The following is a 57,671-nucleotide window of genomic DNA, read 5'->3' on the forward strand; positions in this document are numbered from 1 at the left end:
GAAGGGCTGGGAAATCCCGGCCGCCCTGGCCCACATCGAGTCCTCCGGCACCACCCGCCAGGAAGCCTCCACCATCCTCGCCGCCCACAGCTAGGCACCGCTCCACCACCCCGTCCTCAGCCGCGCCGTGAACACTCAGATGGCGCGGCTGAGTTGACTCACCCGATATAGAAGCGGTTTTTGCCGTCCATCTGATCCAGCTGGAAGCACCAAGCTGCCCTTCCTATGCCGGAAGTGGCTGCATCCAGTTCGCGCTCAAGACTCTGGATGTCCGCGGGCTCTTCGTCGGCAGAGAAGATAAACTCGTCTCCCGCATGGTCATGGCTCAGCTCGGTTTGGGCGGCGGTGTACCCATGCACAGAAGGTCTCGTCCAGAAAATCCCGTTGCCAACAATCCGGGCAGGCACCCCGGCCGCTGTCGAGTTGGACGGGATCTTCTTGGTAATCAGGGCCCTGGCCGCAAGAATGCTGCCCGAACCAACTTTGGCACCTTTGAGGAGCAGGGTGTCCTCCCCCAACCACACGTGATCCCCTACCCAGATGGATTCGCTGGGGTTGACTCGTTGGTGGTGTTCCACGGAATAGATCAGGTGAGGATCAGCCGTCCTGAACGCAACACGCGACGAGAACATTGCGTCCCTGCCAACGATGACGTGCTTGCGCTCGGTGGGAAGTACGCGGGCTTCTGCCGTGAAGGTTGCCCCGGGTCCCAGATAGAACACGGACTCTTCAAATACGGTGGCAATCACTTTGAGGAAGCCATGGGACTTTCGCAGATGAATGACTGAGTCGTTTCCCAGGAAGCGGAGTCTCGTATTTCGTAGGCGGGCACCGTCCTCGACGAACAGGACATTTCCAGTCCCGGCAAATTCAACTGTTGATGCGGTGAATTCGGAGCCGGGGGTGTCCTTGAGATGGACTACGTTATCCCTGACCTTGGAAACGTCCGCGTAGGAGTGGATCACCTGGTTTTTTCGAGCCATGCCATTGCCGCCCGAATCACTGCTGCCCGGCACCGGCCAGCACCGCCTCGGACTCACGGTTCAGAAGGCAAACGTCATCCCAATCAACCGCGGACAGGACCTCCGACGCCTGGACGTACTCGTCTCCGTGGACCACGATGAGCAAGCGCTGAACTCCGGCGGCAATGACGAATCTCAAAGCTACGAGGTCTGCCATGGACCACCCATCCAGCGGTTGGATGACTGCTTTGTAGGCGATCCGCCTGCTGATATCTCCGGAGAGGGCTTCAGCAACCTCTGCTTCGGCATCGGGAACGAAATGAATTTCCATCGTGTCGCCGTCAGACGCGAGGCGATGGCACCGATAGCGGTAGCGGGCAAATGCATCGCCGTCGAGGATGACGTACTCACTGGCTGATTCGGCGTGAAGAGTCAGCGGTTGGGAACTCATCTTGAGCTTTGGGATTCTCGTTCCAGGCTTCACTGGGCCAGGCAACGATCCTGTCCATGTGGTTCCAGTGGCTTCCATGGCGACCACCGAGCTGAGTTGATCGATCGAGTCGTAAGCCGGGAAGAGGCTTTGCTCCATGGATGTGTACTTTACGAAGTTGTAGGAATGTTCCGTCATCAGCTGCAGGAAACGCGTCCTGCCGTTCCATCCCTCAATGAACCAGTTTGCCCCAGTTACCTCAGAGGCTGCGGGGTCAACACGTACTTGAACCTGGACGGTGTGTCCATGGCGGAAGGTACGCAACTCTTCGCAGCCGAACTGTTGGTCAACGGGGCCCTTCAGGAACCTCCGGATGATGCCCAACATGGCAGGCAACGCGGCGCGGGCAACGTCGGAGTGTTGGCCGTCGATGCGGTACTTGGCAAGGTTCGGAACATCGGATATCAGCTCGATCAGCGAGTGATTGCTCAACTCATCCGAATTCGTGTAGAAGTAGTCTATTTTGCGGCCCTCTGCGAAGTATCGCCGGAGGCGGTCTTCCGGTTGATCGGTGTCACGCAAGGCAGGGTTTCGGAAGAGGTTGTCCTTGAAGAAGGGCTTGCTGAAGTAGTACGGAAGGTTCATCTGCGGGACTGCAAGCAGCAGGCTGGCATTGGGAAAGTACTTGGCATACTGGATGGCGATAGTGCCGCCTTTGGAAGCGCCGAAGAACAGCATTGCCGCTTGATCAATGTGAAACCGGCTACGCAGCCCGTCAATCGCATGTCGAACACGGTGGTCAAGCGGCCTGCCGGCGTTATCGACCATCATGTAGGAGCCTGCCACCAGGTAGCGGTCTTGAAAGCACACCATGAGGGTGTCTTTCAGATCGGCATCCGTGAGGTCCTTGAGGTAACTCACGGCGTAGGAAATCCGGGTAGTTGAGGGACCGAAACCCGGAAACGTGATCAGCATCTTCTTCGGATTAGTTGTGTTGCCCCGAAGGGAGTAGAAAACATCACCATGCTGTTCCACACCGTACTGGTCATCGTATTTGAGTTGCTGCGGCGTAGTGAAGGCTCCACGCCCAATCTTCAACTCATAGGGAGCATCGATATCAAGGGTGAAGTGCGAGATATCGTCCGAGGTGACCATGATGTTCCGGTACTCGAGCGGAAAGCCGCGGGCTGGTGGCTCAACCTTGTTTCCATAAACCACTTTCCCGTCCTGAAAGAGTCGGAATGGTTTGCCCTTCCAGGACTCCCAGCCGCCGATCGTCAGCTTGGCGAAGTAGATGCCTTGGGGAAGGCTTTCAGAGGCAATGCGGCGGATTCTGCCCTCCAGGCCTTTGGCCTTGATGATCCGCCGCACCGGTGAATCAGCGCGGGATGCCAGGAGTGCCCGGGCTAACTCCAAGCCTGCCGGCGAGTATGCAGCCGCCCTGCCGACCTTGGTGATGCTCCGTTTGAAGCCATGAATCAACGTCATCAGAGACTCAACATCCTTTCCACTATTTTCTCGTTGATGCGTGCCGGATCCACGCCTTCGAAGAAACGTTCGCGACGCTGGATGAACTTGGGATCCGTGTCCGCGAAGCCTTCCTGGATGATGTGCTCCACAACCTCGGCGTGCTCACTGAACACCGGTCCCAGCCCGTCGTCGACGTAGTCCAAGCGACTTTCATACGGCTGATCCCGGAAGAAATCCGCAGCGTCCCAGTGGTAATACACAATGGGAGTGCCAATGAAGGCGGCGTCAAGGGCGGCGGAGCTGTAGTCAGTCAGCACCATTTCGGCCGAACGGATAGCCTCGCGGTAGCTCAAATCCGACTGCACGACGCGTTCAGAGAACCTGAACTGCCCGGCGCGTTTTTCCACATTGGGGTGCAGTTTTACGTGCATCACGCGGTCCGTGTCCTCAAGGAACTCCAGCAGCGCGGGGTCAGACAGCAGCTTGTCGATGGCGCGGAAGTACGTCGACTGGGCGAAGTGCTCCGATGACGACTGATGCAGGTTGAAACGCCACGTAGGCATAAAGAGGAGATGCTGCTGCCCGTGGGCGTTGCGCGCCAAGGACTGGTATCGGGGCAGTCCGGAGTTGAGGGTCTCGACCGGGGCGAGCCTGCTCATGTAGTCCGCTTCAACCCGGCCTGTGGCAACGAAAACGTCAAAGTACTTCGAGAGCACCCAATCGGACATGTCATTGAGCTGGATACCGTGCTGGAGATAAACAAAACGGGAGTTCGCGAACGACTTGCCTCTGTACCTGATGCTGTAAATCTGCGATGAGACCACGAGATCGGACACCAGGAATTTCTCGTAGAACTCCTTCGTAAAGATGGGGATCAGCTTGAAGCCCTTACTCTCCAGACGCTCCCAGTCAGGAGACTTAGGGTTGAGCGCGAAGTATGCCTGGTTGAACTCCGGATGATTCTTTGTGAAGTACTCGTAGAGGTGCTCTGCGTTGTCGTCTGCCTGCAGCGGCCGGTCGAAAAACAAAATTGTGGAGGACGGACCGATAGGCCGGTTGTAGAAGTTGTAGCTCCCGGGCCTGGCGTGGCCGGACCTGAGGTTTCGCGCCAGATAACACCTCTCGATGGTCAGAATCTCTTCGTTGAAGAGCAACTCATACAGCGGCAACGCGTTTTCTTCACTGTCCGCCTTATCGCGGAAGACCAAATACGCGTCCTTATCGCTCAGTTGCTTATAGAACTGCTTGTTGGCGGCCGGATCGTCCAGCCATCGGATCCAGGCCGCCTCGAAAGGCTGCAGCGGTTCAACCAACGCCAGCAGGTCGATCAGATCGAAGCCGCGAATCAGCTCACGTAGATGGCTCAAGCTGATCGATGTTGCCTTTTGTCCCCGCATTCCCCGCAGGAACAGCGCAACATAGCGCAAGAGGTGCAGTCTGACTTCCTTGGCTGAAGTCGGGATTACCGGAGCCAAGCGGCTTGCTTCTCCCGTTATGTGAAGCCCTATGGCTGCCTTCGTGTCCGAGGCCATCGAGAAGCCCGTGTTCAGCGGCTTAACCTTCGCAATGGACCAGTACATCCGGTAGCTGATGTAGATGGCGGATCGATCCACATCGCCCAGCGCCTCCAGCGCGTCGGCCAGCCGCCTGGTATTGAACGCAACGCCAAAGACGTCAGTGTCGCGGGAGTAGTGGTATGCCTCGTCAATCTTGGTGCCGGCCACGTTCTTGGCAATGGCTCCGGTGTAGACAACCGGCTCGGCGAGATAGACAGTGCGTGTCCGCAAATACTCGAAAATGGTACTCACATAGTTCGCGGACAGGAGATGGGAGGTACGCATGAAGATGACGTACTTGCTCTCGATCTCCTCGCAGAGCTGTGAGATGCCGGCCGTCGTCAATGGCTTCTCCACGTGGAGGATGGCGAATTGCGACTCCAGGCGCAGGCGCGCGGCCAGCAGTCGTCGGTACATGGCTGACTCGCGGTCAAGCTGTCCCGTTTCCTCAAGGACGATGGTTAGCAGTGGCGGCAGATCGGGCATTTGGTTCCTATGGGGTCGAACGTGTAGAGGGCGCACTGATGTCGAGGACCCCAGGGGTTCCTCGTTGATCAGTACGCATCGCAAGAGCACTCCGTGGCATTAACGTCGAGGCACTCCGCAGCTGGGACTCACTATGGACAAGTGCCGCTTCGCGTTGAATCATGACGGAGAAATCAAAAAGGAATCCCCATGTGTGGGAGGCCGGCCACCAGGTGGTGCCGTCGCGCCGTACCCCGCACCCGGTGTCGCCTTCGGCAACGCGTCCAGCGTCTGGGCGTACATCACGTAGAATTAACGCACTATGGCGAACTCCCCTGATTCCAACAAATCGACCCCCTCGGCCGACGCACCCAAGCGTGGGCTGTTCCAGCGCAAGCCCAAGGAAGCCAAGGCAAAGAAGCCTAGCCAGCTGAAGCAGATCGCTGAAGTCTTCAAGATGACGCGGCGGAACGATCCCCAGGTCGTGTGGATCATGGTGCTCGCCTTCCTTGCCGTCGTGGCTGTGGCCTTCCTCATCGGCTTCCTCCTGGAAAACTGGGTCACCGGCCTGATCATCGGCATTCCCCTTGGCCTGTTGGCTGCGGTGTTCATTCTTTCCCGCCGTGCGGAAAAGGCAGCTTTCGCGCAAATCGAGAACCAGCCGGGCGCATCAGGTGCAGCGTTGGGAACGCTTCGTCGCGGATGGGTCACACAGGACCAGCCCGTGGCAGTCAATCCACGTACCCAGGATGCGGTGTTCATGGCCATTGGCCGGGCCGGTGTAGTCCTGGTGAGCGAAGGACCCTCGCACCGCGTCAAGCCCCTCGTGGATGCCGAGCGCAAGCGGTTGGCCCGGATTCTCCCGAACGTCACCATCCACGTCCTCGAATCCGGACGCGGAGAGGGACAGGTGCCGCTGAATAAACTGGCCAAGACCATGGGCAAGCTCAAGAAGGAGCTCACCAAGATCGAAGTCAACGCTGTCAGCAAGCGCATTAACTCCCTGGGTAACCGTCTCCCGATCCCCAAGGGCATTGACCCCTACAAGGCACGCCCGGACCGCAAGGCCGCGCGCGGACGCTGACGACCATAACGAAAAACCGCCCCTCCTCTCATACAGAGGAGGGGCGGTTTCTGTTTGCCGCGCTTCGTTATGGGGAACGGATGCTACATCCGGATGAGAATCGTGTTCATGGCTTTGTCGTGCAGGCCTCGTTGATCGGGATCGAACACGACAGCCGGAATGACCAAGCACAAGAGCAGTGTCCGCACTACGGCAGCCACCGGACCTGCGGGACCGCCGCCCAAGCGGACCACATGGATACCGGCGATCCTGTGGCCGATGCTGTAACCCAGCGTGCCAATCAAGAGAATCTGTTCCGCAGCGAAGATGGCGAGCGTAGCCCACTGGTTTCCGCCGAAGGCAAAGTTGCTGATCACCAGTGCGATCGTCCAATCCACCACGATGCCCAGGATGCGGCGACCAGCACGCGCAATGGAGCCCGGGCCGGACTCGGGCAGACCAAGTCGTTCGCCGGGATACTTGGAGATTCCGGACGTGTCCGGGCCGCTCAACCAGGAGCCAATGTCTTTTCGATCTACCACACCTCAAGCCTAACGGCTGGCCTGCCTGCTGTCCGACTCACCGCTAACAGACGCCGGGATCCAAGGTCCTTGGGACGCGTGCGGTGTTCGCCCATCGGACCGGCTTGGACCAGACACAGGAAAGCCGACTACCGTTTACACGACAGATGATTCTGTAACCTGCCGGAAACAATACCGACACCCCCGGGAAATCCCATCTCCCTAAGGTGGTAGGAGTTGCCAGCCACCATGGCAAGGGGATCTTTTGTGTCTCCGGAGCTTTGGTATGGGCTGCACCACGCGGCCTTCCGGGCCTGTTACTTGATATGCATAAGGAGCATAGATGTTCAAGACTGCGGACGAAGTCCTCAAGTTCATCAAAGACGAAGACGTCAAATTCGTCGATATCCGCTTCACCGACCTTCCTGGTGTCCAGCAGCACTTCAACGTGCCGGCCAAGAGCGTGGACCTCGATTTCTTCGTCCACGGCCAGCTCTTTGACGGATCTTCCATCCGCGGCTTCCAGGGCATCGCTGAGTCCGACATGCAGCTCATCCCGGATGTGACCTCGGCCTTCATCGACACCTTCCGCATCGAGAAGACGCTCGCGCTGAACTTCTCCATCGTGAACCCCCGCACGGGCGACCCCTACCACCGCGACCCGCGTGGTGTAGCCGAAAAGGCTGAAGCGTACCTGGCATCCACAGGCATCGCCGACACCGCCTTCTTCGCTCCCGAAGCCGAGTTCTTCGTCTTCGACAACATCCAGTACGAGTCCTCCCCGCAGGGCAGCTTCTACAAGATCGACTCTGAAGAAGCACACTGGAACACGGGCCGCAAGGAAGAGGGCGGAAACCTCGGTTACAAGACCCCCGTCAAGGGCGGTTACTTCCCGGTCTCCCCCACCGACAAGCAGGCCGACCTTCGCGACGCCATGTGCATCGAACTGGACAAGGCCGGCCTTGAGGTCGAGCGCTCCCACCACGAAGTTGGATCCGCTGGCCAGGCCGAGATCAACTACAAGTTCACCACGCTGACCGCGGCTGCTGATGACCTGCAGAAGTTCAAGTACATCATCAAGAACACTGCGGATGCTTGGGGCAAGTCCGTCACGTTCATGCCGAAGCCTGTCTTCGGTGACAACGGCTCGGGCATGCACTGCCACCAGTCGCTCTGGAGCAACGGCGACCCGCTGTTCTATGACGAGAAGGGCTACGCGGGCCTCTCCGACATGGCTCGCTGGTACATCGGCGGCCTGCTGAAGCACTCCTCCGCCGTCCTTGCTTTCACCAACCCGACGGTCAACTCCTACCGCCGCCTGGTCAAGGGCTTCGAAGCTCCCGTGAACATGGTCTACTCGCAGGGCAACCGCTCCGCCGGTATCCGCATCCCGATCACGGGCACCAACCCGAAGGCCAAGCGCATTGAATTCCGCGCTCCGGACCCCTCCTCCAACCCGTACCTGGCGTTCGCTGCCCAGCTGATGGCCGGCATCGACGGCATCCGCAACCGCATCGAACCCCCGGCCCCCATCGACAAGGACCTCTACGAGCTCCCTGCCGAAGAAGCCAAGGACATCCCCAAGGCTCCGGGCTCCCTGGAAGAAGCACTCGAGGCTCTCCGCGAGGACAACGAATTCCTGCAGGCCGGCGGCGTCTTCACCCAGGACCTCATCGACACTTGGATCGACTACAAGTACGAGAATGAGATCCGCCCGCTGTCACTGCGCCCGAACCCGTACGAATTCGAGCTCTACTACGGCGTCTAGCTAGATCATGCGGCAGAATCGGCATTAGTCCGCAGGCAGTCCGCAAGAATCAAGACACAGAAAAGGCCGGCCCCAGGTTTTACCACCTGAGGGCCGGCCTTTCGTCGTTAATAGCTCGGCGCTTATGCGTGCTTCTCCGCCAGTGAACTGAGCCGCTCCGTGAGCACGCTTGCGACGGCCGCCCGTGCTGACTCTTCCTTGTCGGGCCACATGTGCCCGTAGGTGTCTAGCGTTGTCTTCGCTGACGAATGCCTCAAACTCTTCTGCACAACCTTCACATCCAGACCTTGGGCAATTAGCAGCGAGGCAAAGTAGTGCCTGAGGTCATGGAAGCGAAAGCCTTCCGGAAGCCCCTTGACCGTTGCCCGGGCTTCGCGGAAGTAATGCTCAAGTCGGTGCGGAGAGATAGCCCGGCCCCATTCGTTTGTGACCAGCGTTTCGCTCCCCCACCGAGTGTGATTTACGGAAAGCTCAAGACAAAGGTTCTGAGGGATTGGAATTGGGGTCTTGGATTCTTCCGTCTTGAGCTCGACGCCGGGATACTGGCCGGCCGGCGAAATGATGCCACGCATGAAGTCAACATCGGATACCCGTAGCGCCACTGCCTCGGCTATGCGTAGGCCCGCGAAGGCCGCCAAGAGCACAGCTGGCTGCAAGCCGGACGGCATTGCATCGTGAAGCGCCCACACCTGCTCAGTTGACGCCACATAGGCTCGTTGTTTGCCCGCTCTAGGCGCCGTACGCCGGCTGACTGGCGACGCCGTACGCCGGCTGACTGGCGACTTGGGCAAGAGCCCATCATGCACAGCATCGCTGAACAGCTGCCCGAGACGCGAATGCAGAGCGTAAACGGTGGAATCCGCCAGCCCAGCATCACTCAGCCTAGCCGTCCAGGTCTTCACTTCTGAGGGGCGGACGCTCTTGAGTGCCCGGCTTCCGAATGCAGCATTGATCCGCTTGAGGTGGGTTCTTGCCTGCCGGACGGTCGACGGCCGATTGTTCTCGTAACCGCGCAGCCATATGACAGACCACTCCTGAACAGTGGTGAGCGCCGTCTTCGGATCCACATACGTGCCAGATACGACAGACGCCGTCACCTCATCCAGCCAGCGTTGGGCGTCTATCTTGCGAGGAAAGTGCCGTGCATGCTCCTTGCCGACTTCGTCCCGATACCGAGCCCGCCACCTGCCATCGGGTCGTTTCTTGACGCTCGGCACGACTAGGCCCTGAAATCTTGGTCCGCGCTGTAAAGGGCCTGCTGCTCTTCACTCGTCAAAGCGTTTATCTTGTCCACCCAATATTTCACCCGGTCGGTCTGCAGAATTGCCTTCGCCTGCGTACAAGCCTCCTGGGCCTGCTCGATGTGTTCCTCCAAAACCTTGCCAGCTGTCAACGCTAACTCAAGAGTAGCCAGCTCGCCTTCGAGTTCTTCGCGCTGGAAGCGGACATTGTCCAGGTATCGCGCCGCACGCTTGCTCGATGACTCCACCGCCTTTATCGACCAACGGACGGCGCTATCGGCCTCGAGCGGTTCTACGACCAAGTCATCAAGTTTGGAGCCAAGGACTTCAGCAATTACCACAGCTTCGCTCAACCTGACAGGACGCTCACCCCGCTCCATTCGTCCAACAGTGGTCGGATGAAAGTTGTTTAGTCCAGCCGCTTTCAGCATGGAAGCAAACTCGGTCATAGACCAGCCCTTGTACTCGCGCTGACTTTGGACCTCAAGCCCGAAGAGCTCGTCTGGTGTTCTCATGCGCCCATCCTGTCAGCACAAGATGTTTGACGTCAACACAGAACGTGCTCTACCGTTACGTTTTGTAAGAGACGAACACAAAATGAAAGGGCAAGTCGATGACAACAACTGCGACTCACATGCTTCTGACGATTCATGAGGTCTCGGAGATCACCCGGATTCCCGTACGGACCCTTCGCGATTGGCGCCATAAGGGCGTAGGGCCCCGAGGCGCACGCTTCGGGGGGAAGTTGCTGTACTCAAGGGAAAATGTCGACTCCTGGGTCCGGGAAGCGCTCAAACGCGGTGAATCAGCGTGAGAGCGCTAAAGGGTTGCATGTGCGAATGGCTGGGCGAGTGCTCATGTGAGGGTCCCCCGGTCACAGCAAGCACGCCAGCCAAGGCGTGCAAAGTCCGACTGAAGACAGAAAAAGGCCGTGACGCTCTCGCCAAAGTCCGTCACGGCCTCAGAACCAACCAACAGCTAGCTAGGAGATTCTCTTGCCACACCATACCAACTGGCCCGCCACAGTGCGAGAGGCCGCCAAAATTGCCGCCGCCGAAGGAAAGACTCTCTCTGTACTCTTCCAAGAGCTCGTGACCGAATTGGGGCCCTGCCCCGCCCCGCCGGACGGATACACCCTGGACCCCCACTCCGACGTCCGCTGGCTTGGACCCGAGACGTATCACGAGAAGTGGATCATCACGCGGGTATGGAACTCCACCACAGACGCTCACTCACTTGACGTCTGGCAGATCACCAGCCACCTAACTACGCGGCACTGTCGCCGGAAGATGCCCTTCAGCTCGCCGCCGCCCTTGCAGCCGCATCCAAGGCCTAGGGCCACGGGTGGGAGCATCAAGGCCGGCGACACCGAGATCCATCCAGGAGGAAACATCCAGTTCGGCCCTGACCTGCAAATCACACCAGACAACGGCACGGGTAGCGCGGCAATACAAAATGGCGCATCCGAGATAATCCTTACTCCCGAAAACCCCGATTACTGGGCCCAGTTCACGGGCGGCGCCTACTTCCAAGGAAAGGTCAGGGCGGCCGCGCTACGGCTCGCATCGCTTCCCACAACAAGCGCCCCCGCAAACCTGTTCATAGACACGGACGGCACGGTTAAGCGCTCCCTGGCGTAACCGGCTGGAATGAACGTACCCGCAGTTACATTCAACGAAAGGACACATGCGGAATGGTCAAGATCATGTACAACGGAGCAACGATCGATTGCCCCGACTTCACCGACTACGCCGAAACGAAAGAAACCATCGCCAGGCTGGCCCAAGAGGGCAAGTATGACTGGTTCGAGTACACAGCCAGCAACGCCAACGTCAGTCTCCTGATCGGCCCAGGGATTCCATTCGCCATCGTGGACGACTCACCGGGCCGCATCTCCCCGACGCTCACTGACAAAAACCTCAGTCCCTTTATCCGCGGCGAGGACGTCTAACAAGCCGCGGCCAGTGGCCCCATCCTCTAACGCGGCCAGTGGCCCCATCCTCTAACGAGGGTGGGGCTACTGCCCCTCGCCTATTCGGAATCGGGCAGTTTTTCCAGCATCTCGTCGTTGAATCGGCGTATCTCGCCAGTTTCAGCAAAGTACACTTCGACGGCGTCCATAGGGCCTTCGGATGTGCGGTAAGGCCGAGACGCCGAGTTGAAAAAAGCCCGCGTGCCGATCAAGTCAGTGCCCTTGACCCGAACTCTTTCAAAAGTTGGTTCGCTCATGACGAATCCCTCCATACGCCGGCGGCTGTTTGCCGTCTGGCTCCTTTAATCGTCAGCCCGAACCCGGGTACGCCGGAAATCTGACACGCCGAGGACCTCCCCAGTAGACCTCTTCCCGGACGAGGGACGAATCTCTGCTTGGCCGTGGCTCAGGGCCGGGTAACCTAGCACCATGCTCATGTCCTTGGTGGTCTCCGAAGTTGCCGTAGCGAGTCCGCCGACCGATTACACGCCCGCCATCATAGGGCTTGGCGGAGTCGTGTTAGGCGGCATGATCCAAACCTTTGCGCAGATCGCCAAGGAGCGGGCGGCCCGCGTGGCCCAAACCAGGACCGATGTCTTGAAGTTCGCCCACGCGGCCTACTCCTTTGTGGATGTCACCAACCAATACGCTGGCCTGTACCACTCGATGCCACGCGACAACCAGAAAATAGCGCTGGCACGCATTAACGAGCTCATGCATGCCGCCCACGAGTCAGGAATGCTTTTGGCCGGCGCCTCCGATGTGCGAGTCGGAACCTTCGCCGTAGACGTAATCAACCAAATGATGGAGTACAAAGACGGGTTCGCCCATGTCTTCCAGTGGCACGGTGAAGCACCCGAACCAGATCCGGCTACAACGTTTCCAACACGGGCAGACGTCCGTGAAAACATCACAGTAATCATTAACATGGTTCATCCTCGAGCCTACGAGAGACACTTGCGGTTCCGTTCGGCAGAAACCGCCAGAAAATCACTTGCCGAAGAGGCCAAGCAAAAAGAGCGCCGTCATGCGAGCGATGGCACCCCCGTCCCCTAGTGGCACGCGCTCAGTGAGTACCCCTGGCTACACGTATGATCCCCGAATGAACATTATTTGTGGCGATGCGCTTGGCGTATCTTGTGGAACCTGGGTTGCTTTCTGGAACGGCGCGATTGGTGCCCTTGTCGGCGCCCTGGTGGCCCTGGGCGTAGTGTTCTTCACCAACGCCCTTCAGCGACGACAAGTACGTGAGAACCGCGAACTTGAAGCTGTTGCACGCTTCGTTGCTGCGATGGGAGAGGCATACGAAGAACTGCGGGCCCTGGACGCCTCTAAGCCCCGTCAACTGATGATCAACCTCCTTACGGCGACAGTGCGCCTAAGGCTGGCAAGCCGCGAAACGGCGCTGATTGCAGACGCTTTAGAACGCTGGCCTGTCGCATTGGAGAACCTGGCAGCAAATGAGGTCACGGCCGCCCAACGAGATATTCCACTCAGTGTAAACGTGCGACTTCTGGCCTCGGATGCCTACGCGAAAGCGCTGGCGCTAGTACCAGCCTGGCAATCCAAGAGCCCCGCAAAGAGACGCAAATGCCGGGATGAACTCCAAGAAATCGCCGGCCTTCTCGATTCAAGCAATAGCACCGTCGAGGATGAAATAAGACTCAGTGCCCGGGCAGGGCACCGATGACGATACCGAAACTGGCGCTCACCTTCGAGGAAGCGGCCGAGGCTTGCGGGTACAGCGTCCGCACCTTGAAGTACCAAGTGGCCGCCGGGAACCTCTTGGCCCGTTACGCGAACTCCAAGGGGGTCATCCGCGTCGAAGACCTTGCGCAGTGGCTATATGACCTGCCGGCCGAACCGCCCGACCGCTCCTAGTATGCTGGGCGTCGCACTAAGTGATGATCCCCCCCGACATTTGGAGATGAAAATGGCCTTTAACCTCGACTACACAATTACCTACAGCGGTGATACCGCAGCAAAGTATGGCGTTAACGCCAAGCAGAACCCTGCGCGTGCCAGCATCTTCGGCGAAGACTTGGAAATTGTGAAGAAGGAAGCTGAAGCGACCTTGGCCACTGTCGGTTCCACCAGGGGCCAGCTCTACCGGACCCCAGGCACGGACACCACATTTGCTTCCGGCGTGCTTGTCTCTACATACGTCGCCGGAGAAGGTTGGACGGACGAGGCATAGCAGGGCCGCGCTAGTCCGCAAAAAGTCCGCAAGAGCGTCGGTCAAGCTCGGCTTTCGTCGTAACCACGGGGCACCAGAATCCGCGTCAAATCAAGGATCTGGCGCTCATCGTCATCGGTCGGAACTCCAGGCAAAGTTCGAGCTCTACTACGGCGTCTAGGCACCAACGCCTGCGATAACAAAAGGCCATCCCCCGGGTCCACATGGACCGGGGGGATGGCCTTTTTGTGCAGAGCCTTTTTATTTGTGCAGATCCTTTTTGCGCAGCACAATGGACCAGCCCCCTGCACCGTTGGTGCTCACTGCCCCGCCGGAAGGGCGAGCCTCGAGCGGTCAGTGCTTGGTTCTTGGCGCTTGACCGGTTTCTTCCGGCGCTGCGCAGTCAGCACAGAACACCCGGTCTGTTTCCTCACCGCAGCACTGGCAGCGATGGAGCAGGGCCGCTGGTTCAATCACATACGTTGTCATACCGACCATGCTGCCCTCGCAGCACTGGAGGGGGCACGAGTAGCGTGTACTCGTTTTTTCGGCTGCCGGACGCGGCGACTACTTGGATTCGAGGAAGCGCAGCCCCTCGACAAAGGCCGAACCGTGGCCTTCGACTCCCCCAGGTCCTACAGCAGGTTCGTGGTCGGAGAAGGTGGCAAAGCACCGGCGGCAAGCAAAAGTGCCGGTGCGGCCATGCCGCGAGGACCAATGGGGACCTGCCTGCTCACAACGGAAACAGCACACGTTGGAGAAAGCGGCACCCTCCGAATCCACCATGATTGTCACGGGAGAATCGTAATCGACACTGCCCACCCCGGAACAGACCCCTCTACTGCTTTCCATACTTCTTGTGCACGGCCTGCTTGCTGGCGCCGAGGCAAAGGGCTATGGCCTCCCAGGACAGGCCTGACTGGCGCGCCGCCCGCACCAAGGAAGCCTCCCGCCGCCATTGACAAGGTCATCGTTAGGCGAAAGCCTTGTGCATGATTCGCTGCGGACCGGAACTCCCACCCTGATACCGGCCCGCATCCAGGAATCCGGCGTTGCGATAGGCGGCCTGGCCCGCCGGATTATGTTCGTTGACGGAGAGCACGACGCCGGCCTGGCCGCCACCCAGCCGGCCAGTCAGCTTGCGCGCTTCCTCCACTGCCGCACGCGCCGCCCTGGAACCGAGGCCCCGACCCTGGTTTCCGGTGTCGATGAGAAGCCCCCTCAGGAGCCACGCGGACTCGTCGTCGGGCCACCCCGCCAGTCGCGCAGCGCCGGTCTGGAGGGTCAGCACGCCTACGGCCTCCCCGCCGGACTCGATGACATACGGAAACCGGGATTCTTCCTCCAGGCCGATCAGCATCATGCGGAGCGGGTCGCCGACGAACTCACGCTGCCCCTCCCCGACGGACAGCATGGCCACCTCCCCAAGGTGAATGGCCCGCGAGTCGTCGTCCAGGAGTTTGAGCGGGATGAGCCACACATCACCCACATCAGTTTGATCAATGATGATTGAAATCTCTTCACCCGAGTCATATTCAAGCATTAGAGGGCGTCTTCCTACTAGGGTTGTCACAATAGTTCCCTACGTCGAAGGAACCCCTGACGATGAGCCAGCCGAACGTCATCCTGATCTGTGTCGATGAATGGAGGGGTGACTGCCTTTCCTCGGACGGCCATCCCCATCTGGAGACGCCCCACCTGGACGAATTGGCCCGGAACGGTGTCCGGTTTTCCAAGGGCTATTCTGCTACGCCGTCCTGTGTTCCTGCCCGTGCTGCCTTGTTCACCGGTCAATCGCAGGAACGGCACGGGCGGGTCGGTTACAACGACGGCGTGCCGTTTCACGCAGTCCACCCGGTGACAGTACAGGACCAATTCAGAAAAGGCGGCTACCACACCCAGGCCATCGGAAAGATGCATGTGTGGCCGGAGCGCTCCCGTCTCGGCTTCGACGATGTCATCCTGCACGATGGCTACCTGCACCACGCCCGTCGGGAACACCAGCAGCATTTTGCCATGTTCGACGACTATGTCCCGTGGCTTCGGAGGCAACCGGGCATGGGTCCGGACGCGGAATACTTCGACCACGGCGTCAACTGCAATTCGATTGTGGCGCGCCCGTGGGACAAAGCAGAAAACCTTCATCCGACACACTGGATAGGCACCCAGGCCATCGAATGGATGCACCGGCGCGACCCCGTGAAGCCATTCTTCCTCTACCTTTCCTTCCACCGCCCCCACCCGCCGTACGATCCGCCGTCGTGGGCTTTTGAACAGTACCTCAACATTCCCGCCTATGAAGCTGTGGAAGGCAACTGGGAACATCATTGGGACGACCACCGGCAGGACGGTGATTACCAGGCCAGCTACGGGAGGATGCCGGATCATGTGGTCCACCGGGCCAGGGCCGGATACTACGGCCTGATGGCACAGATCGACCTGCAGATCAACCGGATCAAAGAGTCGTTGGCCGACTTCGGGCTTGCCGACAACACTGTCATCGCCTTTACCAGCGACCACGGCGAAATGATGGGCGACCACCACATGTTCCGCAAGGCCGTGCCTTACGAGGGATCTGCCCGCGTACCATTCATCATCGCCAATGCACCCGCAGCCAAGGACTCGGCCCATGGAAGCGTCGTGGACCACGTAGTGGAACTCCGGGACATCATGCCCACGCTGCTGGACCTCGCCGGGCTGCCCATCCCTGACTCCGTGGATGGAAAGACCCTTGCACCGCTGGTGCGGGGGCAGAGCACCGAAGCCGTCCGGGAGGTCCTGCACGGCGAACATGTGTACTGGGGACAGAACCTGCATTGGTTGACCGACGGCCACCACAAATACATCTGGGGGTCCGGCAAGGGGACCGAAGAACTCTTCAACCTCGACGCCGATCCGAAGGAGTGCAATAACCTTGCCGACGACGCAAGGTACAAGGGCGAACTCCAGAAGTGGCGGCAACGCATGGTGGAAGTGCTAACGGGCCGCGAGGAAGGCTACGTCGTTGACGGCTCGCTGGTACCAGGGGTGCCCGTGGTCGCCATGTTGCAGCATGCCCGGGAAAAGGCCGCCATCGCCATGTCCGACGCCTAGTTTCCGTAGAAGATCTTCTCGAAGACTCCCCTGGCGCGTCGACTTAGCCGCAAGTAGTCCTCTTCGAACTGGCCCGCATGTCCCGGAGCGTAACCGCACCACCGTGCCGCGGCCTCAAGGTCCTTACGTGACGACGGGAGAAGGTCGGATGCCCGCCCCGTCACGATCACGTTCGCGGAACGGATACGGCTGGCGAGCCGCCACGCCTCCCGCAGGAGCGCGGCGTCGTCTTCGTCGATGAAGTTCAGCTCCACCGCGGCGGCCAACGCCTCAAGAGTTGAACTGGTCCGAAGCTCCGGATGCTTCCCTGCGTGTTGCAGTTGAATCAACTGGACCAGCCATTCAACATCGCTCAGTCCACCGCGCCCAAGCTTGACATGCCGGGCAGGGTCGGCCCCGCGCGGCAATCGTTCGGACTCCACCCGGGCCTTGATGCGACGGACCTCCCGTACATCCTGCTCTGCCAACTCTTTCGGGTATCGGATGGGATCAATGAGCTTCACGAAATCGGCGGCCAACTCATCCGAACCGGCCATGGGGCGGGCCCGCAGAAGTGCCTGGGCCTCCCAGATCAGGGACCACCTGCGGTAGTACTCCGCGTATGACTCCAAGGACCGGACCATGGCGCCGTTCTTGCCCTCGGGTCGTAGGTCAGCGTCGACCATAAGGACCCGTTCGGCCATGATCGCGGGCTTGAGGGGCTGGGTCAGGAAGCTGGAGACTTTCGAAACGATCGCCGTCGCCTGTTCCTGGGCCTCGGCGTCGGTGAATCCGGGCCGCGAGCGGTGCACGTAGATGACGTCCGCGTCCGAGCCGTAGCCTATCTCGCGTCCGCCCTGCCGGCCCATGGCAACCACCAGGACGTCCGTCTTCAGCGGACCATCGGAGGCAATGACGGCTTCCGCCACATGTAATGCTCCCAGGACTGCTGCCCGGTCGGTCTCGGCCAGGGCAAGTCCCACGGCATCCTGGTCGAGCAAACCTGAACTGTCCGCAATCGCGGTCCGCAGGATCTCGCGTCGCCGGATCAGCCGGATAAGCCTCATGGCACTTTCAGGATCCGGATGGCGGGACAGCTTGGACTGGATTTCCTGCCACTGGGCCTCAAAGCGGATGGGTACCAGCTCTTTATCGCTGCCCAACCACGCCACGGACTCCGGAGACACCTCCAGCAGGTCCGAAATGAGCCGCGAATTGGACAGCACCTGGCACAGGCGTTCCGCGGCGGCCTGGGAATCCCGAAGCAACCCCAGGTACCAGTGCGTGGTGCCAAGAGCCTCGCTGACCCTGCGGAAGGCGAGCAATCCGGCGTCGGGATCGACGCCTTCGGCGAGCCAGCCCAGCAGAATGGGGAGCAGTTGGCGCTGCAGCGCCGCACGGCGGCTGACGCCCGCTGTCAGCGCCTCGATATGCCGCATCGCGCCTTGCGGATCCTGGTAACCAAGCGCAGCGAGGCGCCCCTGCGCTGCCTCCGGGCTGAGTTTGGCATCCTCGCTGCTGAGCTTGGCCGCTGTATTGAGCAGCGGCCTGTAGAAGATCCGCTCGTGCAGTTCCCGCACGGCTTTCTTGGTCTTCTGCCAGGTCCCCATGAGCTGGTCCGGGTGCGGCCGTTCCAGCGAAAAGGGCCCCAGCACGGCTTTGGCAAGGAATCGCTGCGCGTCTTCGGTCGAGGGCATGAGGTGCGTACGCCGAAGCTGGAACAGCTGGATCCGATGTTCCAGCAGGCGCAGATAGCGGTAGGCGTTGTCGAAGGCGGCAGCGTCCGCTCGGCCGATGTACCCTCCCGCGGAAAGTGCTGCAATGGCTGAGGTAGTGTCCCTGCACCGAAGGGACTCGTCGGATTTGCCATGGACAAGCTGAAGCAACTGCACCGTGAATTCGACGTCGCGGAGGCCGCCGCGGCCCAACTTGATCTGGCGCTGCTCCTCGGCGGCAGGAATGTAATCGGTCACCCTGCGGCGCATCGCCTGCACGGACTCAACGAAGCCCTCACGTCCTGCCGAAGCCCAAACGAGCGGCTCCACTGCCTTCTCGTAACGCTGCCCCAGCTCCCGGTCGCCAGCTATGGTCCGGGCCTTCAGCAGCGCCTGGAATTCCCAGCTTTCGGCCCAGCGTGCGTAATAGCTCAAGTGCGAAGGAAGCGTGCGGACCAACGGCCCCGACTTACCTTCAGGACGCAGATTTGCGTCCACCTCCCATAGACCGGGTTCCGGTGCAGAGGAAGAAATGGCCCGCGAAATCCCTGATGCCAGCGCCGTGCCGATGGTTGATGCGCGTGCGTCCTCCAGCTCCCCCGCTTCAATGACGTAGATGACATCGACGTCGGAAATGTAGTTCAGTTCGCGGGCACCGCACTTGCCCATGCCGATGACGGCGAGCCCGACGTCGGCGATTTCCTCCGCCGGAAACTGACCTGCCGCTTCGGCCCGGGATACCGCAAGGGCAGCCTCGATGGCTGCTCCGGCGAGATCGGCCAGCTCGGCTCCGACGGCCGGCATGAAATCCTGGGGCGAGGCAGCGCAAAGGTCCTTGATGGCAAGCTCAGTCAGTCCCCGGCGGTAGGCAGTCCGCAAGGCCGCGTAAGCCGGCATTCCGGTGATTCCGGCAACCGGTCGCTGGGCGCCCGGCTCGGCTTTGACGGAGCGGAGAAGCATGGCCCGGAGTTCTTCGTTGGAGGCCTGAAGAGGCTCCGGACTGACGCGGACATCGAAGACATCCAGATGTTCCGGCCGACGCATGAGGAACTCCCCCAGCGCCTCGGAGGCCCCCAGCAGGCGGTACATGGGCTCGCAGGAGTCCTGATCGGCCGCTGCCAGCGTCTTCAGCCCTGGATTCTTCTCAATGAGCCGAACCAAGGATTGGAGCGCGGTATCCGGACTGGCCGACATGGACAGACCGGCAAACAGTGCGTCCTCGTCTATGCCCTCAAGTTCGGGGGCAGCAAGGAAGCGTTCGCCTTTTTCGAGGTCACTGAATCCGGCTGAGATGAGCCGACGTGCAAGGCTCACTGGCCCGGCCTAGAGAATGCCGAGGTTGCGTTGCAACTCATACGGAGTGACCTGGAGGCGGTAGTCCTGCCATTCCGCCCGCTTGTTGCGCAGGAAGTGCTCGAACACCTGCTCACCAAGGATTTCAGCTACGAGCTCCGATTCCTCCATGGCACGGATGGCGTCGTGAAGGCTGGCCGGCAAGGGTGCGTGCCCCATGGCCTTGCGCTCCGCGGTAGTCAGCGACCAGATGTCGTCCTCGGCGGCAGCGGGAAGTTCGTAGCCCTCTTCGATGCCCTTCAACCCGGCGCCCAACAGGACGGCGTACGCGAGGTACGGGTTGGTGGCGGAATCGATGCCGCGGTACTCGATGCGTGCCGACTGGCCCTTGCCGGGCTTGTAGAGCGGGACGCGGACAAGTGCAGAACGGTTGTTGTGGCCCCAGCTCAGGTAGCTAGGTGCTTCGCCGCCACCCCACAGCCGCTTGTAGGAGTTCACGAACTGGTTGGTGACTGCCGTGAATTCCGGTGCGTGCTTCAGGATTCCCGCGATGAACTGGCGTGCCGTCTTGGACAGCTGGAATTCGGCTCCGGCTTCGAAGAACGCGTTGGTGTCGCCCTCGAACAGGGAGAAGTGGGTATGCATGCCGGAACCGGGGTGGTCCGTGAACGGCTTCGGCATGAAGGTGGCGTACGTGCCCTGCTGAAGGGCGACCTCCTTGATGACCGTGCGGAACGTCATGATGTTGTCCGCGGTTTGCAGGGCATCCGCGTAACGGAGGTCGATCTCGTTCTGGCCAGGGCCGGCTTCGTGGTGGCTGAACTCCACGGAGATGCCTACGGATTCAAGCATGGTGACGGCCGTGCGGCGGAAGTCCTGGGCCACGCCGCCCGGAACGTGGTCGAAGTAGCCGCCTTCATCCACGGGAACAGGCGAGCCGTCCGGGCCGAGGTCCTTGGACTTGAGCAGGTAGAACTCGATTTCCGGGTGGGTGTAGCAGGTGAAGCCCATGTCCGCAGCCTTGGCCAGCGTCCTCTTAAGAACGTTGCGGGGGTCTGCCGCGGAGGGCTCACCATCGGGAGTCAGGACGTCGCAGAACATCCTCGACGTCTGTTCCGTCTCGCCGCGCCACGGCAGGATCTGGAAGGTGGACGGGTCCGGCTGGGCGAGCATGTCGGACTCGAATACGCGGGCAAGGCCCTCGATGGCCGAACCATCGAAGCCCAGGCCCTCTTCAAAGGCGCCTTCAACCTCGGCGGGAGCAAGTGCCACCGATTTGAGCGAACCAACGACGTCGGTGAACCACAAGCGTACGAAGCGCACGTCACGCTCTTCGATCGTCCGCAGAACGAACTCTTGCTGGCGGTCCATAGGGCCTCTTTTCCGATTCAGTGTCCATGCCGCTGGTTCCAATGGTATGAAGCCACGACAACTCAGCCTTCACTCTACTAAGAGTTCGGTGCTAATGCCGCAGCAGTACTTGCGCGTAACACAGCGTTTACATTCCGTGACGCCGGGCACACTGGTGGCAGGCGTCGTCGGCACCGCTTAGGCTCTACCCATGGCCCCGAGCAACCTTCCTGAGTCCACCACGCCCGCCGAAGTTCCCGCACCCTACGGAACAGGTCCTGCTGCCACGGCCGCGACGCCCCCGGCGGACGGCAGGAAGCCGATCAGCCGGGTCAGGATTCATCACCTCCAGCAGGCCAAGGATAACGGCGGGCGCTTCGCAATGCTGACTGCCTATGAGCAGTACACCGCCGAAATCTTTGACCAAGCCGGAATCGAAGTCCTCCTGGTTGGCGACTCCGCGTCCAACAACGTCTTCGGCAACGAGACGAGCCTTCCCGTCACTGTGGACGAGCTCCTGCCCCTGACGCGGGCCGTGAGCCGGGCAGCCAAGCGGGCCCTGGTCGTAGCCGACCTTCCGTTCGGCAGCTATGAGGTTTCGCCCGGACAGGCGGTGGCCACCGGTGTCCGGTTCCTCAAGGAAGGGCTGGCGCACGCTGTCAAGATTGAGGGCACCGCTTACTACGCGGACACTGTCAAAGCCATGGTCCAGGCCGGCATCCCGGTCATGGCCCACATCGGCTTCACCCCGCAAAGCGAACACTCCCTCGGCGGCTACCGGGTCCAGGGTCGCGGAGACGATGCGCAACGCCTCGTCGACGACGCAGTTGCCTTGCAGGATGCCGGCGCCTTCAGCGTGCTCATGGAGATGGTTCCAGCGGAAACTGCTGCCGCCGTCGATGCCGCCTTGCGGGTCCCCACGGTAGGGATTGGTGCCGGCAACAGCACTACGGGACAGGTCCTTGTATGGCAGGACATGGCAGGACTGCGGGGCGGCAAGATGGCCAAGTTCGTCAAGCAGTATGCCGACCTTCGCACCACCTTGAGCGATGCTGCCGCCGCCTACGGTGAGGACGTCAGGTCCGGGCAGTTCCCCGGACCTGAGCATTCCTTCTAGTCGTCGTCCTGGGCATCCCAGGCGTCGTTGCGCGCTTTGACCTTTTCCAACGCGTGCTCGGCTTCTTCCCTGGTTTTGTAAGGGCCAATCAGCTGGCTCCAATCGGACATGGCGTCTTCTTCGATCTCGTGCGTCTTGACGTTGTACCAGTACTCCGTCACGTCTCCTCCTCGATCATTCGTGCCGTGGACGCGTAACGTTGGCGGGGTCACAGGAACCGGGCCACACTTTGTTACTTACGTCTCTTGTGTGCCTTATATGATCAATCTATGCCTTCTCTAGCTTCGACTGCACCCATCGGCGCCCTCATCCCGGGAACCATCAGCCCCGTAAGGCCCGTCCCGGCCTCCATTGCCCGGCCCGAGTACGTCGGCAAGAAGGCACCCGCCAAGTTCACCGGCTCCGAAGTGAAATCAGCCGAGACCATCGAGAAGATCCGGGTCGCAGGCAAAATCGCCGCACAAGCGATCGTCGAGGTCGGCAAGCACATCCAGCCCGGCGTCACCACCGACCAGCTGGACAAGGTCGGCCACGAGTTCCTGCTGGACCACAACGCTTATCCGTCCACGCTGGGCTACCGGGGCTTCCCCAAGTCCCTGTGCTCGTCACTGAACGAGGTCATTTGCCACGGCATCCCCGACTCCACGGTGGTCCAGGACGGCGACATCCTTAACATCGACATCACCGCTTTCATCGGCGGCGTACATGGGGATACCAACTACACTTTCCTGGTTGGCGACGTGGATGAAGAATCGCGTCTGCTGGTTGAGCGTACGCAGGAGTCGCTCAACCGGGCCATCAAGGCCGTGGCCCCGGGCCGCGAAATCAACGTAATCGGCCGTGCCATCCAGTCCTACGCCAAACGCTTCGGCTATGGCGTGGTGCGGGACTTCACGGGCCACGGCGTGGGTGAGGCCTTCCATACGGGCCTCATCATTCCGCATTACGACGCAGCCCCGGCGTACAACACCGTGATCGAGGCAGGCATGGTCTTCACCATCGAACCCATGCTGACCCTCGGCACCATCGAATGGGACATGTGGGCCGACGACTGGACGGTCGTCACCAGGGACCACAAACGCACGGCCCAATTCGAACACACCCTGCTGGTCACAGAGACCGGCGCGGAAATCCTGACCCTTCCCTAAGCTCTCCGGAAGGTCTTTGCAGCCCGGGCGGCTGCGCCATGCCCATCCCCTCCTGCCATGATCGGAATTGCATTGTCCAAGAAGGATGAGAAGACCCACAAGAACGCACCGTTGATCGGAATCGACATCGGTGGCACCGGCATCAAGGGCGGCATCGTCGACCTGAAGAAGGGCAAGCTGATCGGGGATCGCTTCCGCGTTCCCACACCCCAGCCCGCAACGCCGGAGGCAGTGGCCGAGGTTGTCGCCCAGATCGTCGAAGAACTCTCCAGCAGGCCGGATGCCCCGGCTGCAGATTCTCCGGTGGGTGTGACCTTCCCTGGAATCATCCAGCACGGCGTGGTCAACTCAGCAGCCAACGTGGACAAGACCTGGCTGGGCACCGACATCGACTCGACGTTCACCAAGCGCCTTGGTCGTCCTGTGGAGGTCATCAACGACGCCGACGCCGCCGGCCTGGCGGAAGCCCGCTATGGCGCCGGCGAAGGCGTGGACGGAACGGTCCTGGTGATCACGTTGGGTACCGGCATTGGTTCGGCCTTCATCTTCAACGGCCAGTTGGTCCCCAACGCCGAGCTCGGCCACCTTGAGGTGGACGGACACGACGCCGAAACCAAGGCCTCCGCCGTGGCCCGCGAACGCGACGGCCTGAGCTGGGACGAGTACGGCGTCCTGCTCAACCGATACCTCCAGCACGTCGAGTTCCTGTTCTCACCCGAACTCTTCATTGTTGGCGGCGGCATCTCCAAGCGGTCCGACGAGTACTTCCCGCACCTTGAGCTGCGGACCAAGATCGTCACCGCAAAATTGAAGAACGACGCCGGCATAGTTGGCGCCGCGCTTGAGGTCGCCCTGCACCACAAACTCGCAAAGTAGGCACGGATGGCTCACGGCGGGGCCCCGGACATCGGAGTAGCAATCGTCACCGGGGCCAGCCGCGGTATCGGCGCTGCCGTGGCCTACGCTGCGGCACGCGCTGGGTACGCAGTGGTGGTCAACTACTCCGAGGACAGTGCGGGCGCCAAAACCGTTGTCGAGGAAATCATCGATAGGGGCGGCATGGCTCTGGCTGTCCAGGCGGACGTCAGCCGACCCGCCGACGTCGTGCGTTTGTTCGACGAAGCTCTCGCTCTTGGACCGCTGACAACTGTGGTCAACAACGCCGCCATCACCGGTAACCTGATCGGCACGCTGGTCGAGGTGCCTGCAGAGACAGTGCAGCGGGTTGTTGACGTCAACGTGGCCGGAATGATTTTCATGTGCCAGGAAGCAGTGCGCAGGCTCTCAGCGGACAACGGCGGGAGCGGCGGATCCATCGTCAACATTTCCTCCACAGCCACAAAGGCGGGCTCCCCCGGGACGTGGGTCCACTACGCCGCAACCAAAGGGGCCGTGGATGTGTTGACTGTGGGCCTGGCGGCCGAAGTGGCCAAGCAGGGCATACGGGTCAACGCAGTGGCCCCCGGCAGCACCAACACCGGCCTGCATGCAGCGGCCGGAATGCCGGACCGGGTCGAACGACTGAACCCCACCATTCCCATGGGGCGTGGGGCTGAGCCCGAGGAAGTGGCAGCGGCCGTCATGTGGCTGATGTCCACCGATGCCGGGTACGTCACCGGCGCGGTGCTTCCCGTGTCCGGAGGACGCTGACCGGGTCAAGGCCCTGTACGGTGCCGGTGGCGGTTGCGGCTTCCCCTCCGCACCGCCACCGGAGCTAGAGTTGGCTCTTCTGAGAGCCCGTGGCTTCTTTGGCGGCTGTTTTCGCGTGCTCTTCATGCTCGTGGCGAAGCAACGAGATAGCCGATTCGAAGTCTTCCAGGGATTCGAAAGCCTGGTAAACGCTGGCGAAGCGGAGGTACGCCACCTCGTCCAGTTTTCGCAGTGGGCCAAGAATAGCCAGGCCTACCTCGTGTGCATCAATTTCCGCCGCGCCGGACGAACGGATGTTTTCTTCGACTTCCTGGGCCAGCATTGCGAGGTCGTCCTCGGTGACCGGGCGCCCTTGGCACGCTTTGCGGACGCCACTGATGACCTTGATCCGGCTGAAGGGTTCACCGACACCGGACCGTTTGATGACGGACAAGCTGGTGGTCTCAATCGTGGTGAAACGACGGCCACATTCGGGGCACTGGCGACGGCGGCGGATGGAAGAACCGTCATCGGCCATGCGGCTGTCAACGACGCGGGAGTCGGGATTCCGGCAGAACGGACAATACACGCTGGGCCTCCCCTGACTGTTCCGGCACAATCCGTGCCCGGCAGGTTGCCGGAGACGCAAAGGGTGCCGGAAGTTTTCACTTCCGGCACCAGTTTACGTTCGTCTACACCGTAATGACAAGCGTGTAATTACTACATGTAGTGGTGGGCACCCGTATATGTAGTGGTTGACCCCCTTATGCGAAGCGGATCCGTACCGCATCTCCGTGCCCTGGAAGGTCCTCGGCACCGGACAAGCTCACGATGTGGCCACTGACCTGCTCCAGCGCAGCACGGTCGTAGTTGATGACCTGCACGGCACGGAGAAACGTGGTGACATTCAGGCCGGAAGAGAAAGCCGCCGTCCCGCTGGTGGGCAGGACGTGGTTGGAGCCGGCACAGTAGTCACCCAGGCTGACAGGACTGTAGTCACCTACAAAGATCGCGCCGGCGTTGCGGATCCGTGATGCAACAACAGCCGCATCCGCCGTCATGATTTCGAGGTGTTCTGCAGCGTAGGCATTACAGACTGCGATTCCCTGCTCAAGATCATCCACCAGAACCACGCCCGACTGCGGCCCGGACAACGCCTCCAGGACGCGGGCGCTGTGCTTGGTTCCGGCCGCTTGCAATGCCAGTTCAAGCACGACGGCGTCAGCCAGGTCGGCCGAGTCCGTCACCAGGACCGATGCTGCTTTGGGATCGTGCTCTGCCTGGCTGATGAGGTCGGCCGCCACAAGCGGCGCTTGAGCGGTGGCATCGGCAAGGATGGCGATCTCGGTCGTGCCGGCCTCCGAGTCAATGCCCACCACGCCCTTGACGAGCCGTTTGGCCGTGGCGACGAAGATGTTTCCAGGTCCTGTGACCACATCCACGGGCTCGATCGGCAACTCCCCTCCCGAACCCGGAATGCCATAGGCAAAGGAGACGATGGCCTGCGCGCCACCGATGGCGTACACCTCATCGATGCCCAGCAGTTCTGCGGCAGCCAGGATGGTGGGGTGCGGCAGCCCGCCAAAGTCCTTCTGCGGAGGAGAAGCCAGCGCAATGGACTCGACGCCGGCCGCGACTGCGGGTACGACGTTCATGATGACCGAGGACGCCAACGGGGCGAGTCCACCCGGAACATAGAGACCGACGCGGCCCACCGGAATCCAGTTCTGGCTGACAACGGCGCCGTCGGCCAAGGCGACGTCAACGTTGACCGGGCGCTGCTGATCGGCAAATTGCCTGGCTCGGCTGATCGACTCTTCCAACGCGGCACGAACCATCGGATCCAACCCGGCCAAAGCCTGGGTGAGTGCCTCGGCCGGAACGCGCGGGTGCGACTGATCCACGCCGTCGAACTTCTTTGCCAACTCCGCCAGTGCAGCAAAGCCCTGGCTCCGAACGGCCGAAATGATGTCCTGGACCTTCTGCTCGGCATCGGCCATCGTCTGATGGCGCGCCCTGGGCACGGCAGCACGCAGCTCCGCCAAGGAAAGATGGCGGCCCCGGAAATCGATGGTGCGGAAGTCGAGGGAAGCGGCGGCGCGGGCGGAGGTATCCGAAGAAGTGGTCACCCGACTATTTTACGGGCTTCTTCGAAAGAACCCCGAACAGGGCCAGGACGAACGTGATGAACGATGTGGCAGCGGGCCACAGAACCAGGACAGCGTACGAGCGGAGCGTGAAACCAAACCCCGGGCCAAGAGCCGGGTCCGGCGCCGGGCCAAAAAGTTGCGCTGCCAGCAGGCCAACCAGCCAGGCAATGACCCCGCCCACCGCGCCACCAACAAGTGCGAACGCCAGCCGCCGCCCCACGCTGGGTCCCTGTAGTTTTCCGTCAAGCATGACGCCGGTGAAGCATCCTGCCACCAGCATCAGCGCAGCGAGGACCAGGTCCCGTGGGAGCCAGGATCCGGGATTGGCTGCATCGGCGAGCTCGGGATTGCCGGAGACCAGGTTCAGCCCGCCAGGCGCGAGCAGCCACCAGAGCGCGCCGAGAAGGACACCGGAAGCCGCCGGAAGGACAAGCCAGCGAGCCTCCCGGAAACGGCGTGGGCGGGGAGCCGGAGCCGGTTCGGCAACAGCTGGGACGTGCACGGTTGGCTCGGTCATACAACTCACATTAACAAAGGTTCACGCACGCTCAACAAAATGAGGACCCCACAGTCCTTGAGGAATACCCTGAGGTGAGACGCAGACCCCCAGTCCAGGAGATAGACCCACGTGGCAAGCGAACCAGCCGGCTTTGAACAGACTTTCCGGGAAATGTTCCGCCGGCATGCCGCCGGAGTAGCCATCATTACGGCAAACCTCAATGGACAGCCCTTCGGCTTCACCGCGACCTCCGTGGCCTCGCTGTCCGCCGAACCGCCCCGCTTTACGTTCAACATGGCCAGAAGTTCCAGCTCATGGCCTGCCGTGGCCAACGCCGAGTACATCGGAGTCCACATGCTGGGGCTCGAGAACCAAGCACTCGCCAATCGGTTCGCACGGACACGCGACCGGTTTAAGGGCGACCACTGGGAGCCGGGCCCCCACGAGGTGCCGATCCTCAAGGATGTCAGCGGCTGGCTCGTGGGAAAGATCCAGATGCGCCTGTCGTTCGAAAACAACGCCGTGGTGGTGGTCGAGGTCATCGACGGCCAAGTCGGCGAGGACGGCACTCCCCTGCTCTACCACAGCGGTGGTTACAGCAAGCCGGCGCCGCTCGACTACGAAATCTAACCGAGCGGCATCGACCCGGCTAGTTATCCAGGCAGGCCGGACCCAACAGGACTTTCAGATCACCAAACAGTGAGGGACTGGGGTTCACCCGCATATGGACGGGCAGGCCCATGACCTCCACTTTGGTATCACCCATCAGCTTCAGCCGGACCTCCGAGTTCCCGCGGTGCGTCCGGAGGACATCACGCAGGTCCGTCACCACCGCCTCCGTTGCCTTGAACGTGGGAATCGTGATGACCACCGGTCCGTTCACGCTCTCGCTAAGGTCCGGAACCGAGAGCTCCATGCAGTTCAGTGTCACTGCCCCGTCATCCCTGCGCTGCAGCCTGCCCTTGACCACCACGATCAGGTCCTCCGCCAGGACCGAGGCGATGGGCCCATAGACCTGGCCGAAGAACATGACCTCCATGGAGGCGCCAAGGTCTTCGATCTCCGCGCGGGCATAGGCGTTTCCGCTGGCCTTCGCGATCCTGCGGCTCAACGAGGTGATCATGCCCGCAATGGTGACAATTGCGCCGTCGTGCGGTCCATCTTCAGCGATGATCGAGGTAATGGATTGCTCAGCATGTTGGCTGAGAACGCCTTCCAGCCCTTGCAGCGGATGGTCCGAAACGTAGAGGCCCAGCATGTCCCGTTCAAAGGACAGCTTGTCCTTTTTCTCCCATTCGGGAAGGTCAGGGATTTCTGTGGTCAGCGAGGCTTCCGGCTCCTGGTCCTCAAAGCCGGCAAAGAGATCGAACTGGCCGATCGCCTCGTTGCGCTTCAGGGTGATCACCGAATCGATGGCTTCTTCGTGGATCATCGCCAATGCACGCCGGTGGTGGCCCAGGGAGTCGAACGCCCCGGCCTTGATCAGCGATTCGATGGTGCGCTTGTTGCACACCACCGCGGGTACCTTCAGGAGGAAGTCCTTGAACGACGTGTAGCTTCCCTCAGTGCTGCGGGTGGAAACCATGGCATCCACGACGTTGACGCCGACATTGCGGATGGCGCCCATGCCGAAACGGATGTCCGTTCCCACAGGGGTGAAGTTCAAGGACGATTCGTTGACATCCGGCGGGAGCACCGTGATGCCCATGCGTCGGCACTCATTGAGGTAGATGGCGGATTTGTCCTTGTCATCACCCACTGACGTGAGCAAGGCAGCCATGTACTCCGGCGCATAGTGCGCCTTCAAATATGCGGTCCAGTAGGAAATGACGCCGTACGCGGCCGAGTGGGCCTTGTTGAAGGCGTAGTCGGAGAACGGGAGCAGGATGTCCCACAGTGTTTTGACGGCAGCCATGGAGTAGCCGTTGTCCTGCATGCCCTGGGAGAACCCGGCGAACTGTTTATCCAGCTCCGATTTCTTCTTCTTGCCCATGGCCCGGCGAAGGATGTCTGCTTGTCCGAGCGAGTAGCCGGCCAGCTTCTGTGCCACGGCCATGACCTGCTCTTGGTACACGATCAGGCCGAAGGTGCCGCCAAGGATTTCCTTGAGGGGTTCTTCCAGCTCCGGGTGGATGGGAATGACCTCTTGGATCCCGTTTTTACGCAAGGCGTAGTCGGTGTGGGCGTTGGCGCCCATGGGGCCGGGACGGTAAAGAGCCAGGACTGCGGAAATGTCTTCGAAGTTGTCGGGCTTCATGAGCTTGAGCAGGGACCGCATGGGTCCGCCGTCCAGCTGGAACACGCCCAAGGTGTCGCCGCGGGCCAGGAGCTCGTATGACGCGGCGTCGTCGAGTTCCAGGTTTTCCAGGTCCAGGTCGACGCCACGGTTCATCTGGATGTTCTCCAGGGCGTCCGAAATGATCGTCAGGTTTCGGAGACCCAGGAAGTCCATCTTGATGAGGCCGAGGCCTTCGGACGTCGGGTAGTCGAACTGGGTGATGACCTGGCCGTCCTGGAAACGGCGCATGATGGGAATGACATCGATGATGGGGTCCGAGGACATGATGACACCGGCTGCGTGCACACCCCACTGCCGCTTCAGTCCTTCGATACCCAGAGCTGTCTCGAAGACCTTGGCAGCCTCGGGGTCGGTGGCAATGAGCTGACGGAAGTCCCCCGCTTCGCTGTAGCGCTTGGATTCCGGGTTCTGGATGTCCGCCAGCGGGATGTCCTTGGCCATGACGGCCGGAGGAAGGGCTTTGGTCAGAGTCTCGCCCATGCTGAACGGATAGCCCAGCACACGCGATGAGTCCTTGAGCGCCTGTTTGGTCTTAATGGTGCCGTACGTGACAATCATCGCCACGCGCTCGTCACCGTACTTCTTCGTGACGTAGTCGATGACCTCGGAGCGGCGGCGATCATCGAAGTCGACGTCGAAGTCGGGCATGGAGACGCGGTCCGGGTTGAGGAAGCGTTCGAAGATCAGGCCGTGCTGCAGGGGGTCGAGGTCGGTAATACGCATGGCGTAGGCCACCATGGAGCCTGCGCCGGAACCACGGCCGGGGCCAACACGGATTCCGTTGTTCTTGGCCCAGTTGATGAAGTCCGCGACCACCAGGAAGTAGCCGGGGAAGCCCATGGACGTGATGACGCCCAATTCATAGTCCGCCTGCTTGCGGACCTTGTCCGGGATCCCTTGGGGGTAGCGGTACTTGAGGCCGGTGTCTACTTCCTTGACGAGCCAGGAGGTCTCGTCTTCTCCGGGCGGGCAGGGGAAGCGTGGCATGTAGTTGGCGCCGGTATTGAACGAGACTTCGCAGCGCTCGGCAATGAGCAGCGTGTTGTCGCAGGCGTCCGGGTGATCGCGGAACAGTTCCCGCATTTCCTGCGGCGACTTGAGGTAGTAACCGCTGCCCGAGAAAGCGAAACGGGAACCACCATTGTCGTACGTCGGCTCCAGGAGGGTGGAGCCCGACTGGATTGCCAGCAATGCCTCGTGGGCCTTGGCATCGTGTTCATGCGTGTAGTGGAGGTCGTTGGTGGCCACCAACGGGAGGTTGAGCTCCTTGGCAAGTCGCAGGAGGTCGCCAGTGACACGCCGTTCAATGTCGAGGCCGTGATCCATCAGCTCACAGAAGTAATTCTCTGCGCCGAAAATATCGCGGAACTCAGCAGCAGCCTCCACGGCTTCGCGGTACTGCCCGAGCCTCAGTTTTGTCTGGACCTCTCCGGACGGACACCCCGTGGTGGCAATCAAGCCTTCGGAGTATGTGTTCAGCAGCTCACGGTCCAGCCGCGGCCACTTTCCAAAAACAGAATCGAGGGAGGCGATGGAAGACGCGCGGAACAGGTTGCGCATTCCTACGTTGTTGTAGCTCAGCAGCGTCATGTGGGTATAGGAGCCACCGCCGGAGACGTCATCTTTACGCTGGCTTTCGTCGCCCCAGCGTACGCGTTCCTTGTCGCCCCGGGCAGTTCCCGGGGTGACATAGGCTTCGACACCGATGATCGGCTTGATGCCCTTGTCCGTGGCCTTGCGCCAGAAGTCGAACGCACCGAACAGGTAGCCGTGGTCCGTGGTGGCCAGCGCCGGCATGCCCAGCCGTTCGGTTTCGTCGAACAGCTCGCCCAAGCGGGCCGCTCCATCCAGCATGGAGTACTCGGTGTGGGTGTGCAGGTGGACGAACGAATCATTGCTGGAAGTCACCACGACAGTCTACCGTCCCGGGTCCGACAGAACCCGGTCCGGACGGCGCGGCTCTCTAGGCGGTGCCGGTGGCGAGCAGATCCAGGGCGTACTGGAGGTCCGCCGGGTAGTCGCTGCTCACTTCCACCCATTCGCCGGTGCTGGGATGGGTGAAGCCCAGCTGGCGGGCATGCAGCCACTGCCGGGTGAGCCCCAGGTTGGCCGCGAGCCGCGGGTCGGCGCCATAGGTGAGGTCTCCGGCGCAGGGGTGCCGGAGCGCTGAAAAGTGAACTCGGATCTGGTGGGTACGGCCGGTCTCCAGATGGACTTCCACCAGCGTTGCCTTGCCGAACGCTTCCAGGACCTCGTAGTGCGTCACGGACGGACGGCCGTCCTCGATCACCGCGAAACGCCAATCGTGCCCGGGATGGCGGCCAATCGGGGCATCGATGGTGCCCTCCAAAGGATCAGGCAGTCCCTGCACCACTGCGTGGTACACCTTCTCCACGGTGCGTTCCTTGAAAGCGCGCTTCAGCACCGTGTACGCGTGTTCGGTCTTGGCCACCACCATGACACCGGACGTGCCGACATCGAGGCGGTGGACGATCCCTGCCCGTTCAGGAGCACCTGACGTCGAGATCCGGTAGCCGGCGCCGGCGAGACCGCCCACTACGGTGGGTCCTACCCACCCTGGAGACGGATGGGCAGCGACTCCCACCGGTTTGTCGATGACAACGAAATCCTCGTCATCCAGCAGGATCTTCAGGCCTTCCACAATTTCCTCCACGACTTCCAAGGGGTCCCGCCGCTCGGGAACGGTAACGTCCAGCACTGCGCCTGCGGCAAGCTTTGCCGACTTGCCAAGCGGCACACCGGCAATCGTGACGTTTCCTTCTGCGATCAACAGCGCCGCTGCTGACCGGGAAATGTCCATCAGTTGTGCAAGCCCGGCGTCCGCCCGCTTGCCTGCCAGTTCCTCAGGTACCACTACGGGATCACTCACCGGCTGTCTCCCCCATGGAGCCGCCCGCAGGCTTGGCCTCATCGGACGCCTTTGGACCAGCAGGCTGCCGCTGGCCGTCCATGCCGATGCCGCGCAGCGTCAGCAGGCAGATGATGACGACGCCGGATACCACCGCGGAGTCTGCGATGTTGAAGATGGCGAAGTTGGGCAACTGGATAAAATCCACCACGTGCCCCATGGCGAACGACGGCTCCCTGAACAAGCGGTCGGTCAGGTTGCCCAAAGCTCCCCCGAGCAAGAGCCCAAGGGACAGGGCCCACCACGCAGACCCGAGCCGGCGCAACTGGAACAGGATTGCCACGGAAACGGCCGCCATGACAATCGTGAAGATCCATGTCACATTCTCGCCAATGGAAAAGGCCGCCCCGGAGTTCCGGATGTAGTACCAGTGCAGCAGCGGAGGAAGAACGGGGATCCGCTCACCCTCGGTCATGGTGCTGGTGACCCAAAGTTTGGTGAGCTGGTCAAAGGCGTAGGCAAACACGGCGAAGCCGGCAAAGAGCCAGAGCATGGCCGGACGCCACTTACGGCGGGCGGTGGGCGCCGGCTGCGAGGCGTCATCGGTGAAGTCGTCGGTCATAGTGCTTTCATTCGGGAAGCGTGGTGGGGCGCTGTCAGGGTTTTAACAGCAAAAGCCGGTGGCCGAGGAGTCCTCAGCCACCGGCTTTCAGAATACTTGCTAAACGTCTGCGGTTGCTTCGCCGACCTCAGGGGCAGCGACGGAACCACGGGCATCCAGGTCGCGCAGCTGGCCTTCGATGTAGGCCTTCAGGCGTGAACGGTAATCGCGTTCGAAGCCACGGAGCTGCTCAACCTTGCGCTCAAGAACGGAACGCTGCTGCTCGAGTGCACCAAGGATCTTGCGGGACTTCTCCTGGGCATCGTTGACGAGGCTGGAAGCCTCGATCTGAGCCTCGGCGATGATCTTTTCCTTCTGCTGCGCACCGTCAGAGACGTGCTTGTCGTGCATCTGCTGCGCCATGGCCAGCAGGCCTGCAGCGGACTCAGCGGAAGGGGTAACGCTGTTGCTGGCGGCCGGAGCCTTGGCAGCGGCGGCAGCTGCTGCGGCCTGCTCGGCTTCCTTCTTCTTGGCAGCGTCGGCGGCCTTGGCTTCGGCTTCCGCCTTGGCTTCGGCTTCCTTGTCGACCTTGACGGGGGCAGGAACCTTCTCGACGACCGGAGCCGCAGCAGTTGCAGCAGGCACAGCCGAACCGGCTTCTCCGAGCTTCTTGCGAAGTTCGTCGTTCTCCTGGTTCAAGCGGCGAAGTTCCACCACGATCTCATCGAGGAAGTCGTCTACCTCGTCCTGGTCGTAGCCTTCGCGGAACTTGGTCGGCTGAAAGCGCTTGTTGACAACGTCTTCTGGCGTCAAAGCCATCTGGTCACCTCGTTGGTCTAGTTAGTCAGTAGGCCTTCCGGCCGTTCAAAACTACGGTACCTAAATATCATCTGGTTCCTCCAATTCAACACCATCGTGTTGATTTGGAGAATTTGCGGCCTTTGAACCATCGGTGGTCCGGGTTCCGCTCAGCAGCTAGGCCAAGCTGCTGGTTACTGCCATGGCAATACTGACCGCAATTATCAGGATCAGAAAGCCTAAATCCAAGGAGATTCCGCCCAGTTGGAGCGGCGGTATCAGCCTGCGGAGCCTGCCAAGCGGAGGGTCCGTGACGGAGTAGACCACATGCGCTGTTACCAATGCCACACCCCGGGGCCGCCACTGGCGGGCAAACATCTGAACCCATTCAAAGATGAGCCTGATGATCAGGGCAATGAAGAACAGCAACAACACAATATAGATAAGGCCGAAAACAATGCCCACGAGTTAGCTCAGATCTCCCACTTGTTCCGGAATGCCGATCGGTCCCTACTATTGCAACACAGATGCCAGGCGGGTTGACCCGCCTGGCATCCGCAAAGATCGGTGTCAGCTCTGGTTGAAGAAGCTGGCCTGCGTTTCGCTGGCCTTTTTGTCGTCGCCAATGACCTCTACGTACGACGGCGACAACAGGAAGACCTTGTTGGTCACCCTCTCGATGCTGCCATGGAGGCCGAAGACCAGGCCGGCGGAGAAATCCACGAGGCGCTTGGCGTCGGCTTCGCCCATGTCGGTGACGTTCATGATGACCGGAATGCCATCCCGGAAACTCTCACCGATGACCTTGGCATCGTTGTAGGAACGGGGATGAACGGTGGTGATCTGCCTCAGGCCCGAGGCATCTTCGCGGCTGGAGGCCGCACGCTTGATGGGTGTCACGGGTGCGCGGTATTCCTCTTCGGCGTCTACAGTGGGCATTTCGCGGACAACTTCCCGGACGGGAGCGGGCGCCCGGCGCTCTTCCCGTTCCTGTGCCTGGGGGCGTTCTTCGTCGTGGTGCGAGGCGACGGCCTGCTCAGATTCGTAGTGTTCATCGCCGTCGGCGAGCCCAAGATAGATCATTGTCTTGCGCAGAGCGCCAGCCATGGTGCACTCCTATCGTTTCTGCAGTAGGCGGGCCGCCATGACTTGACATATTGGAACCCCGGCCCGTCATTCCAATACTTTGACGCTACCCCACGGCCGGACGGGATCCGAGAATATCGGAGCCAATTCTCAGGTGTGTCGCCCCGAACTTCACGGCGGCTTCCAGGTCCTGGCTCATGCCGGCGGAAATTGCCACCGCGGCCGGATGAATGGCACGGAGAGCCTCGGAAATACCGGCAAGCTTCTCGAACGCCGCTTCCGGATCGGCCCCCAAGGGCGCCACGGCCATCAGGCCTGAGAGCTTCAGCCCGGCAGCGGATTCGATCTGTGCGGCAAGAAACTCGACGTCGGCCGGGCGTGCGCCGCCGCGGTGCGCGCCGGCGTCGTCCTCCAAGCTGACTTGAATGAAGCAGTCGAGGTCGGCACGGCCGGTGGCACCTTGTTCCCGCATGATGGCCTTCGCCAAGGCGTCAACGACTTGAGGCCGGTCTATCGACTGGACGGAGGCAGCATACTTTGCGACGGATTTTGCTTTGTTGCTTTGGAGCTGCCCAATGAAATGCCAACGGATATCAACGTCGGTAAGCCCGGCGCTCTTGGTGGCTGCTTCCTGGTCACGGTTCTCGCCGATGTCGGTAACACCAAGTGCGGCGAGGCGGCGCACATCCTCTGCCGGATGGAATTTGGTCACCACGATCAGCCGTGGCGGGTCACTGCGTCCGGCTGCAGCAACCGCTGTCTCGATCCGGCGCCCAACCGTACCCAGCCGTTGGGCGAGAACGGCCGTGCGGGCATCGCCTGACAGGCTTTCCTGCTGTTTGTCGTCGTGTCCAAGGCTAGTCATGCGTCCACACCAAACCTGCAAATCGACCGGTCCGGGAGTTCCGGCGGTATGAGAAAAGGGAATCGTTCTCCAGCGTGCACTCCCCCGAGTACTCCACGGGAACATCCAACGCTGCCAGTTGTGCCCGCACACCGGCCGGAAGGTCCAGGGCCGGAGTTCCCCAGGATGTGGTGGACCGGGTGGCCGGGACACGCGCAGCTACCTCGGCCTGCAGTTGTTCCGGCACCTCATAGCAGGACCCGCAGATAGATGGACCGAGCCAAGCGCTGATCCCTACGGCTCCCCGGCTCCGCATTTCCTCCACGGTGGCCGCAACAACAGCTGATGCGACGCCAGGGCGTCCGGCATGGGCTACGGCGAGGACGTGCCCGTTTCCTGCGCCGCTCCCCACGAACACCACCGGCACACAGTCCGCGACCATGACCGCCAATGGCTGCGCTGCACCGCGGGGGGCTGCGGCTGACACCATTGCGTCAGCAGTGGGCCCGGGCCCGTTGACTTCGATGAACTCCACGGTGTTGCCATGGACCTGTTCCATATATTGGAATTGATCGGCCCCCAGCCCCGCGGCCCGGTTCAACTCATCGCGGCGGGCCATTACCTCAGCGGGGTTGTCCCCCACATGGAGAGCCAGGTTCCCGGCGTCCGTATCCGTGAAGGCTACGGAAACGCCGGGACGAACTTCATTGCGCCACCAAAACACCTGGTACTGACTCTCCGAACGTGGCTTACTTCAGGAAGTCGGGGACGTCGAGGTCGTCGGAGCGGCTGCCCGAGAGATCAGGCTCGACGACGGCGGGGAGGTCGACGTCGAAGCCTGAGTCTGCAGGCAGTGCCGAGGGACGCTGCTGGCCCCAGTTGCTCAAGCCCGCGGCACCGATGCCTGCCGTGGCGTGCTGCGGGGCAGCAGCGCTGGACGGTGCACTGCTGGGCGCGGCGGGACGCTCCGAGGGCACCGGGTTCTGGGCGGGACGGGACTGGTCCATCGAAGGCGAGGTTGCCTTGACATCGTCAAAGCCTGCGGCAATGACTGTCACGCGGGCTTCATCACCCAAGGCGTCATCAATGACGGCGCCGAAGATGATGTTCGCCTCGGGGTGGGCTACTTCCTGCACCAGGCGTGCAGCCTCATTGATTTCGAACAGACCCAGATCCGACCCACCCTGGATTGAGAGCAGGACGCCGTGGGCGCCGTCGATGGAGGCCTCCAGGAGCGGGGAAGCAATGGCCAGTTCGGCTGCCTTGACCGCACGGTCCTCACCACGGGCCGACCCGATGCCCATCAGGGCCGAGCCAGCACCCTGCATGACGGACTTGACGTCGGCAAAGTCAAGGTTGATCAGGCCGGGAGTGGTGATCAGGTCGGTGATGCCCTGGACGCCCGAAAGGAGGACCTGGTCCGCAGAACGGAAAGCGTCCAGGACGGAGACGTTGCGATCACTGATGGACAAGAGGCGATCGTTGGGGATGACGATCAGGGTATCGACTTCATCGCGAAGGGCGTCGATGCCGGCTTCGGCTGAGCCTGCACGGCGACGGCCCTCGAAAGTGAACGGCCGGGTCACAACACCGATGGTCAGCGCACCCAGGGAGCGGGCGATGCGCGCGACCACAGGGGCCCCACCAGTACCGGTGCCACCGCCTTCACCAGCGGTAACGAAGACCATGTCGGCACCCCGGAGAACTTCTTCGATCTCGTCGGCGTGGTCTTCCGCGGCCTGCTTTCCGACCTCGGGGTTTGCGCCGGCGCCAAGGCCGCGCGTGAGTTCACGTCCAACGTCGAGCTTGACGTCGGCGTCGCTCATGAGCAGCGCCTGCGCGTCAGTGTTGATGGCGATGAACTCGACGCCCCGAAGGCCGACCTCGATCATACGGTTGACTGCGTTCACGCCACCGCCGCCGATGCCGACGACCTTGATGACGGCCAAGTAATTCTGCGGTGCTGCCACGTTTCGTGCCCCTTGCTTGTGTCCTATAGCGAAACTGATCGAGTCCAACTTGAATCCTTGGACCTTAACCCTCTAGTTGAAGGTTATAGTTATGTCAAGTAACTCTACTGCGACGGTATTTCCTATGGTTCGCACATGCAATCTCCGCTTGCGCGTGTCGTGTGATTGTCCTGAAATAAGGCCACCGCCGGCCGTAGGTTACGTTCTCAAAGCTGCTTATTTTGTGAATGGATGCCGCGGGACGCTGACGTCGTACACGCTGACGGGAACCTTCGGGTCAGCCGGCATCTTGAGCAGCGCTTCAAGTGCCTTCGCCTTCAGTTCCCTGTCCTCGGCATTGCCCCACACTACCGTCTTTCCGTCCACCAATTTCAGTTCGACGGCATCCGCGGAGGCCGCCGAAGCTGTCGACATCCGGGCGCGGACATCGGCCGGCAACGTATCCAGGACGGCGGCAATCGCCTTGAACAACTCTGTGTTCGTCGCCCCGGCTCCCGCGTCAATCAAGGGCAGTGCCACCGCCGACTGGTCCTTCGTAGCCCCGAGTTGCACCCCGTCCACATCCACCATCACGAACGAGTCACCCTGCTTGAGCAGCGCCACCGGAACGCGTTCGTTGACATGCACAAGCAACTCCGACGGCGGCCTCGCCTCCATGGTTGCGGAGCGGACCTGGACCAGCGGCTTCAAGAGCTCGTTGATCTCCTGTTCGGTGACCTGCGGCAGCGGCTTGCCCTCCAGGCCGGACAGAGCCTGCTGAACGGCGTCGGGCGTCAGCAGTGTGGTGCCGTCCACTGTCACTGTCCTGACTGCCAATACCGGCGAGAAGACCGCACCGGCGATCAGGGCCGCCACAACAGCGGCCACGATGGAAAGCGTCCACCCAATAATCCTGCGTTGCCGCCGGCCCTTGGGCTCAGGAAAGACAATGACGTTATCCGACGCCGGGGCCTTTGTTGACGTGGTCGCCGTGGCTGGCTGGGAACGGGTCCCCCGCTTACTGTCCGGCTCGATGGGACGTTGCGCGCTGATGACTTCGCCGGATCCCTCAGCCCGGCCTTTGTCCGGCACCGCCTTGGATCCTCCCGAACGGGCCGCATCCGGCGGGCGCGACTCCGCTCCAGGCCTGTACGTCGGCTTGCGGGTGCTAGCCACCCAACGCCTCCACGATCACTGGCCCGTAAGCAGTAACGTCGCCGGCACCGACGGTGAGGACTACATCTCCGTCGCTGGCGACCGCCATCAGGGCGTCCACTGCCTCCCCTGCCCCCACCAGCCTGCCAGTGGCAAGCTGATCGGCGATCAAAGCGCTGGTGACACCGGGGATGGGGTCCTCGCGAGCAGGATAGATATCCAGGATCAGGGCCGTATCCGCCGCGTCCAGCGCAGCAGCAAATTCCCCGGCGAACTCGCGTGTGCGCGAAAACAAGTGCGGCTGGAACAGGACATGGACCTTGTTGCCCCCGGCTACCGAGCGGGCGGCAGACAGGGCGGCGCGAACCTCCGTGGGGTGGTGGGCATAGTCGTCGTAGACCCGCACACCCCTCCCCTGGCCCTTGAGCTCAAAGCGCCGTGACGCGCCAGTGAACTGGCCCAGCGCCGCCGCCGCATCTTCGGGATTCACACCAAGTTCGACGGCGACCGCGAACGCGGCTGCCGCGTTCAGGGCATTGTGGCGCCCCGGGACCTGCAGTTCCACCCTGTGGACGTCAGGACCAACGGCTACCGAAACGTCTCCGGGACCGCCGTCGAAAAGGCGGATGTCGGCGTCGTCCGATGTCCCGTACGTCAGGACGCGCGTGGTTCCCAGGGACGCCGTCCGCTCCGCCAGGGCGAGGGCACCGGCGTCGTCGGCGCAGGCCAGGAGAACGCCGTCCGCCGGCAGGAGCGCCGCAAAGTTGTCGAAGGAGGCAAAGACCGCTTCCGGCGTCCCGTAGTGGTCAAGGTGGTCGGCTTCGACGTTGGTCACCACGGCAATCAGCGGACGGTAATTGAGGAAGGATCCGTCCGATTCATCGGCCTCGGCCACGAAGATGTCCGACTCCCCATGGGCAGCATTCACACCCAACGCCGGGACGTTGGCGCCAATGGCAAAAGAGGGGTCAACGCCGGCTTCCTTGAGCAGGACGGCAATCATGGAGGTGGTGGTGGACTTCCCATGGGTACCCGCCACTGTAACTACACGGTGGCCCGCCATGGTGGCAGCCAAAGCTTCGGACCGGTGCAGCACGGGCAGCCCGGCGGCACGTGCCGCAGTGAGCTCGGGATTGTCGGCCCGGATGGCAGAGCCGGCCACGATCGTCTGGGCGTCGGCAAGGTTGTTTTGGTCGTATCCCACCGCGATGCGGGCCCCAGCCAAGGAGAGGTCGTGCATGACCGGCAGGTCCTTGGCGTCGGTTCCGCTGACGGGGACACCCCGCGCCACCATGATCCGGGCGACTGCGGACATTCCCACGCCGCCAATGCCAATGAAGTGGACCCGGCCCAGGGATTCGAGGGGGGCGATGCTGATGGTCATGCGGATACCGCTTCCAGGACAAGATCAGCCATGCGCTGATCGGCGTTTCTGATACCAAGGGCTTCGGTTTTTCTGGCCATTTGGAGGAGCCTGTCGTGGTCAGTCAGGAGCGGAATGAGCTCCCGCTCCAGCCATTCAGGGCTGAGGTCCTTGTCATCAACCAGGAGTGCGCCACCTGCATCCACCAACGGCGCAGCATTCAGTGCCTGCTCTCCGTTGCCGATGGGCAAGGGCACAAACACGGCCGGGACTCCCACGGCTGCCACTTCGCTGACAGTTCCGGCGCCGGCACGGGCAAGGAGGACGTCCGCGGCTGCATAGACGTTCTCCATCCCATCCACATACTCAACCTGGCGATACCCTTCGGCGGTGAGCAGGCCGCCGTCGTCGTTGAGAACGGCCTTCCCATTGCCCGTGATGTGCAGGGTCTGTATCCCCGCGGCCGCCAGCGCAGGCAAGGCTGCACTGATGGAACGGTTGATGCTGAGTGCGCCCGAGGAACCACCGGTGACGATCAACACGGGGCGTTCTGGAACCAGGCCCAAGGAAGCCTTGGCAGCAGGAGCCGCCGTTGTCCGGTGAAGTCCCGAGATGGCTCGCCGCATGGGCATGCCAACATGGCGTGCACCCCGCAGCCGGGTACCGGCGAATGCCACCGCAACATGATTGCTGAAACGGGCACCGACGCGGTTGGCCAGGCCGGCCTTCATGTTGGCCTCGTGGATCACAATGGGGATACCGAGTTTCCGTGCGGCGAGGTACATCGGCGTACAGACGTAACCGCCCACGCCTACCAGGACATCAGCGTGCGCATCCTCAAGGATGCGGCGGGCCTGACGGACTGCTCCCAACAAACGGCCGGGAAGTTTGACCAGGTCAACGGAAGGACGCCGCGGGAAAGGGACACGGTCTATGGTGGCGAGCTGGTAGCCGGCAGCCGGTATGAGCCGCGTTTCCATGCCCGACGGCGTGCCAACAGCCAGGATTGCAGCTTCCGGACGCTTGTCCTTGATGGCATCGGCGATGGCGAGCAGCGGGCTCACGTGCCCGGCAGTACCGCCGCCGGCAAGGACAACGGACAAGGGCTTGGACGCGTTGCGGGAGTCAGAAGTCATGAAGTGCTATGTACGCTTTCGTGCGGTTTTCGGAGAACGGCGCGGCAGGAACCGGGGGCGTTGCTGGGGCGGCAATTGGCCTCGGGCCAAGGACAACACTACGCCCACGCCACAGAGGGACATCACGAGGGCTGAGCCTCCGTAGGAGATGAACGGGAGCGGCACACCGACCACCGGAAGGAGCTGGGTGACCACAGCCATGTTCATGCTTGCCTGTCCCAGGAGCCACACCATGATGCCACCGGCCAGTGTTCGCTGGAACGGGTCCGTTTGCCTGACCACTACCCGGAAAATGGCGATGCCCAGGATTGCGAAGAGCACCAACACCACCAGGGTTCCCACGAGTCCAAGCTCTTCTCCGATGATGGCGAAGATGAAGTCATTGTGGGCTTCGGGAAGCCAGTTGTACTTCTGCCGGCTTTGGCCAAGGCCCAGCCCGGTCCAACTTCCCTGCGCCAGGCCGTACATGCCGTTGGTGGACTGGAAGTCGAAGTCGAAGTTATCGGTGCAGGAGGCCGACGCTGTGCCCAACCAGGACGTGATGCGGCAGATGCGGTTCGCACTGCTGATGGTTCCCAGCACGGCACCCACTGCCCCAACGGCCCCTGCTATGGCCAGCATCTTGCCCGGAACCCCGGCGAAGTAGAGGCCTGCCGCCGTGATGGCCGCAATGACGATCACTGTCCCGAGGTCGTTCCCGAGCATCACCAGCGCAATCACCAGGCCGGCTCCGGGCACCACGGGAATGATGACATGCCACCAACGGTGCAGGAGCTTTTGCTTGCGGGCCAGTACTGCAGCAATCCATACGCACAGGACCAGCTTGGCCATCTCCGAGGGCTGGAGCGTTATTCCGCCGACGTCGATCCAGTTCTTGTTGCCGTTGACGGTGTTGCCCATGACCTGGACCAGGACCAGGAGTACCACGACGCCACCCAGAGCCCACCAGGACAACCTCTTCATCCAGTTCACGTTGGTTCGCGAGATCACGTACATGGCTGCTGCTCCGAGCACCCCGAACATCGCCTGCTTCAGGGCGTCCGCGTAGGGCGACTTCCCTTCGGAGATCGCCTCGACACTCGAGGCCGACAACACCATCATGATGCCAATGGCAGTCAACGCCAGGGCACAGCCCAGGATGAGGTAGTACGTGGAGCTGTTGGGGGCTTTGCTCTTGCCTTCAAGGCTTTCCCAGAAGCCTCGCAGGTGTCGGCGGAGCCCGGAAGGCTTTTTGGGCGCCCGCACCGAAGCCTTGGGCTTCCCGTCCCGCGGGTCTTTGCCGCGAGTGCGGGTGGGCGTGCTGACCATTGTTACTCCTCGGTGGTCGTTGCCTGCCCTTCCACAAGCTCGCGAACTGCCTGGATGAAAGCATCGCCGCGGTGAGCGTAGGAAGAGAACTGATCCATGGATGCAGCCGCGGGTGCCATCAGGACGGTGTCCCCTGGCGTGGCCAGTTCGGCCGCCGACACCACGGCCTGGCCCATGATGGCCTCGCCGTAGATGGGCGAGGCGGCGTTGCCGGCTACGGTCTGCACCATCCCAGTGTCGCCCTTGGCTTGCGCTATCACGGGGACATCCGGTGCGTGTCGCTGGAGGGAGCCTTCCAGCGCTTCGGTATCGGTCCCAATAAGGACAACGGCCTTCAGGCGGCGGGCGTGTTCTTTGACGAGGTCGTCATAGTTGACACCCTTGGAGAGCCCACCCGCAATCCACACGACGTGTTGGAAGGCAGAGAGCGCCGCGGATGCAGCGTGTGGATTGGTGGCTTTGGAGTCGTTGATCCACAGGATGTCGTTCCGTTTGGCGACCACCTGGATGCGATGGGCGCCCGGCAGGTAGTTGGCCAAACCCTGCTTTACCGCCGTTGGCTCTATGCCGTATGCACGTACCAAGGCCGCGGCCGCCAACGCGTTGGCCACCATGTGGCGCGGCGCCACAGGCCCGAGGTCGGCCATAGCGGCGAGCTCCGCGGCGGAGTCTTTGCGCTCGGCAATGAACGCGCGGTCAACCAGCAGTCCGTCCACCACACCCAGCATGCTGATAGCTGGAGTATTCGTGGTGAACCCAATGGCGCGGCAACCCTCAACGACGTCCGCGTTCTCCACCATGCGTTCGGTTTCGATCTGTTCGGCGTTGTAGATGGCCGCCTTTTGGGTGTTCTCATACACCTTGGCCTTGTCCGCCAGGTACGAGGCATAGGACCCGTGCCAGTCCACGTGGTCTTCAGCAACGTTGAGGCACACACTTGCCACTGGTGACAGGGAATGGCTCCAATGCAGCTGGAAGCTGGAGAGTTCAACAGCGAACGCGTCGTAGTCCACCGGATCCCGGAGTGCGTCAAGGATCGGCGTTCCAACGTTGCCGACCGCGATTGCCTTGAGTCCGGCTGCCTGCAGCATGGATTCGGTCATGCCCACCGTGGTGGTCTTGCCGTTCGTGCCCGTAATGGTGAGCCAGTCAGCTGTCTTGCGTCCTGCGCGGACGCGGAGGCGCCAAGCAAGCTCAACGTCGCCCCACACGGGGATGTGCTTCCGCTTGGCGGCGGCCAACAGGGCCTGGTCCGGCCGCCATCCCGGCGACGTGACAACCAGCTCGGGCAAAGCGTCGTCGATCAGGGGAAGGGCATTGACCGCGTCCTCCCCCAACAGCACCTCAACGGCGCCCACGATTTTCAGGGTGTCAGCTTGCGCCTTGGCCTTTGGCGTGGTGGCTGCGTCCACCACCACCACTTTGGCACCGAGTTCGATGAGGGTGTCAGCTGCCGAGAAGCCGGACATGCCGATTCCCGTCACCACCACGCGCAGGCCGCTCCAGTCAGCGTCCCAGCTGGTGAGTTCGCTGAGCCTGTCGGCGGCCGACGGCGTTGTCTCCGGGCTTCCGTTCACAGCAGTACCACCCATTCAGCGTAGAAAATTCCGAGGCCGGCGGCCACGAACAGGCCGGCGAGGATCCAGAAGCGGACAACCACTGTCACTTCCGCCCAGCCCTTCAGTTCAAAGTGATGTTGAAGTGGCGCCATCTTGAAGACCCGTTTGCCGCCACTGAGTTTGAAGAAGCCCACCTGGATGATGACCGAAAGGGTGATCAGGACGAACAGGCCGCCGATGAAAGCCAGCAGGAGTTCCGTGCGTGACAAAATCGCGAAGGCTGCCACGGCACCGCCGATCGCCAGGGATCCCGTGTCCCCCATGAAGATCTTGGCCGGCGAGGTATTCCACCAGAGGAAGCCCACCAAGGCTGCACTGAGGATCGCTGCCAACAGGGCAAGATCCATGGGGTCACGAACCTGGTAACAACCGCTTCCTGCTTCCCTGGGTGATCCGCAGGCCTGGTTGTTCTGCCAGATTCCCATGATGGTGTAGGCGCCAAAGACCATGATGGACGCGCCCGCAGCAAGGCCATCCAGGCCATCGGTCAGGTTCACGCCGTTGGTGGCAGCAGTGATGATCAGGTTGGACCATACGACGAAGAGGATCGCGCCGAGCACTGTCCCGCCAAAAGCCAGGTCCAGCCAAGGGATGTCCCGCACCAACGAGATCTGGGTGGATGCCGGCCGAAGTCCGTCCTCGTTGGGAAACTGCAGTACCAGCACCGCGAAGATGATTCCGACGGCAGCCTGGAGGATCAGCTTTGCCCGGGCGTTCAGGCCCAGGCTGCGCTTGTTGGAAATCTTGATGTAGTCGTCCAGGAAGCCCACAAAACCCATGCCCACCATGAGGAACAGCAGCAGGAGTCCTGACGCGGACGGTCCAGGGGACCGCGGGTTCATCATCCACATGATCAGGTGCGTCACGAAGTAGCTGATGAGCACGGCCGCAACTACAACGGTCCCGCCCATGGTCGGCGTTCCACGCTTGGTGTGGTGCGATGTAGGACCGTCGTCGCGGATGAATTGCCCGTAGCTCTTGGCCACGAGGAACTTGATGAACAGGGGCGTCCCGATGAGGGCCACCAGAAGGGCGACGCCGGCGCCGATCAAAAGTGCAATCACAGCAGCTCGTTCCCTTCGCTTGCGGCAGCTTCAGCCGCGTTGTCTCCGGTGGGCTCGGCCCGTGGAGGTAATGCTATCCGATCACCCAAATGCCGCAGCCCTACCCCGTTGGAGGACTTGAACAACACCAGGTCACCGGGTTCGAGCTCGTTCTGCAGGAGCTCGTAGGCTTCTTCGACAGTCTCGGTGAACGAACATTCATCGCCCCAGGATCCTTCCTGGATGGCCGAGACGTAGAGGGCCCTGGCTTCGCGTCCCACCACCACAAGCCTGGAGATGTTCAACCGGACTACCTGCGTGCCCACTGCGGTGTGCTCGCGGATGGAGTCCTCCCCGAGCTCGAGCATGGCTCCAAGCACAGCCCAGGTCCGTCGGCCTTGTCCAAGATCTGCCAGTGTGCGCAACGCTGCCCGCATTGATTCCGGGTTGGCGTTGTAGGCGTCGTTGATGATGGTGACGCCGTCTTCGCGTTCAGTCCGCTCCATGCGCCAGCGGCTTGCCGCCGACTGTGAGCTGAGGGAGGACGCAATGTCGGCGGCCGGGATGCCGGCGGCGAACGCAGCTGCCGCCGCGGCCAACAGGTTGGTTACATGGTGCCCACCGATCAGGCGGCTTCGCACCTCAACGGCAGGGCCGCCGTCGGGCAACACGAGATCAAAGTCCGGGAAACCCTGGGCATTGACCACCACGTTGCGCGCTTCGACCTCTTCGGTGGTGGCGGGCGCTGCCGTGAACCCCAGGATCCTGGCCTTGGTCCGGGAGCGCATGGCAGCTACGCGGCCATCATCGAGGTTGATCACAGCCGTGCCGTGCTCGCCAAGGGCTTCAACGAGTTCGCCCTTCGTAGTGGCGATATTCTCAACCCCGCCGAATTCTCCGGCATGTGCCGTACCAACCACCAGGACAACGCCAATGTCCGGCTTCACCATGTCTGCGAGGTATTTGATGTGGCCAAGGCCTGTGGCACCCATCTCGATGACCAAGTAGCGGGTATCGGCGTCGGCGGCGAAAACCGTCAAGGGCACGCCCACTTCACCGTTGTAGGAACCCTGCGGCGCCACCGTCTTACCGGCCACGGAAAGCACACCGGCCAAGAGATCCTTGGTGGTCGTCTTACCGGCCGATCCGGTGATGCCAATGACCGTAAAGTCTTCGCCGCGCTGTGCGCGTTCAGCACGGATGCGACGGACGCATTCCGCTGCGAGGGCACCCATTGCCAGGACGGCATCATCGACTACGACGGCGGGAAAGGGGCTTCCGCCAGCGTCGGTCACTTCACGTTCGGCGAGGACCAGTACGGCGCCGCGTTCGAAGGCAGCCTCGACGAAGTCGTGGCCATCGGCGTGCTCGCCGGGCTTGGCAACGTAGAGCGAACCGGGCGTCGCTTCCCGTGAATCAGTGACGACGGAGGTGGGCGCGATGTCCGTAGCTCCGGTCAATCGGCCATGGGTGATGTCGGCGATCTCCGCCGCAGTAAGTGCAATCATCTCGGTTTAGGACTCTATCCGCTGGTCCGATGAAACGCTGAATCCCTTGGATGTCAAGGCGGCGCGCAACTCGACCCTGTCGTCCAGTGCCAGGTTCACGCCTTTGACCTCTTGCCACACTTCGTGGCCACGTCCGGCGATAAGGATGGTGTCGTTGGCAGTGGCCATCTCAACGGCCAGCCGGATCGCGGCGTCCCTCGGGTGGGACTCGATGATGTCGCTGCCCAGCTTTTCGGCATCCCGGGCTGCCCTGGCACCCTGCAGGACTTCGGCGCGGATTGATGCCGCGTCTTCGTCGTGGGGATCGTCATCACTGACGATCACCACATCGGCAAGGCGCGCAGCGATGGCACCCATGGTGGGCCGCTTGCCCTGGTCGCGCTGGCCGGTTGCACCAAAGACCACAATGACGCGGGACCCCTCCTGTGGCGAGCGTACGGCTTCGAGCGCACGCGCCAAAGCATCAGGATTGTGGGCAAAATCAACAACTGCGGCTGGCTCAGTTGAGACCAACTGCATGCGCCCGGGAACGGCCACCGTGAAAGGATCGTGGGTGTCCAAGGCCGACTGGAGTGTCTGTTCGTCAACGCCCGACGCCAGGACCATGAGGGTGGCCAAGGCAGCGTTGGCCACGTTGAAGGCTCCAGGCAGGCCCGTGTGGACGCGCAGCACGCGTCCGTCGGCGTGCCTGAGTTCGAATGCGGAGCCGAGCCCTCGGGCAGTGATTTCCGCGACGTGCCAGTCGGACCCGGCGGTGGCCTCGTTGGCCGAGAGGGTAGTGACGGGGATATCGGCCAGCTCCGCGAGCTTGCGCCCCCAGTCATCGTCCACTGTGACAACAGCGTGGCGGGCCCGCCTGGCGGTGAAGAGTTCCGCCTTGGTGCGGAAATACTCTTCCATGCTGCCGTGCAGGTCCAGATGGTCCTGGGTGAGGTTGGTGAAACCCGCGACGTCGAACATCACACCGTCCACACGGTGGTAGGAGATCGCGTGGGACGAGACTTCCATGGACGCGGCTTCCAGGCCCCGTTCGCGCATCAGAGCCAGCAGGGCATGGACATCCGTGGACTCCGGGGTGGTCAGGAGGCTCGGGATAGGCTCACCGCCAGCCACGATCTCTATGGTCCCAATGAGTCCCGGAGTCTTGCCCAGAGCACGCAGCAGCGAGTTGATGAAGTAGGTCGTGGTGGTCTTTCCGTTGGTACCGGTGACACCGTACAGGGACGGGAACCCGCCTTCCGCCGGCTGGCTGCGGTAGATCAGCGCAGCCAAAGGTCCGACGGCGGTACGCGCCTCTTGCACGATAAGCACCGGAACCGGCTGCTCGCCGGCCAGCGCCAGTTGGCGTGCCCCGGCGTCGTCCGTGACCACGGCCACGGCACCGGCGGCGACGGCTTGGGGAACAAAGTCGGCACCATGGCGCGAAGCGCCTGGCAAGGCCATATAGAGGTCGCCGGATTCCACGGCCCTGGAGTTGAGGGTTATGCCTGTCACTCCCCTGTTGTGGTTGCCCTCCGGTGCGGCTATTCCAAGTGCCTCCGCAATCGTGGCCAACGGCACCGCGGCCACGGATTCGGGGCGGAAGACGGACCTGCCGGTATCCGGCGTCGTGGCGCTGTTAGCTGCCTCATTGTGCTCTGACACGTGGTTCTCCGTTGGTGCTCGTGGAACGACCGGCCTGGGGCCAGCGGCGCCCGGGCCGTTAGTGGTTGATCGAGTTTTGGCCGAAACAGACGCCCAAGAAGCTTACTTGACGAACTGGGGCAGGCGCGCGGGTGTTCCCGTGGACGGCGCCACGTTGTAGGTCCGCAGCACTTGTGCCATGACCGAACGGAACACGGGCCCGTTGGTGAGTCCGTAGATGTTTCCCTTGGGTCGTTGAAGCACTACCTCGACAATGAAGCGGGGGTCGTCCATGGGTGCCATACCCACCATGGAGGCCGTGTAGCCGTCGAATCCTGGAAGCCCGTCCTCACGGGGCGCCTGCGACGTTCCTGTCTTCGCGCCGACACGGTAGCCGTCGATTGCCGCGTCCTTGATCTGCCCCTCGGTCACAGCGCTCTCCAGGATGTCCCGGACCTGCTGGGCAGTATCCTTGGACACCACTTGGCGGGAATCCTTGGCGGCAACCTTCTGTTCCTCGCCCTCAGGAGTGATGTAGCTGTCGATGAGCCGGGGCTGAAGCATGACACCGTTATTGGCGATGCTTTGGAAGGCACGCACTGTCTGCAAGGTCGACTGGGAAACGCCCTGCCCAAAGAGAACCGTGTACTGCTGGCGGTCGTCCCACTGCTCGGGTTTGGCCAGGATGCCGGTGGCTTCTGCGGGCAGGCCGATATCGGTCTGTTCACCGATACCGAATTTCTTCAGCCAGTCGTACCGTTGCTCCTTGGTCAGCCGGCTACCGGCCATCACGGTACCGGTGTTCATGGACCACCCCAGGATCCCAGCGAGCGTGCGTTCCTCAGTGCCGTGTTCGAAGGCATCAGTAAAGGTCTGGCCGTCGATGGTGTAGGAAGGGGGAATCGTGTAGTGATCCAACGGGAAGGACTTGCCTTCTTCAATGACTGCCGCAGCGGTGATCATCTTCTGCACTGAACCGGGCTCATACGCGGCCGTTACGGATCGAACGCCACGGTCTTTGGCATCGACCTTTCCGGGATCGTTGGGATCCGGGGCATTGGTGTCAGCCAAAGCGACCAGGTTGCCGGTCTTGGCGTCCATCACGATGATGGACCCCCACTCGGCATTCATCTTGTCCACCTGGCTTTGGATGGCCTGCTGCGCGAAGTACTGGATGTCCGTGTTGATGGTCAGCTTGACGTCGCTGCCGTCCACGGCGGGAGTCAGCTCGTCAGTGGCCACTGGAATGCGCAGGCCGTCAGCGCCGATCTCAAAGACCCGCTTGCCTTCAACACCACGGAGGACCTCATCCTGGGTTTGTTCGATGCCCGCTTGGCCTGTGGTTCCGTCCTGGAGGAAGCCCACCACGCCGCCGGCAACGCTGCCATTGGGGTAGACGCGCTTGCTGACACCTTCGGCGCGTAGGCCAGGGATGTACAGCTTGGAGATTCGATCCTCGAGTTCCGGCTTGATGTCCTTGGCCACAACGAAATACTGCTTCTCACCGGTCAGCGCCTCACGTACTTTGGCTTCGTCAGTACCCAAAAGCGCAGCCAAGTCGGAAATCCCTTGGTCACGGGTGATCTCGTCGAGCTTTTCCGTTTTGTCGTTGAAGCGATGGAAAGTCGCGGTTCCCGTGTTGACGGTTTGGTCCACCACGAGGTTGTAGCGGATGACGCTGCTGGCCAGGACGGTGCCGTTGGCATCGACAATCTGCCCGCGTTCTGCAGGCAGAACCTGGGGCGTCAGGCGTTTAGCCAAGGCCGCCTCGGCCATCCCGCCCATATCCAGGCCTTGGACCATGAAGAGCTTGCCGCCCACCACCAGCAGCAGCGTCAGCATGATGCCAAGACCAACCCGCAACCGCTTTCTTGCCGCCGGCGTCTTCGGTTTTTTCGATGTGCCGGGGTTCTGAGCCACGTTGATTCCTTGCTGCTGGCCTTGCGTCAGTGGACTGGTGGACTACTGTCCGGGTGCCTTTTGCTGGGGGGCCGGGACCGATCCCCCATTGAGTTCGACCGGCGGTGCAGTTGCCGGAGTCGTCGGTGCTGCTGACGGAGTCGCCGGTGTTGCTGCCGGCGCCGCCGGAGTAACCGGCTTCAAGTTTTCCAGCGGATCCTTGGTAGTCACCGACGGAACCACATCCAGCATGCCCGCCACGGCAGGCGGGGCAAGCTGCGCTCCGGGATTGTCTCCCTTAACTGCAGGCGTCGCCTTTCCGGTGACGGTCATTGTCTTCAGATCGATCTGTCCCTTAACAGTGGACGGGACCATTCCCAATTCTGCAGCCTTCGCTGCCAGATTCTGGGGAGCCTCGAAATTCTGCTTCCTCTGTGTCAGGTCCTGGTTTTCCTTGTTCAAGGTGGCCGCTTCGGCCTTGAGCTGCACCAACTGATACTGGGCAGTGGAAACCGAGATGTTCAAGACGAGGACCGTCAGCAGCGCCGCCGCCATAGCCACGAAGCAGAGCACCACAAAGGGTGTCCGTCGTTTGCCCGGCGCGCTGCGCACGAGTGAAAGCGGAGTGCGGGCCTTGCGGCCGGTATCGGGCTTGCCTGCGGGAGCCGGCAGCGCACGGGCCGTATTGCCCACCACGAAGGGCAGTGTCTTCGCTGCGGCGTTGCTCATGCGTCTCTCCTTGGTTTGATGCGCTCCACGGCCCTCAAACGGGCGGACGCCGCACGGGGGTTTTCGGCGATTTCTGCAGCCGTAGGCACTTCAGTGCCTTTGGTGATGGTCTTCAGTTCGGGTTTATGTTCTTCGAGTTCCACGGGGAAACCGAGCGGGGCCGAGGATTTGGAGCCGGCCTGGAAGACTGACTTCACGATCTTGTCCTCCAGCGAGTGATAGGACATCACCACGATCCGGCCTCCCATGGCTGTCGCGGCAACGGCTGCCGGGACTGCGCGTTCCAGGACATCGAGTTCCTCATTGACCTCAATCCGCAAAGCCTGGAAGGTGCGCTTGGCGGGATGCCCACCGCTCTTCGCGGCTGCGGCAGGAACTACACTGCGGATCTGCTCCACAAGTTCGCCGGTAGTAGCGAACGGTTTGTCGGCGCGGGCGTTGACGATCCTATTGGCGATACGTCCAGCGAACTTTTCTTCGCCCCACTTACGGATAATGCGAACCAGTTCGTCTTCACTGTAGTTGTTGACCACATCGGCGGCGGTCTGGCCGCGGCTGGTGTCCATCCGCATATCCAGCGGGGCGTCGTAGGAGTAGGCGAACCCACGTTCACGCTCGTCCAGCTGCAGGGATGACACGCCAAGATCCATCAGGATGCCGTGCACCTCAGGGATTCCAAGGTCCGCCAGCACGTCGTCAATTTCGTCGTATACGGCATGTACCAGATCCGTCCGGTTCGAAAAGGGCTCAAGGCGGGCACCGGCCAGGGCAAGGGCTTCCTCGTCGCGGTCGATGCCGACGAGGTGCAGGTCCGGAAAGCGTTGCAACATCGCCTCGGAGTGCCCTCCCATGCCAAGGGTTGCGTCGATGGCCACAGGTGTCTGGCCGCGCTTCCTGGCAGCCTCAAACCCGGGAGCCAGCAGATTGATGCAGCGGTCTTTGAGGACGGGTACGTGGCGCTCCGATGTGGGCTTTGCCGCGTCCTGCTCTTCCACGCTGCCTCCTCTTTCTTCAATCGCTTGCCTGCTGTTTCTTGAATCGGATCCCCATCCGCGCCTATCGTCCCGCCGGCCTGGCTCAGGGGAAGTTGAGCCAGGAAGACTGTTCGATGGGCGGCTGGAGATCCCATTCAAGAAGCGGTTGTGCTGCTTTCTCCGACCGGTTAGATGAACCCGGGCAGATTGTCGTCATCGGTTTCCGAGAAGGCTGATTCCTTCTCGTTGAGGTACTCGTTCCAAGCTTCGGCATCCCAGATCTCAGCCCTGGTACCGGCACCAATAACTGCCAGTTCCCGACCGAGTCCTGCATACGCCCGGAGCGCCGGCGGAATCGTCACACGCCCCTGCTTGTCAGGTACCTCGTCAGAGGCTCCGGACAGGAAAACCCGAATGTAGTCACGAGCCTGCTTGGAGGACAGTGGGGCCTCCCGCATGGATTCGTGAATGCGTTCGAATTCTTTCTGGCTGAAGACGTAGATGCAGCGTTCCTGGCCTCTTGTGAGGACCAGCCCTTCGGCAAGTTCCTCACGGAACTTGGCGGGGAGAATGATCCGGCCCTTTTCATCGAGACGCGGCGAGTGAGTGCCCAGAAACACTGGCCCCACCGCCCCTCAGTCAAGGTGCCCGCTCATTCCCAACACTGCCACTACCCTCTTATGCGCTCCACTTTACTCCACAATGCCCCACAGTCAACGCAACACAGGGTGTTTCTCCACCACTTTGAGATTTGCGAGCCCCGAATTGGCGCGGTTTTAAGGGGCCACGGCTGGAAGTGGAGGGCAAAAGCCATCCGGCAGCGTGCGGGCAGGCATGCAGCAGCAAGTCCGGCTGCCGATGGCCGGTCCGGGCCAGGAATCGTATCCGGGTGGTGCGAAGTGGAGCAAAGGGAGGAGGGTGGAGGAACGGGCGGAAAGTGGAGGGCTCCCACGAATGCCTCGTATCCCGCTTAAACGCGTTAAACGCGAAAAGACCCGCAATGCGGGTCTTCCGTTATCCCTACCCGGGAGTCAAGGGGCGTGTTTGAAGCAATGCCGCCGGCCGACGGCGAAAGGTGTCAGTCAGGAGTCGTCGCGGCGCCGTTCGTCCCAGCGCTCTTCCAGACTGCTCATGAACGAGCTCTTGGGCTTACCCTTTCCCGGCTTGCCCTTGCTGGCTTTGCCAAAGGCCGCACCACGCAACGTGGCGAAGTAGACGCCAGCACCCATGACGACGAAGCCGAGGACACCCACTGGTATCGCCTGCATCGAAACCCCTACGAGCAGGAGGAGTATGCCGGCAATGGCGCCCAGGACGCCGATAATCACATGCCGGGTAGACCAACTGCGGATGGGATCCGAACCCATGGTGTTGGCGAACTTCGGATCGTCCTCATGAAGTTGCTTTTCGAGTTGCTCAAGCAGCTTCTGTTCATGCTCCGAGAGGGGCATCACGACCTCCTTTAGTCAGCCAGCGTCTGGACATAACGCGTCCTGTGCGTCTGTTACCAAAACGATCGGACCAAGAAAATCGTTCCCAAAATTCCCTCTTGGTTCAGCGGGCATCTTAGGGCCGACTGTTCAGGAAACAGTTTGTCCAGACGATCTAAGTCTCTGTAATAAATAGGATAGTTTGTCGGACGCCGTTCTGAAAGACGCCCGGGGCCTTGCGGGACCAACCTCACATGCCTTAAGTGCCTGCTGGAGGCTTACCCGGTTCCAAAAGCCGGGCAGGAAGCAACGTTTTGGACCCGAAGCGTTCGGAGACCCGGTCCAATGCCTGCTCCGCGGCCCGCCAATTATCGTCCCGTCGATCCAGGCTCAGCTGCAGGGAGGTCTGGCCGACGGGCTCCAGTTGCTCTGCCCGCACTCCCACAAGGCGGACGCTCATGGACCGGGGGCCCAACGACTCCAGCAGCTGCACTGCCACTTGGTAGATCATCTGCGCACTGTCCACCGGAGCATGGACGGTCCGGCTTCGCGTAACAGTGGAGAAGTCCGAGTACCTCAATTTCAACGCCACCGTCCTGGCCAACATGCCGGAGCTGCGCAGGCGGCCGGCCGTTCGGTGCGATAAGCGCAGCAACTCCCTGTGCAACAGGGCTTCATCCCCGGTGTCGACTGAGAATGTTTCCTCCGCCCCGATGCTTTTCTCAAGCCTGGTGGGTGTGACGGGCCGCGGATCGACCCCCATGGACAGCCGGTGGACATGCTCTCCGCTGGCGCCGAGGACCTTCTTCAAGGAAGCCAAGGGCGTAGCCGCCACGTCCGCCACGGTTCGAATGCCAAGGCGCGCTAGAACTTCCGCGGTCTTCCCGCCTACTCCCCACAGTGCGTTGACAGGCAGGCTGTGCAGATAGGGGACGGTGTCTTCGGCATCGATCTGCAGGATGCCATCGGGTTTGCACCGGGTAGATGCGATCTTCGCCACGAACTTGGTGCCTGCGATTCCTACTGATGCCGTGATGCCCAGTTCGGACTGGACCCTCCGGCGGATGAGGTGGCCGATGTCCAGCGGTGAGCCGAGCCGTCGAATCGCACCACCCACATCCAAAAAGGCTTCGTCCACGCTGAGCGGCTCCACCAGGTCCGTAATGGAGGCGAAGACCTCCATCAGCTGGGCGGAGACCTGGTAATACAGTGTGTGCCGGGGTTCGATGACCACCGCGGCAGGGCACCGCCTCATGGCAATGGACATGGGCATGGCGGACTTCACGCCGGTGGCCCGGGCCTCGTAGGAAGCTGAAAGCACCACCGACCGTTCCGCCGGGAAGCCGACTATCACCGGTTTTCCCCGAAGGTCCGGACGACTGCGGAGTTCGACGGAAACGAAGAAGGCATCCATGTCTACGTGAAGTATGCTGGTTCGCCTCAGTTCCCGCAGGGCCTCAGCAGCACTGCGGGCGGGCTCGTGGCCGGCCCTTTGGGCGCCGCCGAATGCTTCCTGCCTCACATCGGCAATACTATGCCCGGCCACTGACTAAACTGGAGGCACAGTCAGGCTCAGCCCCCGGAAGGATACCCTGTGAAGCTCTTTGGAACTCCTCGATCGCGAGGGTTTGCCCTGCTCGCAGTAAGTGTCGCTGTGGCGGCCTCGGCCTGCACGCCGTCCCCTGGCAGTTCGGCTGCGCCCTCCCCCACGGATGCTTCCACGGCCTCGGCAACGTCAACCCCGGCCGCCTCCAACTCCACGTCCGCGCCCGAGACAACGGCGTCAACCGAGTCGGCCACGCCAGCACCAGGGGCCACGGCCACGGTGAATGCACTGGTTCCGGGCTTCCCTGAGCAGCTGATTCCGGTCATGCCCAAGACATCGGTACGTTCCAGCAGCTTCGACAAGAGCGCATCCCTGGCAACTGTGGCGCTGGTGGGAACCATCAAAGCTCCGCCGGAGGGTGTTGTGGACTACTACAAGGCTTCATTGGAGGCGCAGGGCTTCAAACTGGTCCCCGGGCCGGAAGCTGTAGGCAACGTCACTTCCCTGGACTTCATTCGTGGCGACGGCGAGACCGTGAACGTGTCCATACGGCAGAAGGAAGGCGTGTCCACCTTCACCATCGGCGCCAACGTGGCGTCCGGGTCCATCAAGTGACGGCTTTGGCCCAGGTGACCACCGAGCAGACGCACTTCATCGACGGCGTTGCCGGCAAATTGAAGGGCTTCCTGTCGGAGCAAGAGGACCTCATGGCAACGGTGTCTCCGGACGTCTCGCCGCTGATCGGATCAATTTCGAGCCTGGTCACCGGCGGCAAACGCCTCCGGGCGCTGATGTGCTACTGGGGCTGGAGAGGCGCCGGCGGCCGTGCAGAGGACCCCGATATAGTCACGGCCGGGTGTGCGCTCGAACTTTTCCAGGCAGCAGCGCTGATCCATGACGACATCATCGACCGCTCCGATACCCGCCGGGGTGGCCCCAGCGTGCACAAGCGTTTCGGCCAACTCCACGAGATGAACGGTTGGGCTCTGGACAGCGGCAGGTTCGGGGACGCTGCCGCCATCCTGACCGGTGACCTTTGTTTGTCCTTCAGCGAGGAGTCCTTCACCGAGATAGGGCCCCGGGCTGCATCGGGAAGCCCTGCCCGGCGCATCTTCAACGTGATGAGGGCAGAGGTCATGGCAGGTCAGTACCTCGACATCCTTGAAGAGGTGGCCGGCCCCGTACGTGACCGTGCTGGTTCGGTGGACCGCGCAAAATCGATCATCCGGTACAAATCGGCGAAATACTCCACTGAGCACCCGCTGGCCTTGGGTGGAGCTCTCGCGGGAGCACCGGACAGGCTTTTGGAGAGCTACTCGCAATTCTCGTTGCCCCTTGGCGAGGCGTTCCAAATGCGGGACGACGTGCTTGGCGTTTTCGGCGACCCCGAAACCACCGGCAAGCCCGCTGGTGATGACCTGCGTGAAGGCAAACGCACGGTTCTTGTTGGCTTTGCCATCAACCAGGCAACTGCAACCGAGGCAGATTACCTCGACCGAATGCTGGGCAATCCCGACCTCGGCGAATCCGATGTCGCCGAAATCCGCCGCATCATCGTGCAATGCGGCGCCTTGGACGCCACGGAATCCCTGATCGCGGCGCTGAGCAACCAGGCCTTTGAGGCCTTGGAACGCTTGCCGCTCGAAGAGGTCCCGCTGAAGGCACTGAGCCAGCTTGCCGAGGCTGCCGTTAGCCGCGCAGCCTGACGAAAGCCGCAACGCCGCCCTGGACCGGGGCGGGCAGGACATAAGCAGACGACGGCGGTGGGAACCGCCGTCGTCATCGTGTTAATTCAGTTCTTGATACATCCCTGAGGCAGGAAGGCGCTGCTACCAGGCCAAAGACTGGGCGCGGCGCCTGATCTCTGTCTTCCGCCCCTCGCGCAGGGCATCAATGGGCCGTCCCCGCAGTGATTCGTCGGGCGTGAAAAGCCAGATGATCAACTCTTCGTCGTTGTAACCAGCGTCGCTGAGAACCGCAATGGTTCCCTTCAAGCTGTCCACAACATGCCCATCCTGGATAAACAGGGCGGGGATTGAGCGGATATTCCGTTCTCCCCGCCTGATGGCTACCAGCGCACGCTCATCCAACAGTCCGTGGACTTTGGTGATGGAAACTTCCAGCAGCTCGGCGACATCCGGCAGCGGGAGCCATTCGGAAACAAGGCTTTCTACATTACTCACGAATCAAGGTTGCCACGCCGCCCTGCCCGGCGCCTAGCCGGAGTCCGACGGCGGACCTTGGAGTCCGTCGTTAAGTCGGCGTTTTCATTGCCAACAATTTGATTTCCAAGAA

The 57,671-nt window shown here is 61.7% G+C and carries 56 protein-coding genes and 1 pseudogene; 17 read left to right on the plus strand and 40 right to left on the minus strand.

The window, feature by feature from the left end:
- Window positions 1–158: 158 nt before the first annotated feature.
- From LN996_RS04625 to LN996_RS04635, 3 genes are read right to left on the minus strand one after another with little or no spacing between them, the layout of a single operon-like run.
- Complete coding sequence (locus LN996_RS04625; protein ID WP_231338996.1) at window positions 159–983, minus strand: acyltransferase; 825 nt, start codon at window positions 981–983, stop codon at window positions 159–161.
- Window positions 984–999: 16 nt separating this feature from the next.
- A complete protein-coding gene (locus tag LN996_RS04630) occupies window positions 1,000–2,880 on the minus strand; it encodes a hypothetical protein (RefSeq protein WP_231338997.1) in 1,881 nt (626 codons plus the stop codon).
- Window positions 2,880–4,904, minus strand: coding sequence for a CDP-glycerol glycerophosphotransferase family protein (locus tag LN996_RS04635; protein WP_231338999.1), 2,025 nt, complete (start codon window positions 4,902–4,904; stop codon window positions 2,880–2,882). Before LN996_RS04635 ends, LN996_RS04630 begins: the two co-directional genes overlap by 1 nt.
- Window positions 4,905–5,205: 301 nt before the next feature.
- On the opposite strand from LN996_RS04635, the gene LN996_RS04640 reads away from it, so the two are divergent.
- Entirely contained in the window at window positions 5,206–5,967 is a 762-nt protein-coding gene (locus LN996_RS04640) for a DUF4191 domain-containing protein (RefSeq protein ID WP_231339000.1), read from the plus strand.
- Window positions 5,968–6,050: 83 nt separating this feature from the next.
- Here LN996_RS04640 and LN996_RS04645 read toward each other — a convergent pair whose 3' ends face one another.
- Window positions 6,051–6,488, minus strand: a complete 438-nt coding sequence (locus LN996_RS04645; protein ID WP_231339001.1) for an RDD family protein — start codon at window positions 6,486–6,488, stop codon at window positions 6,051–6,053.
- 322 nt (window positions 6,489–6,810) lie between these two features.
- Between LN996_RS04645 and glnA (LN996_RS04650) the strand changes: the two genes are divergently transcribed.
- A complete protein-coding gene (gene glnA, locus LN996_RS04650; protein WP_024820496.1) occupies window positions 6,811–8,235 on the plus strand; it encodes a type I glutamate--ammonia ligase in 1,425 nt (474 codons plus the stop codon).
- Between the two features lie 122 nt (window positions 8,236–8,357).
- Here the strand turns inward: glnA (LN996_RS04650) and LN996_RS04655 are convergent, their stop codons facing one another.
- Window positions 8,358–9,452, minus strand: coding sequence for a site-specific integrase (locus LN996_RS04655; protein WP_231339002.1), 1,095 nt, complete (start codon window positions 9,450–9,452; stop codon window positions 8,358–8,360).
- Window positions 9,453–9,454: 2 nt separating this feature from the next.
- Complete coding sequence (locus LN996_RS04660) at window positions 9,455–9,991, minus strand: helix-turn-helix domain-containing protein (protein ID WP_231339004.1); 537 nt, start codon at window positions 9,989–9,991, stop codon at window positions 9,455–9,457.
- Window positions 9,992–10,110: 119 nt separating this feature from the next.
- On the opposite strand from LN996_RS04660, the gene LN996_RS23870 reads away from it, so the two are divergent.
- The 3 genes from LN996_RS23870 (at window position 10,111) to LN996_RS04670 (ending at window position 11,427) form a co-directional block, all read left to right on the plus strand.
- On the plus strand, window positions 10,111–10,290 hold the full coding sequence (locus tag LN996_RS23870) for a helix-turn-helix domain-containing protein (protein WP_374202211.1): 180 nt from the start codon (window positions 10,111–10,113) through the stop codon (window positions 10,288–10,290).
- 181 nt (window positions 10,291–10,471) lie between these two features.
- Window positions 10,472–11,116 carry a hypothetical protein gene (locus LN996_RS04665; RefSeq protein WP_231339007.1) on the plus strand — a complete coding sequence of 215 codons (645 nt, stop codon included), beginning with the start codon at window positions 10,472–10,474 and terminating at the stop codon, window positions 11,114–11,116.
- Window positions 11,117–11,169: 53 nt separating this feature from the next.
- Complete coding sequence (locus LN996_RS04670) at window positions 11,170–11,427, plus strand: hypothetical protein (protein ID WP_231339008.1); 258 nt, start codon at window positions 11,170–11,172, stop codon at window positions 11,425–11,427.
- Window positions 11,428–11,507: 80 nt separating this feature from the next.
- Here LN996_RS04670 and LN996_RS04675 read toward each other — a convergent pair whose 3' ends face one another.
- Entirely contained in the window at window positions 11,508–11,705 is a 198-nt protein-coding gene (locus tag LN996_RS04675) for a hypothetical protein (protein ID WP_231339009.1), read from the minus strand.
- Window positions 11,706–11,877: 172 nt separating this feature from the next.
- Between LN996_RS04675 and LN996_RS04680 the strand changes: the two genes are divergently transcribed.
- The 4 genes from LN996_RS04680 to LN996_RS04695 are packed head-to-tail and all read left to right on the plus strand — an operon-like array spanning window position 11,878 to window position 13,645.
- On the plus strand, window positions 11,878–12,504 hold the full coding sequence (locus tag LN996_RS04680; protein WP_231339011.1) for a hypothetical protein: 627 nt from the start codon (window positions 11,878–11,880) through the stop codon (window positions 12,502–12,504).
- Window positions 12,505–12,550: 46 nt separating this feature from the next.
- Window positions 12,551–13,138, plus strand: a complete 588-nt coding sequence (locus LN996_RS04685; RefSeq protein WP_231339012.1) for a hypothetical protein — start codon at window positions 12,551–12,553, stop codon at window positions 13,136–13,138.
- Entirely contained in the window at window positions 13,135–13,329 is a 195-nt protein-coding gene (locus LN996_RS04690; RefSeq protein WP_231339013.1) for a helix-turn-helix domain-containing protein, read from the plus strand. Before LN996_RS04685 ends, LN996_RS04690 begins: the two co-directional genes overlap by 4 nt.
- A 52-nt stretch (window positions 13,330–13,381) precedes the next feature.
- Window positions 13,382–13,645: a hypothetical protein gene (locus LN996_RS04695; RefSeq protein WP_231339014.1), complete on the plus strand. Its 264-nt coding sequence runs from the start codon at window positions 13,382–13,384 to the stop codon at window positions 13,643–13,645.
- 546 nt (window positions 13,646–14,191) lie between these two features.
- Here the strand turns inward: LN996_RS04695 and LN996_RS04700 are convergent.
- From LN996_RS04700 to LN996_RS04710, 3 genes and pseudogenes are all read right to left on the minus strand, one after another.
- Window positions 14,192–14,419 (minus strand): hypothetical protein, encoded by a 228-nt coding sequence (locus LN996_RS04700; RefSeq protein WP_231339015.1) that lies wholly within the window; start codon window positions 14,417–14,419, stop codon window positions 14,192–14,194.
- A 43-nt stretch (window positions 14,420–14,462) separates the two neighbouring features.
- Window positions 14,463–14,579 (minus strand): annotated as a pseudogene (locus LN996_RS04705) (AsnC family protein); the annotation flags it as partial.
- 18 nt (window positions 14,580–14,597) lie between these two features.
- Window positions 14,598–15,167, minus strand: a complete 570-nt coding sequence (locus LN996_RS04710) for a GNAT family N-acetyltransferase (protein ID WP_231339016.1) — start codon at window positions 15,165–15,167, stop codon at window positions 14,598–14,600.
- A gap of 62 nt (window positions 15,168–15,229) precedes the next feature.
- Here LN996_RS04710 and LN996_RS04715 point away from each other — a divergent pair, with 62 nt between their 5' ends.
- Window positions 15,230–16,717 (plus strand): arylsulfatase, encoded by a 1,488-nt coding sequence (locus LN996_RS04715; protein ID WP_231339017.1) that lies wholly within the window; start codon window positions 15,230–15,232, stop codon window positions 16,715–16,717.
- On the opposite strand, the gene LN996_RS04720 is transcribed toward LN996_RS04715, so the two are convergent.
- Together LN996_RS04720 and glnA (LN996_RS04725) are read right to left on the minus strand one after the other, a co-directional pair.
- Entirely contained in the window at window positions 16,714–19,725 is a 3,012-nt protein-coding gene (locus tag LN996_RS04720) for a bifunctional [glutamine synthetase] adenylyltransferase/[glutamine synthetase]-adenylyl-L-tyrosine phosphorylase (protein WP_231339018.1), read from the minus strand. The two genes, LN996_RS04715 and LN996_RS04720, sit on opposite strands and share 4 nt — an antisense overlap.
- 9 nt (window positions 19,726–19,734) lie before the next feature.
- Window positions 19,735–21,075, minus strand: coding sequence for a type I glutamate--ammonia ligase (glnA, locus tag LN996_RS04725; RefSeq protein WP_231339020.1), 1,341 nt, complete (start codon window positions 21,073–21,075; stop codon window positions 19,735–19,737).
- 190 nt (window positions 21,076–21,265) lie between these two features.
- Between glnA (LN996_RS04725) and panB the strand changes: the two genes are divergently transcribed.
- The gene (gene panB / locus LN996_RS04730; protein ID WP_231339021.1) at window positions 21,266–22,171 is read left to right on the plus strand and encodes a 3-methyl-2-oxobutanoate hydroxymethyltransferase; all 906 of its coding nucleotides are present in this window, start codon (window positions 21,266–21,268) and stop codon (window positions 22,169–22,171) included.
- Here panB and LN996_RS04735 read toward each other — a convergent pair.
- Window positions 22,168–22,332, minus strand: a complete 165-nt coding sequence (locus LN996_RS04735; protein WP_142939513.1) for an SPOR domain-containing protein — start codon at window positions 22,330–22,332, stop codon at window positions 22,168–22,170. The two genes, panB and LN996_RS04735, sit on opposite strands and share 4 nt — an antisense overlap.
- Before the next feature lie 108 nt (window positions 22,333–22,440).
- On the opposite strand from LN996_RS04735, the gene map reads away from it, so the two are divergent.
- The 3 genes from map (at window position 22,441) to LN996_RS04750 (ending at window position 24,969) form a co-directional block, all read left to right on the plus strand.
- Window positions 22,441–23,319, plus strand: a complete 879-nt coding sequence (gene map / locus LN996_RS04740) for a type I methionyl aminopeptidase (protein WP_231339022.1) — start codon at window positions 22,441–22,443, stop codon at window positions 23,317–23,319.
- Window positions 23,320–23,391: 72 nt separating this feature from the next.
- On the plus strand, window positions 23,392–24,195 hold the full coding sequence (gene ppgK, locus LN996_RS04745) for a polyphosphate--glucose phosphotransferase (RefSeq protein WP_269215586.1): 804 nt from the start codon (window positions 23,392–23,394) through the stop codon (window positions 24,193–24,195).
- Between the two features lie 6 nt (window positions 24,196–24,201).
- Window positions 24,202–24,969, plus strand: coding sequence for an SDR family oxidoreductase (locus LN996_RS04750; protein WP_231339024.1), 768 nt, complete (start codon window positions 24,202–24,204; stop codon window positions 24,967–24,969).
- A 64-nt stretch (window positions 24,970–25,033) separates the two neighbouring features.
- Here LN996_RS04750 and nrdR read toward each other — a convergent pair whose 3' ends face one another.
- The 3 genes from nrdR to LN996_RS04765 form a co-directional block, all read right to left on the minus strand.
- Window positions 25,034–25,537, minus strand: a complete 504-nt coding sequence (gene nrdR / locus LN996_RS04755) for a transcriptional regulator NrdR (RefSeq protein ID WP_231339026.1) — start codon at window positions 25,535–25,537, stop codon at window positions 25,034–25,036.
- Window positions 25,538–25,712: 175 nt separating this feature from the next.
- The gene (gene hisD / locus LN996_RS04760) at window positions 25,713–27,077 is read right to left on the minus strand and encodes a histidinol dehydrogenase (RefSeq protein WP_231339034.1); all 1,365 of its coding nucleotides are present in this window, start codon (window positions 27,075–27,077) and stop codon (window positions 25,713–25,715) included.
- A 4-nt stretch (window positions 27,078–27,081) separates the two neighbouring features.
- Complete coding sequence (locus LN996_RS04765) at window positions 27,082–27,615, minus strand: hypothetical protein (protein ID WP_231339035.1); 534 nt, start codon at window positions 27,613–27,615, stop codon at window positions 27,082–27,084.
- Window positions 27,616–27,726: 111 nt separating this feature from the next.
- Between LN996_RS04765 and LN996_RS04770 the strand changes: the two genes are divergently transcribed.
- Window positions 27,727–28,227 (plus strand): flavin reductase family protein, encoded by a 501-nt coding sequence (locus LN996_RS04770; protein WP_308102697.1) that lies wholly within the window; start codon window positions 27,727–27,729, stop codon window positions 28,225–28,227.
- 19 nt (window positions 28,228–28,246) lie between these two features.
- On the opposite strand, the gene dnaE is transcribed toward LN996_RS04770, so the two are convergent.
- From dnaE to dinB, 23 genes are all read right to left on the minus strand, one after another.
- A complete protein-coding gene (gene dnaE, locus LN996_RS04775) occupies window positions 28,247–31,804 on the minus strand; it encodes a DNA polymerase III subunit alpha (RefSeq protein ID WP_231339036.1) in 3,558 nt (1,185 codons plus the stop codon).
- A gap of 55 nt (window positions 31,805–31,859) precedes the next feature.
- Window positions 31,860–32,786: an RluA family pseudouridine synthase gene (locus LN996_RS04780; protein WP_231339037.1), complete on the minus strand. Its 927-nt coding sequence runs from the start codon at window positions 32,784–32,786 to the stop codon at window positions 31,860–31,862.
- Entirely contained in the window at window positions 32,779–33,387 is a 609-nt protein-coding gene (lspA, locus tag LN996_RS04785; protein WP_231339038.1) for a signal peptidase II, read from the minus strand. Before lspA ends, LN996_RS04780 begins: the two co-directional genes overlap by 8 nt.
- Before the next feature lie 99 nt (window positions 33,388–33,486).
- Window positions 33,487–34,185: a DivIVA domain-containing protein gene (locus LN996_RS04790; RefSeq protein ID WP_159707661.1), complete on the minus strand. Its 699-nt coding sequence runs from the start codon at window positions 34,183–34,185 to the stop codon at window positions 33,487–33,489.
- 156 nt (window positions 34,186–34,341) lie between these two features.
- A complete protein-coding gene (locus LN996_RS04795) occupies window positions 34,342–34,629 on the minus strand; it encodes a YggT family protein (RefSeq protein ID WP_017200850.1) in 288 nt (95 codons plus the stop codon).
- 105 nt (window positions 34,630–34,734) lie between these two features.
- Window positions 34,735–35,271 (minus strand): cell division protein SepF, encoded by a 537-nt coding sequence (locus tag LN996_RS04800; protein ID WP_026542515.1) that lies wholly within the window; start codon window positions 35,269–35,271, stop codon window positions 34,735–34,737.
- A gap of 85 nt (window positions 35,272–35,356) precedes the next feature.
- Complete coding sequence (locus LN996_RS04805) at window positions 35,357–36,115, minus strand: YggS family pyridoxal phosphate-dependent enzyme (RefSeq protein WP_231339041.1); 759 nt, start codon at window positions 36,113–36,115, stop codon at window positions 35,357–35,359.
- Window positions 36,108–36,818, minus strand: coding sequence for a polyphenol oxidase family protein (locus LN996_RS04810; protein ID WP_231339043.1), 711 nt, complete (start codon window positions 36,816–36,818; stop codon window positions 36,108–36,110). Before LN996_RS04810 ends, LN996_RS04805 begins: the two co-directional genes overlap by 8 nt.
- A 25-nt stretch (window positions 36,819–36,843) precedes the next feature.
- The gene (gene ftsZ, locus LN996_RS04815) at window positions 36,844–38,064 is read right to left on the minus strand and encodes a cell division protein FtsZ (protein ID WP_026542512.1); all 1,221 of its coding nucleotides are present in this window, start codon (window positions 38,062–38,064) and stop codon (window positions 36,844–36,846) included.
- Between the two features lie 216 nt (window positions 38,065–38,280).
- Window positions 38,281–39,219 (minus strand): FtsQ-type POTRA domain-containing protein, encoded by a 939-nt coding sequence (locus LN996_RS04820; protein ID WP_231339044.1) that lies wholly within the window; start codon window positions 39,217–39,219, stop codon window positions 38,281–38,283.
- Window positions 39,212–40,582 (minus strand): UDP-N-acetylmuramate--L-alanine ligase, encoded by a 1,371-nt coding sequence (gene murC, locus LN996_RS04825; protein ID WP_231339045.1) that lies wholly within the window; start codon window positions 40,580–40,582, stop codon window positions 39,212–39,214. The genes LN996_RS04820 and murC overlap by 8 nt, the downstream gene beginning before the upstream one ends.
- Window positions 40,579–41,697 (minus strand): undecaprenyldiphospho-muramoylpentapeptide beta-N-acetylglucosaminyltransferase, encoded by a 1,119-nt coding sequence (gene murG, locus LN996_RS04830; protein WP_231339046.1) that lies wholly within the window; start codon window positions 41,695–41,697, stop codon window positions 40,579–40,581. The genes murC and murG overlap by 4 nt, the downstream gene beginning before the upstream one ends.
- Before the next feature lie 6 nt (window positions 41,698–41,703).
- Complete coding sequence (ftsW, locus tag LN996_RS04835; protein WP_231339048.1) at window positions 41,704–43,005, minus strand: putative lipid II flippase FtsW; 1,302 nt, start codon at window positions 43,003–43,005, stop codon at window positions 41,704–41,706.
- 2 nt (window positions 43,006–43,007) lie between these two features.
- Entirely contained in the window at window positions 43,008–44,597 is a 1,590-nt protein-coding gene (murD, locus tag LN996_RS04840; protein WP_231339050.1) for a UDP-N-acetylmuramoyl-L-alanine--D-glutamate ligase, read from the minus strand.
- Window positions 44,579–45,688 (minus strand): phospho-N-acetylmuramoyl-pentapeptide-transferase, encoded by a 1,110-nt coding sequence (gene mraY / locus LN996_RS04845; protein ID WP_159707681.1) that lies wholly within the window; start codon window positions 45,686–45,688, stop codon window positions 44,579–44,581. The genes murD and mraY overlap by 19 nt, the downstream gene beginning before the upstream one ends.
- A complete protein-coding gene (gene murF / locus LN996_RS04850) occupies window positions 45,685–47,175 on the minus strand; it encodes a UDP-N-acetylmuramoyl-tripeptide--D-alanyl-D-alanine ligase (RefSeq protein ID WP_231339051.1) in 1,491 nt (496 codons plus the stop codon). Before murF ends, mraY begins: the two co-directional genes overlap by 4 nt.
- Window positions 47,176–47,181: 6 nt before the next feature.
- Window positions 47,182–48,819, minus strand: a complete 1,638-nt coding sequence (locus tag LN996_RS04855) for a UDP-N-acetylmuramoyl-L-alanyl-D-glutamate--2,6-diaminopimelate ligase (protein WP_231339052.1) — start codon at window positions 48,817–48,819, stop codon at window positions 47,182–47,184.
- 102 nt (window positions 48,820–48,921) lie between these two features.
- Window positions 48,922–50,718, minus strand: coding sequence for a penicillin-binding protein 2 (locus LN996_RS04860; RefSeq protein ID WP_231339054.1), 1,797 nt, complete (start codon window positions 50,716–50,718; stop codon window positions 48,922–48,924).
- A gap of 42 nt (window positions 50,719–50,760) precedes the next feature.
- Window positions 50,761–51,426, minus strand: coding sequence for a hypothetical protein (locus tag LN996_RS04865; protein WP_231339056.1), 666 nt, complete (start codon window positions 51,424–51,426; stop codon window positions 50,761–50,763).
- A complete protein-coding gene (gene rsmH, locus LN996_RS04870; protein WP_231339057.1) occupies window positions 51,423–52,421 on the minus strand; it encodes a 16S rRNA (cytosine(1402)-N(4))-methyltransferase RsmH in 999 nt (332 codons plus the stop codon). Before rsmH ends, LN996_RS04865 begins: the two co-directional genes overlap by 4 nt.
- Before the next feature lie 167 nt (window positions 52,422–52,588).
- Window positions 52,589–53,020, minus strand: a complete 432-nt coding sequence (gene mraZ / locus LN996_RS04875) for a division/cell wall cluster transcriptional repressor MraZ (protein WP_231339059.1) — start codon at window positions 53,018–53,020, stop codon at window positions 52,589–52,591.
- A gap of 462 nt (window positions 53,021–53,482) precedes the next feature.
- Window positions 53,483–53,851 carry a DUF3040 domain-containing protein gene (locus LN996_RS04880; RefSeq protein WP_231339060.1) on the minus strand — a complete coding sequence of 123 codons (369 nt, stop codon included), beginning with the start codon at window positions 53,849–53,851 and terminating at the stop codon, window positions 53,483–53,485.
- 238 nt (window positions 53,852–54,089) lie between these two features.
- Window positions 54,090–55,352, minus strand: a complete 1,263-nt coding sequence (gene dinB, locus LN996_RS04885; RefSeq protein ID WP_231339063.1) for a DNA polymerase IV — start codon at window positions 55,350–55,352, stop codon at window positions 54,090–54,092.
- A gap of 72 nt (window positions 55,353–55,424) precedes the next feature.
- Between dinB and LN996_RS04890 the strand changes: the two genes are divergently transcribed.
- The gene (locus LN996_RS04890; protein ID WP_231339065.1) at window positions 55,425–55,991 is read left to right on the plus strand and encodes a hypothetical protein; all 567 of its coding nucleotides are present in this window, start codon (window positions 55,425–55,427) and stop codon (window positions 55,989–55,991) included.
- A complete protein-coding gene (locus LN996_RS04895) occupies window positions 55,988–57,082 on the plus strand; it encodes a polyprenyl synthetase family protein (protein WP_231339067.1) in 1,095 nt (364 codons plus the stop codon). The genes LN996_RS04890 and LN996_RS04895 overlap by 4 nt, the downstream gene beginning before the upstream one ends.
- A 123-nt stretch (window positions 57,083–57,205) precedes the next feature.
- Here LN996_RS04895 and LN996_RS04900 read toward each other — a convergent pair whose 3' ends face one another.
- Entirely contained in the window at window positions 57,206–57,559 is a 354-nt protein-coding gene (locus tag LN996_RS04900) for an Rv2175c family DNA-binding protein (protein WP_231339069.1), read from the minus strand.
- Window positions 57,560–57,671: the final 112 nt, after the last annotated feature.

The sequence above is a fragment of the Arthrobacter sp. AK01 genome, assembly GCF_021109375.1.
In the GTDB taxonomy this organism is placed as follows: Bacteria; Actinomycetota; Actinomycetes; order Actinomycetales; family Micrococcaceae; genus Arthrobacter.

Excerpts from the sequence above, each read along its gene's own strand:
- LN996_RS23870 (WP_374202211.1), top strand. The coding sequence starts at position 10,111 with ATGCTTCTGACGATTCATGAGGTCTCGGAGATCACCCGGATTCCCGTA.
- LN996_RS04630 (WP_231338997.1), bottom strand. The coding sequence starts at position 2,880 with ATGACGTTGATTCATGGCTTCAAACGGAGCATCACCAAGGTCGGCAGG.
- LN996_RS04640 (WP_231339000.1), top strand. The coding sequence starts at position 5,206 with ATGGCGAACTCCCCTGATTCCAACAAATCGACCCCCTCGGCCGACGCA.
- LN996_RS04750 (WP_231339024.1), top strand. The coding sequence starts at position 24,202 with ATGGCTCACGGCGGGGCCCCGGACATCGGAGTAGCAATCGTCACCGGG.
- LN996_RS04805 (WP_231339041.1), bottom strand. The coding sequence starts at position 36,115 with ATGACTAGCCTTGGACACGACGACAAACAGCAGGAAAGCCTGTCAGGC.
- LN996_RS04690 (WP_231339013.1), top strand. The coding sequence starts at position 13,135 with ATGACGATACCGAAACTGGCGCTCACCTTCGAGGAAGCGGCCGAGGCT.
- LN996_RS04790 (WP_159707661.1), bottom strand. The coding sequence starts at position 34,185 with ATGGCTTTGACGCCAGAAGACGTTGTCAACAAGCGCTTTCAGCCGACC.
- murF (WP_231339051.1), bottom strand. The coding sequence starts at position 47,175 with ATGATTGCACTTACTGCGGCGGAGATCGCCGACATCACCCATGGCCGA.
- panB (WP_231339021.1), top strand. The coding sequence starts at position 21,266 with ATGGCCCCGAGCAACCTTCCTGAGTCCACCACGCCCGCCGAAGTTCCC.
- LN996_RS04625 (WP_231338996.1), bottom strand. The coding sequence starts at position 983 with ATGGCTCGAAAAAACCAGGTGATCCACTCCTACGCGGACGTTTCCAAG.
- LN996_RS04715 (WP_231339017.1), top strand. The coding sequence starts at position 15,230 with ATGAGCCAGCCGAACGTCATCCTGATCTGTGTCGATGAATGGAGGGGT.
- LN996_RS04675 (WP_231339009.1), bottom strand. The coding sequence starts at position 11,705 with ATGAGCGAACCAACTTTTGAAAGAGTTCGGGTCAAGGGCACTGACTTG.
- LN996_RS04685 (WP_231339012.1), top strand. The coding sequence starts at position 12,551 with ATGAACATTATTTGTGGCGATGCGCTTGGCGTATCTTGTGGAACCTGG.
- murC (WP_231339045.1), bottom strand. The coding sequence starts at position 40,582 with ATGACCATCAGCATCGCCCCCCTCGAATCCCTGGGCCGGGTCCACTTC.
- glnA (WP_024820496.1), top strand. The coding sequence starts at position 6,811 with ATGTTCAAGACTGCGGACGAAGTCCTCAAGTTCATCAAAGACGAAGAC.
- murG (WP_231339046.1), bottom strand. The coding sequence starts at position 41,697 with ATGACTTCTGACTCCCGCAACGCGTCCAAGCCCTTGTCCGTTGTCCTT.
- LN996_RS04660 (WP_231339004.1), bottom strand. The coding sequence starts at position 9,991 with ATGAGAACACCAGACGAGCTCTTCGGGCTTGAGGTCCAAAGTCAGCGC.
- LN996_RS04670 (WP_231339008.1), top strand. The coding sequence starts at position 11,170 with ATGGTCAAGATCATGTACAACGGAGCAACGATCGATTGCCCCGACTTC.
- LN996_RS04800 (WP_026542515.1), bottom strand. The coding sequence starts at position 35,271 with ATGGCTGGCGCTCTGCGCAAGACAATGATCTATCTTGGGCTCGCCGAC.
- map (WP_231339022.1), top strand. The coding sequence starts at position 22,441 with ATGCCTTCTCTAGCTTCGACTGCACCCATCGGCGCCCTCATCCCGGGA.
- LN996_RS04710 (WP_231339016.1), bottom strand. The coding sequence starts at position 15,167 with ATGCTTGAATATGACTCGGGTGAAGAGATTTCAATCATCATTGATCAA.
- ftsW (WP_231339048.1), bottom strand. The coding sequence starts at position 43,005 with ATGGTCAGCACGCCCACCCGCACTCGCGGCAAAGACCCGCGGGACGGG.
- lspA (WP_231339038.1), bottom strand. The coding sequence starts at position 33,387 with ATGACCGACGACTTCACCGATGACGCCTCGCAGCCGGCGCCCACCGCC.
- LN996_RS04635 (WP_231338999.1), bottom strand. The coding sequence starts at position 4,904 with ATGCCCGATCTGCCGCCACTGCTAACCATCGTCCTTGAGGAAACGGGA.
- glnA (WP_231339020.1), bottom strand. The coding sequence starts at position 21,075 with ATGGACCGCCAGCAAGAGTTCGTTCTGCGGACGATCGAAGAGCGTGAC.
- LN996_RS04865 (WP_231339056.1), bottom strand. The coding sequence starts at position 51,426 with ATGAGCAACGCCGCAGCGAAGACACTGCCCTTCGTGGTGGGCAATACG.
- LN996_RS04680 (WP_231339011.1), top strand. The coding sequence starts at position 11,878 with ATGCTCATGTCCTTGGTGGTCTCCGAAGTTGCCGTAGCGAGTCCGCCG.
- LN996_RS04695 (WP_231339014.1), top strand. The coding sequence starts at position 13,382 with ATGGCCTTTAACCTCGACTACACAATTACCTACAGCGGTGATACCGCA.
- LN996_RS04765 (WP_231339035.1), bottom strand. The coding sequence starts at position 27,615 with ATGACCGAGCCAACCGTGCACGTCCCAGCTGTTGCCGAACCGGCTCCG.
- murD (WP_231339050.1), bottom strand. The coding sequence starts at position 44,597 with ATGGGTGGTACTGCTGTGAACGGAAGCCCGGAGACAACGCCGTCGGCC.
- LN996_RS04880 (WP_231339060.1), bottom strand. The coding sequence starts at position 53,851 with ATGCCCCTCTCGGAGCATGAACAGAAGCTGCTTGAGCAACTCGAAAAG.